This is a genomic window from Mesorhizobium sp. B2-8-9 (assembly GCF_006439475.1).
In the GTDB taxonomy this organism is placed as follows: Bacteria; Pseudomonadota; Alphaproteobacteria; order Rhizobiales; family Rhizobiaceae; genus Mesorhizobium.
In genome coordinates this window covers 112,527-170,197 of sequence record NZ_VFTQ01000002.1, presented here as the reverse complement: position 1 = coordinate 170,197, position 57,671 = coordinate 112,527, and the positions used below count along the sequence as shown (strand labels likewise).

Genomic DNA, 57,671 nt, shown 5'->3' with positions numbered 1-57,671 from the left:
AGCGACGGCCGACGCGTTCTTCATCCCCGCCCGCGTACCAGCGCGAGGGATCCTGGAAGAAGCCGGCCGGAAAGTCCGTCGCGCGGGCGATCACGACGGTGTCGGCCGACGTGCCCAGGGCCGGGTTCGTCGCATCCACCTCGTAACCCGCGGCGGCACCCAATACGATGCCTTCCGAACCGAAGGTTTTGTCCTCGATGCCTTCAAACAGCCATGCGCATTCCGGCGCGTGGCTTTCGGGCGTTCGCGTGAACGGGCGCGCGCCGTCGAAACCCATCAGCGAAATCGCGCCGCCAACCAGTGAAAACTCGCCGCGGCCCCGGGAGCGAAGGTGGCCGCCAGGCTCGTTGGTTATCGACAGATATTGTTCGCTGACCGGGCCGTCCCATGTGCGGCCAGGTTCCAGGGGCGAGCGGCGCAATTCCATCAGGTCGTCCTTGAAGGCGACCGTTCCGGCAAAGCCGTTTCCGCCGAGATAGGCGATGCTGCCGCCCTCGGCCGCGAATTGCCGCAGTGCCCCTTCCATCTCGGTCGACATGTATTCCGGATGGCTTCCGGTCACGACGGCCCGATGCCCGCGGAGAACCTCGATCCCCTGCCGATGCAGATCGTGATCGGTGACGATATCGAGCGCTATGCCGTTCTCGTTGCAGAATCTGAGGAAATGCAGATCGACCGGCAAGTTGTGAGGGCAGCCGCATAGCGGGTAGTTGTAGTCGTCCCGCAATGTCACTTTGGGTTTGCGATAGGAGCAGATCGACACGCCGCTGAGATCGGAGTGATAGTCGTAGAGCGACTTGAGGCTGTTTGCGATGGCAAAGCGGTGTCCGCGATCGTCGCACTTCCATTCATAAAGATGGTCTGGGAGATACTCGTCCGCGTAAGCGAGATAGGTCGCGGTCGGCAGCAGATAAAGCAGCGGTGAAGAGGCACGCGCGGAGGTGACGAAGAACACGATGCGCTCGTAGCCGCCGTCCCATTCCACCTGGAAAGCGTACACGCCCGGCTTTGCATTCTCGGGCACCGCGGCGCAGTGGGAAGCGGGCCAGTCGAGCGGTCCCATGTCATCGTCATGGCAATGGACGGCATCGTATTGCGAAGGCACGAGCCGGGGGTCGAAGCTCGATCCGTCCCAGCGCGCCGATGTCACGCAGAATGTAGGCTGATTGATCACATCGAGCGCCAGCGGAACCGGTCCGCCTGACGACAGGATCGGTCCCGTCGGCAGCAGAGTCGGGAAATCCCAGGCGATTGGCCCCTGAGAAGTCTCCAGCCGAATAGCCGCAAATCTCGCATTGAGAGTGAGCTCGCTTCGAGAGCCGCTCGCGCCGAAGAGGATGTCGCGCCCTTGCGGATGCCATTCGGCGTCGCGCAGGCGCCGCTTGAATTCGTAAGGGGCGAGGAGGTCGTGAGATTTCAGCTTGAAGAACGGCTCGTCCTCACGCAGGCCGAGCTCGACCGTCAGCCAAACCCCCTGCGGAACCTGCGCAGAGAACAGACGATCATTCCGCGTCTCCAAGGCGATCGCCCCATCGCGAAGGCCCAGCAGAAAGGACCCCGCTTCCAGGATCGTGCGCGACCCCGTATTGCGGGTGAGAAACAGCTCAAATCGGATGCCCTTGACGGCCGGCGCTTTTGCAAGCTCCTCGGCACGCAGGCGAAGGTATGATCCATGATCGAAGCTGCGATGCACGTCCGGCTCGGATGTCGCCTCGATTGGCCAATCCACAAAGTCCGCGGCTTGCGTGTCCAGCCGGCATATCCGCACGCCTTCCACCGGCCGGCTGCAGGAGAGGCCAAGGTCCACCCGCTGGCCGGGCCTTACGCTCCACGGCGTGGCATAGCCGGCCGCGCTCATCGCTCCATGGTCAACCAAGCGGCGCATCGATCGTGCCTCTCAAATCCATGAATGACGGAGCGACTTCGCAGTCTTGTTCCAGATCGACCGGTTGTCGCGCATGCCCTCAATCACTACCGCAGCCCAATTGATTTGTATATGCTTGTATAGGTAAGTTCGATCGGCTAGGCTCGAGGGAGATCGCCATGCCGGCCGTGCCAAGGAGGATCGCATGCGCAACGCTCCGCTCTTCGACCTTTCGGGCCGGAAAGCGCTCGTCACCGGCGCAAGCCGCGGCATCGGGCGTTCCATTGCCGAGGCGCTGAGCGCGGCCGGCGCCGATGTCGCCGTCACGGCACGCAGCCTTGCCTCGCTTGGGGAGACGACGGCCACCATCCGCGCCGCCGGCGGGGTGGCGCACGCCATCGCCCTGGACGTCACCGATGTCGGCCGCTGCAGGGCGGCGACGGCCGAGGCCGCCGGCCTGCTCGGCGGTCTCGATATTCTCGTCAACAATGCCGGGATGGAGGAAGTCCACCCCTCGCTCGATGTCGACGAAGCGCTTTGGGACAGGATCGTCGACACGAATCTCAAAGGCGCATTCTTCTGCGCCCAGGCCGCCGCGCAGCACATGAAGAACGCCGGTCGGCCCGGCGTCATCATCAATCTTTGCTCGCTCACCTCCGAAGTCGGGATTCCGACGGCTGTGCCCTATGGCTCGTCGAAGTCGGGCCTGCTCGGCATGACGCGCGCTCTGGCGGCCGAGTGGGCTGATCTGGGGATCAGGGTCAACGCCATCGCCCCCGGCTATTTCAGAACGGCAATGACGGAAGTGTTCTACGGCAATGAGGCATGGCGGCAATCGATGCTCGCCAAAATCCCGCAGCACCGCTTCGGCGACCTGTCGGACCTGCACGGGATTGCGGTATTCCTCGCCTCCGATGCCTCGGCCTACATCACCGGTCAGTCCATCCCCGTCGATGGCGGCTTTCTCGCGTCGATCTGAGAGATGGCCTCCCATCAGCTGAGCTCGAGTTGGCCGAGCGCAGAAAATGCTGGCAGCTGTTATACGTACATGTATATACTTTATGGGCTGGCAATTGTTCTATCTGCGGTCCTTGCCCCGTGTTGCCGGTCTCAAAGGTCTTCCAGGCGTGTGACCGGCCATCGCCAACCGCCACTGCGTTCCAGGAGAAGGAGCAGCCATGTCCGATATCAGCTTCCACGACCTGTCGACCCTCGACGCCGACCGGCGGGCCAGCCTGTTGAGGCGCGCCGAAGCCGATCTTTCGGTCTTCATCGAAAAAGCCCGTCCGATCATCGAGGCGGTCAGGACCGAAGGTGATGCGGCCCTGCTTCGGTTCGCGCGCGAGCTCGATAAGGCCGATGTGGCCGATGGCGGGCTCAAGGTCTCGGAAGCGGAGTTCGACGCGGCATTCGACAAGATCGAAAAGGATGTCGTGGAGAGCATCCGGTTCGGTATCGAGAACATCAGGCATTTCCACGAGGAGCAGCGTCCGGAAACGATGTGGCTGAAGGAAGTCCGGCCGGGCGCCTATGCGGGTGACCGATACACCCCGATCGCCTCCGTGGCGCTTTACGTTCCGCGCGGCAAGGGCGCCTTCCCGTCGGTGACGATGATGACCTCGGTCCCGGCTGTGATTGCCGGCGTGCCCCAGATAGCGATAGTGACGCCGCCGACTTCCGATGGATCCGTCGATGCCGCGACCCTGGTTGCCGCACGCCTCGCCGGCGTCGAGACTGTATACAAATGCGGTGGCGCCCAGGCGGTCGCTGCTGTCGCCTATGGCACCGAGACGGTGAAGCCCGCCGTCAAGATCGTCGGGCCGGGCAGTCCCTGGGTGGTGGCGGCAAAGAGCCTGCTGTCCTCGGTCATCAACACCGGCCTTCCGGCCGGCCCGTCTGAAGCCATCATCTTTGCCGATGACAGCGTCGATGGCGGCCTTGCCGCGCTGGACCTTTTGATCGAAGCCGAGCACGGGGCGGATTCCTCGGCCTATCTGGTAACGCACAGCCGCAAGGTCGCCGAGGCCGCGCTTGCCGCGCTGCCGCAGCATTGGTCCCGCATGAGCGAACAGCGCGTCGAATTCTCGCGCGCTGTGCTGACCGGAACGCGCGGCGGCATCGTGCTGACCGCGTCCCTAGAGGACAGCTATCGCTTCATCAACGACTACGCTCCGGAGCATCTCGAGATCCTGTCGAAGGAACCGTTCGCGCATCTCGGGCACATCACCGAAGCGGCCGAGATCCTCATGGGTCCGCATACGCCGGTGACGCTCGCCAACTTTGTCCTCGGGCCCAATGCCGTGTTGCCGACCAGCCGGTGGGCGCGCACGTATGGGCCGCTGTCGGTCACGGATTTCGTCAAGCGCTCGTCAGTCGGTTATGTGACGTCGGCGGCCTATCCGGAACTCGCCCGGCATGCGCGCAGGCTCGCCCGCTACGAAGGCTTCAGCTCGCATGAAAACGCGGTCTCGGAAATCCGCAGCCGCTATCTCTCGGTCTGAGCGGAAGCGAAGACGATGAAGGCCGCGCGACTTTACGGGCCCGGCGACTTGCGCGTTGAGGATATCGCCGCCCCGGGCGTCCCCGATGCGGGCTGGGTGAAGCTCAAGGTGGACGCCGCGGGCATCTGCGGTTCCGACCTGCACAATTTCCGCACCGGTCAATGGATAAGCCGCTCGCCTTCGACGGCCGGCCATGAATTGACGGGCACAGTGATCGCCGTCGGTGAGGGCGTCGACACCATCGCCATTGGCGACCGGGTGGTCGCCGATTCCCGCTTCTGGTGCGGAGAGTGCGCGCAATGCCGTGCCGGCGGCCGGCATCTTTGCACGTCGCTCGGCTTCGTCGGCGAAATATGCGACGGCGGATTTGCCGAACAGGCCGTGCTCCCCGCGCGCCTGTTGCATAGCGTCGATGCCGCGCTTGATGCACGGGTAGCGGCGATGGCCGAGCCGCTCGCCGTTGCGCTGCACGCGGTGCGGCGCCTGCCGAAAACAGCAGGCTCGGTACTTGTCCTCGGCTGCGGGACCATCGGCGGGCTTGCCGCCTTGCTGCTGTCGCGGACGTTCGCGGGCACCGTATTGATCGCCGACCGCAACCAAGGCCGCTGCGCTCGCGTCGCGCGCGTGACCGGCGCCACGATCGTCGACCTGGACGCGGACGCCATTGCCTCAGCGACCGGGGATGCCCCCTTGCTGGCGGCCGTCGAGGCGACAGGCAGCATCGCCGCGCTCAGTCAGTTGCTGGGTGTTCTCGGCCCGGGCGGCACCATTGCGATGGTCGGCATCTTCCACGGCCGGCTCGACATCGACCCCAACATGCTGGTCGAGCGGGAGATCGCGTTGCTGGGCTGCCACGCCTTCGCCGACGAGCTTCCCGATGCCATCCGGATGCTGGGTGAGCTGAGCGAGCCGCTGATCAGCCTGATCGACCGCGAGATCGGCCTGGATGACGTCCCCGCGGCCTATCGGCGGCTGCTGGAAGGCCAGGGCGACGGCTTGAAAACAATCATCCGGATGCGGCAACCCCTTGAGCATTCCTGATTTCCGATGCTTGCCGGAAAGGACATCTGAAATGAACACTCTGCCCGATACGGCCAGCCCCCTCTACGAGAAGGTCAAGGACTACATCCTGACGAACATCGGAACCGGCCGGTGGAGCAAGGACCGCAAGCTGCCGTCCGAAAATGAATTCGTGGCAGCGCTTGGCGTCTCCAGGATGACGATCCACCGTGCCTTGCGGGAACTGACCTCGGCGGGATTTCTGATCCGGCTGCAGGGCGTGGGAACATTCATTGCACCGCCGCGGCCGCAGTCGGCCCTGATCGAGATCAACAATATCGCGGCCGAGATCCTGGCACGCGGCAACAAGCATCGTTCCGAGGTTCTCGTCCTCGAAAAAATCATGCCGGAAAAGGAGCTTGCGCTGTCCTTCGAGTTCGCCAGGCGTTCGTCGGTCTACCATTCAGTCGTCGTCAATTTCGAGAACGATCTGCCTGTGCAACTGGAAGAGCGCTTCGTCAATCCGAGCCTGATACCCGACTACGACAAGCAGGATTTTTCCAAGACCGCGACCTACGACTATCTGATGCAGAAAACACCGGTGACCGAGGTCGAGCACATCATCTCGGCAATCCCAGCCGATGCCGAGACGGCGCGGCATCTGGGCATCGATGCCGGCAGCTGCTGCCTGCTTCTGCACCGCCGGACGTGGACAGGAGCGATCGTCGCCACGATCAGCAAGCTGACCTATGTCGGCAGCCGCTATTCGCTCGGCAGCCGGTACTCTCCTTCCAAAAGCGGCTGATCGCGGCAAGGCGAGCCCTGTTCCGGCGCAAATCGCGTGACGGACTTCCTGGATGCCATCGGCCGTAACGCCATGCGGCAAACGAATGCGGTCTGATGTTCCGAAAGTTGCGAACCTAACCTGTCCAACTTGTATATGCATGTATGTATTTTAGTCTTGACATTCACCGCCGCCGACGTCGAGTATCCTTGCGCTTCCGTTGAAGCGGCAGGTAAGACGCCGAGGCACAATGCCGCAAGAGCATAAGCCCGCATTCTCATCCAGGCCGGATATGCAGTTCAAAGAGCGGCGCGATCATAAAGGGGAACAGAGATGATGCGTAACCTAGCAGGACAATTTCGTGCACTCGTCGCGGCTGCCGTCATCGGGTTCGCCCCGGCGGCCTTTGCCGCCGACGCGGCCATTCCCGCGACGCCTGAAGCGGGCACCTTCAAGATCGGCATCGAGCCATGGCTCGGCTATGGCCAGTGGCACGTCGCCGAGGCCAAGGGCCTGTTCAAGGCAAGCGGGTTGTCGGACGTCCAAATCGTCAACTTCGCGGAAGACAAGGACATCAATGCCGCGCTCGCGAGCGGCCAGCTCGATGCGGCCAACATCGCGACCCATACCGCGATGGGCATGGTTGCGGCGGGCCTGCCGGTGAAAATCGTGCTGCTGCTCGACGTCAGCATGACGGCCGACGCCATGATCGCCGGCAAGGATATTTCCTCCGTCGCCGACCTCAAGGGCAAGCAGGTCGCCTTCGAGGAGGGCACGACCAGCGACATCCTGCTCAAATACGCCCTTGCCAAGAACGGCATGTCCATCGCCGATGTGCAGCCCGTGCCGATGCCGGCGGCCGACGCCGGCAGCGCGCTGATTGCCGGACAGGTCCCGGTCGCGGTCACCTACGAACCTTATCTCACCGCGGCCAGGGCGCAGAACAAGGACGTCAAGCTGCTCTTCACCGCCGGCGAGGATCCCGGGTTGATTAGCGACGTGCTTGTGGTGCGCGACGAGGTGATCAAGTCGCGACCCGGCCAGGTGCTTGCCATGATCAAGACCTGGGATGCGGCCCTGAAGGACTACAACGGCGATACCGCCGGTGGCCGCGCCATCATTTCCAAGGCCGTCGGTTCCACTGTCGAGGACCTCAACACCGCCTTCGACGGCGTGCGCTATTATTCTCTCGCCGAGAACAAGAGCGCTCTGACCGGCGAGTTCTCCACCAAGACATTCGCCGATGTCGAAGCCGCCGCCAAGAATGCCGGGCTGCTCCAGGCCGACGTGACACCGGAGCAGATGATCGACCCGTCATTCGTCAAGGCCGCGGAATGACCAAGGCTGCGTCGCGGTGGTAGCGCGGATGTCCGAGCAGCGCGCCGCCAAAACGAGCCAGCCCGGCCCCGCACAAAGATCGGCTGCGCGACCGGTATTGCGCCGCCGATCCTCCGGAATCGGCGCGCCCATCACGCGGTCGCGTTTCCTGATGATCGCCGTGGCCGTTTTTGCCGGCCTCGGCCTTGCCTGGTGGGCGGCAACGGGCCTGGAGCTGGTGAAGCCCATCTTCCTGCCCTCGCCGGAAAGCGTGGCGGGGCAGCTCGGCAAGCTCTGGAGCGACGGCACGCTGTGGCTGGACCTCAAGGCCTCGATATACCGCATCTCCATCGGCTTCCTGATCGCCTCGGCACTGGCGATTCCGATCGGCGTGCTGATCGGCAGCTTCAGGGTCTGGGAAGCCGCCGTCGAGCCGCTGGTGGATTTCATCCGCTATATGCCGGTGGTCGCCTTCGTGCCGCTTTCCATCCTCTGGTCGGGCACCGGCGACGCCCAGAAGTTCCTGATCATCTTCATCGGCACCTTCTTCCAGCAGGTCCTGATGATCATGGACAATGTGAAGCGGGTGCCGACGGATTTCGTCGGCCTCGGCAGGACGCTCGGCCTGCCGGACCGCAAGATCCTGACGCGCATCGTGGTGCCCAGCGCCTTGCCCGGCATCTGGGATACGCTGCGCATCAGCCTGGGCTGGGCGTGGACCTGGCTCGTGCTGGCTGAGCTCGTCGCGGCGACATCCGGTCTCGGCTACCGCATCACCGTGTCGCAGCGCTATTTCCAGACCAACACCATCATCGGCTACATCTTGCTCTTGGGCGTGCTCGGTCTCATCACCGACCAGGTGATGAAGGCGCTCGGAAAGGTGCTGTTCCGGCAGGAAGGGCACGCGCAATGAGGTTCGGCCGATGAGCTTGCCCAAACTGCGCATCGAAGGCCTCCACAAGAGCTTTGGCACCGGGGAGCGGCGCACCGAGGTGCTGCGCGACATCAATCTCGATCTTGCCGACAACGAGTTCGTCTCGCTGGTGGGCACGTCGGGTTGCGGCAAGAGCACGCTGCTGTCGATCGTGGCCGGGCTGCAGGATTTCGACGCGGGCGAGCTCGACATCGACGACTCGCCGATCCTTAAGCCCGGGCTCGACCGCGGCGTCGTCTTCCAGTCCTACACGCTGCTGCCTTGGCTGACGGCGCAGCAGAACATAGAATTTGCCCTCAAGGCCGCCGGCTATGATCGCTCGACCTGCCGCAGGATCGCGCGCGAGCATCTCGACCTCGTCAAGCTGCCGCACTGCGCCGACCTTTACCCGTCGGAACTGTCGGGCGGCATGAAGCAGCGCGTCGCCATTGCGCGGGCGCTGTCCTATCGGCCCAAGATGCTGCTCATGGACGAGCCCTTCGGCGCGCTCGACGCCTTGACTAGGCACCAGATGCAGGAGCTGCTGACGCAGATCTGGGAGGAGCACCGGCTGACCGTGCTCTTCGTCACTCATGACGTGGAGGAGGCCGTCTATCTGTCCGACCGCATCGTCGTCATGGGGATCGGCCCGGGACGTATCATGCGAACCTTCAACGTCGACATAGAGCGCCCGCGCCGGGAAGAGGTCATGGAAAGCGCGGAGTTCATGGACCTGCAGCGCAATGTCCACAAGGCGATCCGCGAAGCTTCAAGACGCCCCGAAATGGCATGAGGCGAGCCGGCCTTGCCGGCCGCCTGCGGTATCGCCCCTCTGCGACTAACATAATCGTTATCGGCCAATAGCTTACGAAGCGGTTCGCCAAAGTTGACAAGAGCCCGCGGGCGGCGGTGTCGCAGCTTCCGATTGGGCTGAATACGCCAAGCAATTCCAGGGCAAAGCAAGCCAAACAACGGGCGAGCCTTCGCGCTTTTTTAAGCGTTTGCCGGCGTGCGGATAAGATTCGATCTCGCGTCGGAACAAATTGGCGCCCACCACGTTGTGGAGCTTGCGGTGAATTGTATACCTCGCCGCGAGGGCGGGACTTCATCTGATCATCAGTTTCTTCAAAAGCAGATGGACTGGGGAGGGGCACTGTGAGCGTGCAGGCATCAAGGGCGCAATTAGATCGTCGTCAGATTCTCAATTCCTTAAAGGCCTTCAGGCGAGGCGACTTCTCCATCCGGATCGATAACATCTACGAAGGAATCGATTCCGATATTGCCGATGCCTTCAACCAGATCGTCGAACTCAACGATCAGGTGACGAAGGAGTTTGAGCGACTGAGCAGGGTCGTCGGCAAGGACGGGAGAATTGGCGAGCGGGGTCATGTCCGCAATGCCACCGGCAGCTGGGAATCAAGCGTCAGGTCGGTCAACGACCTGATCGAAGACATGGTTCAACCGACCGCCGAAGTGGCCCGCGTCATCGGGGCAGTGGCCAAGGGCGACCTTTCCCAGACAATGATGGTCGAAATCGACGGCCGCCCGCTGCGCGGGGAGTTCCTGCGCATAGGCAAGATCGTCAACACGATGGTGGGGCAACTGGCTTCCTTTGCCTCCGAAGTGACACGTGTCGCGCGTGAGGTTGGAACGGAGGGAAAGCTCGGCGGACAAGCGCGGGTGAAGGGCGTGGCCGGCACGTGGAAGGACCTGACCGACAACGTCAACGCCATGGCCACCAACCTTACCGGCCAGGTGCGCAATATCGCCGAGGTGACCACTGCGGTGGCGTCAGGCGATTTGTCTAAGAAGATCACTGTCGATGTGAAGGGCGAGATCCTCGAGCTCAAGAACACCATCAACACGATGGTCGATCAGTTGAACTCGTTCGCATCGGAAGTGACGCGCGTCGCGCGCGAGGTCGGCACGGAAGGCAAGCTCGGGGGCCAGGCGCGGGTCGAAGGCGTCGGCGGCACGTGGAAGGACCTCACCGACAATGTGAACTCGATGGCCGAGAATCTGACCGGCCAGGTTCGCAACATTGCCGAGGTGACGACGGCGGTCGCGCTGGGCGATCTCTCGAAGAAGATCACCGTCGACGTGAAGGGCGAGATCCTGGAACTCAAGAACACCATCAACACGATGGTCGATCAGTTGAACTCGTTCGCATCCGAGGTCACGCGCGTCGCGCGCGAGGTCGGCACCGAGGGCAAGCTCGGCGGCCAGGCCCAGGTTCGCGGCGTCGCCGGTACCTGGAAAGACCTGACCGACAACGTCAATTCCATGGCCGAGAACCTCACCGGCCAAGTGCGCAACATTGCCGAGGTCACGACGGCGGTTGCTTCGGGCGACCTGTCGAAAAAGATCACGGTGGCAGTGCAAGGGGAGATTCTCGAGCTCAAGGATACGATCAACACGATGGTCGATCAGCTGAACTCCTTCGCCTCCGAAGTCACGCGCGTTGCGCGCGAAGTGGGCACGGAAGGCAAGCTCGGCGGGCAGGCAGAGGTGAGGGGCGTCGGGGGCACCTGGAAAGACCTGACTGACAACGTGAACCTGATGGCGGCCAACCTGACTGGCCAGGTTCGCAACATCGCCGAGGTGACGACAGCCGTCGCCCGCGGCGACCTTTCCAAGAAGATCACCGTGGACGTCAAAGGCGAGATCCTCGAGCTCAAGGATACCGTCAATACGATGGTCGACCAGCTGAACTCCTTCGCCTCCGAAGTCACGCGCGTGGCGCGCGAGGTCGGATCGGAAGGCAAGCTCGGCGGCCAGGCCCATGTGGAAGGCGTCGGCGGCACGTGGAAAGACCTGACCGACAACGTCAACGCCATGGCCGGCAATCTAACCGTGCAGTTGCGCGACGTGTCCAAAGTCGCGACCGCGATCGCGACCGGCGATCTGACGCAGAAGATCACCGTCGATGCCTTGGGAGAGATCCTGCAGATCAAGGACGTGATCAACACGATGGTTGATCAGCTGAATTCCTTTGCCTCGGAGGTGACGCGCGTGGCGCGTGAGGTCGGCTCGGACGGCAAGCTCGGCGGCCAAGCGCAGGTCAGAGGCGTGGGCGGCACCTGGAAGGACCTGACCGACAATGTGAACGCGATGGCGGCCAACCTGACGGGCCAGGTGCGCAACATCGCGGAAGTGACCACGGCCGTGGCGCTCGGCGACCTTTCCAAGAAGATCACCGTGGACGTCAAGGGCGAGATCCTCGAGCTCAAGTCGACCATCAACACCATGGTCGATCAGCTGAACTCCTTCGCCGGCGAGGTGACACGCGTGGCGCGCGAAGTCGGCACCGAAGGAAAGCTCGGCGGCCAAGCCCAGGTGCGAGGCGTGGCCGGTACATGGAAGGACTTGACCGACAACGTGAATTCCATGGCCGAGAATCTGACCGGCCAGGTTCGCAACATCGCCGAAGTGACGACGGCGGTCGCGCGAGGCGATCTTTCGAAGAAGATCACCGTCGACGTGAAGGGCGAAATCCTCGAGCTCAAGTCGACCATCAACACCATGGTCGACCAGCTGAACTCCTTCGCCGGCGAGGTGACACGCGTCGCACGTGAAGTCGGCACGGAAGGAAAGCTTGGCGGTCAGGCCGAAGTGCGCGGCGTGGCCGGCACCTGGAAGGATCTGACCGACAACGTCAACCTGATGGCCACCAATCTGACCAACCAGGTGCGCGGCATCGCCGACGTGGTGACTGCGGTTGCGCAAGGCAATCTCAAACGCAAGCTGACTGTGGACGCGAAGGGCGAAATCGCCTCCCTGGCCGACACCATTAACGGGATGATCGAAACGCTCGCCACCTTTGCCGACCAGGTGACCAATGTCGCGCGCGAAGTCGGCATCGAAGGCAAGCTTGGAGGCCAGGCACGCGTGCCTGGCGCCGCCGGTCTGTGGCGCGATCTTACGGACAACGTCAATCAGTTGGCGGCCAATCTGACCACCCAGGTCCGCGCAATCGCCGAGGTCTCGACGGCGGTGACGAAGGGCGATCTGACGCGCTCGATCAGCGTCGAGGCTTCCGGAGAGGTCGCCGCGCTCAAGGACAACATCAACGAGATGATCCGCAATCTCAAGGATCAGACGTTGAAAAACGCCGAGCAAGATTGGCTGAAGACAAATCTCGCGCGTTTCTCCCGCATGCTGCAGGGAGAGCGCGATCTGGCCACCGTGTCGCGTCTCATCATGTCCGAGCTCGCTCCGCTTGTGAACGCGCAATACGGCGTCTTTTACGTGACCAATCGGGACGAGGAGGAGTCCTATCTGGAACTGGCGGCGTCCTATGGTGCCGAAAGCAAGGCGGCAATCAAGCAACGCCTCGATCTGCGTGAGGGTCTCGTCGGACAAAGTGCTGCCGACAAGCGAGCCATTATGCTCGACAATGTTCCGCCGGACTTTTTGCGCGTCACATCGGGGCTTGGCAGCGCCTCGCCGGCGAACGTCATCATTCTGCCTGCCTTGTTCGAAGATGAGGTCAAGGCCGTCATCGAGCTCGCATCCTTCAGCGAGTTCCGCGACACGCACCAATCGTTTCTCAATCAGCTGATGGAATCGGTCGGCATCGTCCTCAACACGATCGCGGCGACGATGCGCACCGAGGGCCTGCTCAAGCAATCGCAATTGCTGACATCCGAGCTGCAGGCGCGCCAGACCGAACTGACGAAAAAGCAGGAGGAACTGCACGCCACGAACGAGGAACTCCAGGAGAAGGCTCAACTTCTGGAGAATGAGAAAAAGCAGGTCGAAAACAAAAATCTCGAAATCGAGATGGCGCGCCGGGCGCTTGAGGAGAAAGCCGAGCAGCTGGCGCTTACCTCCAAGTACAAATCCGAGTTCCTCGCCAACATGAGCCATGAGCTCAGAACCCCGCTCAATTCGCTTCTCATTCTTTCAAATCTGCTTGCCACGAACCAGCAGGGCAACCTCAACGAAAAGCAGGTCGAGTTTGCTCGCACCATCAATTCGGCCGGCACGGACCTTCTCAGCCTGATCAACGACATTCTCGATTTGTCGAAGATCGAGTCCGGCACGGTCTCGATCGACATCAACGATATGCCAGTCGCCCATTTGCGACAGCATATGGAGCGCACGTTCCGCCAGCTTGCAGCCGACAAGGGTCTGGGCTTTACCATCAATGTCGATCCCGCTCTTCCGGAAACCGTGCGTACGGACGAGAAGCGGTTGCAGCAGATCGTGCTCAACCTGCTGTCGAACGCCTTCAAGTTCACCTCCGAAGGCAAGGTCAGCCTGAGTTTCAGAATGGAAAAGACGGGACGCCGCAACGGCGCCAAGTTGCCCAGGAAAGCGCTTGCCATAGCGGTGACCGACACCGGTATAGGCATCCCGGAAGACAAACAGAAACTGATTTTCGAGGCGTTCCAGCAGGCCGACGGCACGACCAGCCGCAAATATGGAGGAACCGGACTTGGGCTCTCGATCAGCCGTGAGATCGCCCGTTTGCTCGGCGGTGAGCTAAGAGTTGAAAGCATTCCCGGCAAAGGATCGACGTTCACGCTCGTCATTCCGATCGATGGTCCCAGGATTGCCGCCGCCAGCCAGCCGGAACTGCTTCCGGCCACCGAGGCAATCGCGACGACAGCGGCGCCCAGCGGTTTGCCGTCGGCGGAATTGATGGACGATCGCGACGCTATATCGGCGCAAGACAGGGTCGTTTTGATCGTCGAGGACGACCCGACCTTTGGCGGTCTGCTGCTGGGCCTGGCACGGTCTGCCGGGTTGAAAGGCGTCCTTTCGACCGCAGGCTCCGGAACCTTGGCGCTGGCCCGCAAACTGGTGCCGGACGCGATCACGCTGGACCTCGGCCTTGCGGACATCGATGGATGGGTGCTCTTCGACCTGCTGCGCCATGATCCGAAGACCGCCGGCATTCCCATTCATGTGATTTCCGGAGCGGAAGACATCGATAGCCTGGCTCGCAAAGGGGCATCGAGCATCTCGACCAAACCGGTGTCATCCGAGGAGCTGGTGAAGGTGTTCCAGGAAATTCATTCGAGGAACCTGCGCGTCCAGCGCCGGGTGCTCGTGGCTGACTCCGATCCCGAGCGCCGACTTTCCCTGGTCGAGACGATCCGGGACGGCGTCACCTCGGTCACCGCAATCAGTCGCGCGGCAACCGCGGAGGACATCGACCTCGCCTCATTCGATGCGGTTGTCCTTGGGCTTGGAAAGTCTGCCAGGGATAATGCGCGGGCCCTTGACGAACTCACCAACCAGTTTTCAGACGGCCTTCCGCCGCTGCTGTTTTTTGCCCCTCATTCAGAGGCAGTTGAACAGGTGCTGGCGTTGAATCCCGCTTTGTCCTCAGTCCCGCGAGCTGAGAATTTTGCTCAATTGGCTCTCCATATATCTGCGACGCTTCCGGGAGGATTGCGCGAGGAAAGCGGGGCAGGTGCCGAACGAGCTGACAACAGGTCGAATCTTGCGGGCGCGAAAGTCCTGATCGTCGATGACGATATTCGAAACATCTATTCGCTGACGAGCGTCCTTGAGACCTACGATATCGAAGTCCTTCACGCTGAGCGCGGTCGCGATGGGATAGCGTTGCTGGAGGAGAATGCCGACGTCGACGCAGCCTTGATCGACATCATGATGCCGGAGATGGACGGCTACGAGACGATGAGGAGTATCCGCAACACACCCTCCATCGCGCATATTCCGTTGATATCGGTGACAGCAAAGGCGATGAAAGGCGACCGGCAGAAATGCCTGGAAGCCGGGGCTTCCGACTATATTGCCAAGCCTGTCGATCTCGACCTGCTGTTGGCACTGCTGCGGGTCTGGATCGGTCGCTCTCGGGATCGGGTCGAGACATCCCAAAATCTGCTTAGGTCAGTCAGCTGACGGGATGCCCGATGCAAAGGCTGTCGCGGATACGTTCGAAGAAACTGGAGATTGTGCAGTTGGCGGACAATCAGTCAAAGGCACGCATCCTGGCGGTCGATGATGACGAACGAAACCTGTTGGCGATCGAAGAAGTTCTCACTCCACTCGCGGAAGTCGTCGCTGTGCAATCCGGCGAGGAGGCTCTGCGCTGCCTCCTAAAGGAGGATTTCGCCGTTATCTTGCTGGATGTTTTGATGCCGGGCCTCGACGGCTACGAAACAGCCGCGTTGATCCGCCAGCGCGAACAGTCCAGACGAACCCCTCTCATCTTCCTCACGGCCATCAACAAGGAAGATGCTCATATGCTGCGTGGCTACGACGCCGGCGCAGTGGACTATATGTTCAAGCCCTTCGACCCCGCCATGCTGCGATCGAAAGTGGCTGTATTCGTCGAGCTTCACGAAAAGACGCTCGAGATCCAGCGCAATGCGGTCGCCGAACAGGCACTGCTGGCGAAAGCCTTGCAGGCCGAAAAGCAAAAGCTCGAGGCCGAACGATCGCTGCGCGGCGCCGAAGAACGGCAGGAGGCCATTCTTGGATCCTTGCCCGTCTGTTTTCACGCCAGGTTCGCCGAGCCGCCCTTTGCAGCCCGGTTTGTTTCAAAAGGTGTCGAACGTCTGACGGGATTCCCGCCTGAGCGACTGACGTCCGAGCCGCGGTTTGGGCTGAGCCGGGTGCATCCGGAAGATCTACCCAGGGTGCGGGAAGCTTTATTGGCGGCAAAGGTGACAGGCTCCTATACATGCGAGTTCCGCTGGCAGTGTGCCGATGGCAAATATCGTATCTTTCTCGACCAAGGAATCCTGTCGAAAGGTGTCGACGGACGCCGACCTGAAATCCTCGGCACTTTGCTTGACGTGACCGAGCGGCGTGAGCTCGAAAATCAACTTCTTCAGTCACAGCGCCTCGAAGCGGTCGGGAAACTCACCGGAGGGCTGGCACACGATTTCAACAATCTGCTTGCCGCGGTTCTGAGCGGACTAGGATTGCTCGAGAGGCAGCTCACGCTTGACGAGCAAGCAAAGAAGATCGTTGAACTCACTCGCCGCTCCGCGAAGCAAGGCGCCGAACTTGTCAACCGCATGCTTGCCTTTTCGCGGCGTCAGAATCTGAAGCCGACGGCAGTGCGGCTGGCCGCGCTGGAAGATACGATGAACGGCTTGGTGGCTCCCGTGCTCGGCGGCCTGATCCGCTTTGAGTGGAAGGTCGACAACTCCGTTTGGCCCGCGCATGTCGACGTCGGCCAATTGGAGTTGGCGTTGATGAATCTGGTGTTCAACGCGCGCGACGCGATGCCCTCCGGCGGGACAATTGCCGTGCAGGCGCAAAATCGGGTCATCAAAATACCTTCCGAAGACCTGGCGGTCGGAGAGTATGTAGTCCTCACCGTCAAGGACACCGGTGCCGGCATCCCGAAGGAGATTCTGACCAAGGTCGTCGAACCGTTTTTCACGACGAAGCCCGTCGGGAAAGGCACCGGGCTGGGTCTCAGCACGGTATACGGTTTCATGAAGCAATCGGGCGGCGCGCTCCGCATAGACAGCCTCGTCGGGCGCGGAACATCCATGGAGCTGTGGCTGCCGCGTTCAGCGGAGCAGCCTTCCGACAATGTGGCAGATCTGGATGGAGAGAGAGTCCTGGTCGAGACTGCAGGGAAGGCTTTCCCTTCGCTTCTATTGATTGACGACAGCAGCGGATTGCGGCAGCTAACCGCGGAATCGCTTCGGCAACACGGGTTTACAGTGACATGCGCAGCAGGGGGTGCCGAGGCGCTGGCAATTATTGAACGGACACCGCATGAGTTCGACGTCATTGTCACCGATTTCGCAATGCCGCTCGTGTCCGGAATCGAGGTAATTCGCTTCGCGCGCAACCTGCGCTCCGATTGGCCAGCGGTTATGATAACCGGCTATGCCGACGCTGACGCAATTTCAAACCGCCCATCGGACGTGCCATTGGTCAACAAGCCGTTCCGGGAAAAAGATCTCATCGAGAGCATCTTGCGGGTCAGCGCCTTGAAACCAGTCGGCGGCCGGCCGACAGCCGGTTCCGGTTAGATCCAGACTTGGCAGTGGCCAACCGGTCTTTCGCGCCGGACGACCGCACCCGCTGATACGACTGAGCATTCGAGGGACGGCTGCTCATCCGTTGGCGGGCGGCACCTTGGCCGGCATGTGCCGGGCGAGATGAGCGATGGGTCAGCGCCAGAAATCCAGAACCTCCTCCGCAGCGGCGACTTCGACATGATGCGAATATCGCGTCGTGAACAGCTTGAGTATATTTTCGTAGGCTTCGTCCGATGTGCTGCAGATCGCATCCTCGACCAGGATCGTTCTGTAACCGAAGTCGATCGCTCCGAGCAGCGTCGCCAACACGCACATGTCGGCCTCGCCTCCGCTGACGATAAGCTCGGTCACACCTTCCGCCTGAAGGCTCCGGTGGAGCTCGCCGGTCAGCCAGGGAGAGTAAACGGACTTATCGAAAACGCGAGCCGGCGGCACGAAATCACGCAGTTCGGGCAGCAGCTCGAGGCTCCCCGGGCCGGCACATTCGATAGTCATCTGCGACCAGCGCTCATAGTATTGACGCCAATGGCCCTGGCCTTCGCCAGGTCTTCTCGCCGTTATGAACCTGGTGAAAATCGTTCGCTCCGGCCTGCCGTCGACAAGCGAAAGCACCTTCGGCAGGATGGCGGGCAGCCACTCAACCGCCCATGGCCCAGGCGGTAAGAACATCATCTGCATGTCAACGCAAATGTGGACGGCTCGTGTTGAGATTGGCGTCATCGCGATCCAAACTTCCCTGCCGTGAAAGCTAAGCCTTTGTGTCACCGAATGCTTGCGCCGTCGGAGCGGTGTCGACGCCCGTTTCGCGGCCGGCCTCGGCGAGGAGCGCGTCGGCGAGGTACTCTTTCAAATCGCCGACCTCATCGCTGATTTCTTCCGCGAGGATGCCTTCCCGCTCCGCGTCCGCGATGCAAGCTCTCGCCAGTCTTTCTGCCGCGGCCTCCGGGGATGCTTCGGCGGCCGGTCTAACCGCATGCCCCTCGATCCACTCCTCGACGAAGTGTCCCGGTTTGTTGACGAGGATATCGACCTGGTCTGGGTTGACTTTAGGCGCAGGGAGAGTGTCGACCTTCATGACTTGAACTCCGGATTTGTGAATTACAAACGCGGACGCTTAAGCAAGGATGCATAGTCTCTGCCCCTCTCGAAGGACTGTGATCGTAATGTGAAGGAGAGCTGATGGCGCATTCGTCTGAAACGGCAAGAGCGTGGCCCGCGCCTTTTGTTGGATTGCGGTTGGTTTCATTTACGCTTGCGGTCGAGACGCTTGAGTGATTCGCGCAGTTTGTCAGGAAGCCAGCGGTTTACGTGAAACAAAGGCAAGCTCCGTAGATACCGGCGCATGGTTTCATTCGAGAATTGCGGCCTAAGAAGAGCGGCTGTGGATTTGTTGTCGCGTTTCTCGGCCATGGTTGCAGGTCAAACATGAGGCGGCTTGCTTGATCAAAAACTTGTCCCACACTCCGTTGTTCCCCCCAGTTACAAACAGTGAAGGGTCCACTGCCGATTTGCGCCCCCGATTTTTGACGGCCATGGTTAGTGATCCCACGTAACCTGATCAATGGCCGGCCTTCTGATGTGGCGCCGCGACCGCCTTGCTCTGCGGCGACGCCTTCTCCCGCAGCCCGCGGAGCGTTGCAGGCCATAGAAGGCGGGAAAATCCCATCGCTGCTCTTACCGATGTGGCGATGCCGAAATGTCGTGACGCGAACTGGCCGACAAAAGTGAAGCTGGTCCACAGTCCTCAAAGGTGCTCTGCACCACCGGCCATCAACAACGGCACGCTAGCTTTCGCTATGCTTCGTCAAAACGACTGCCTTCCTTGGAAGGATCCCGCGACAGCACACGTTCTTCCTCGTCGTCGGGCAAGGCTTCGTCGCTCTCCTGATAGGGGTTGTCGTCATCCTCTTCGGGGAGGACGCCTTGTGCTTCGGCATCGTCCTCCGGATCGCCGTTTACGGCGACGCTGCCAGGCGGCACCCGACCGTTATCAAGAGCGTCCCAGTCCTGTTGTTCGATGCCGGGAGCTTCGGTTTCTTCCCGCCCTGCGGCTCGCTGCTTGTCGCGCGGATCCATTTTCCTGTCTCCAAGATAGGTGCGTCCGTGACGCGGGCTGTTCTAACCACAAACCGTTTGATGGGGTCGATTGTTCCGGAGGGGCGCTGCTACGAGATCTGCTCGAACGTGCATTGGCGCGGCGCTTTTTCGGGCCGCCAGCGAATGAATCGAGTGCCATGCCGGAAGCGCTCGCCGGTGACGTGGTCGAAGCGGACTTCCACGACCAGTTCCGGCCGCAACGGCTCCCATTCGCCGCTGCGCTCGGTGCTCCAGCGGCTCGGCCCGCCCGGCGCCTTGCCGGTGAAGCCGGGCCCGCCACGCAGCGCCTCCAACTTCTTCGTGAGCGTGGCTCGTTCCTCGTTGGCGATTGTCGAGGTGAAGCCGACATGGTCAAGCAAGCCTCGTTCATTATAGAGGCCAAGCAATAGCGATCCGACCTGCGACTTGCCGTTCAGATAACGGAAGCCGCCGACCACGCAGTCGGCAGTGCGCAGCCGCTTGACCTTGATCATCGCGCGCTCGCCCGGCTGATAGGGATCGTTCAGCCGCTTGGCGACGACGCCGTCGGTAGAGCCATGCCCGGCGTCCTCCAGCCATCGCCTGGCGGTCGCGAAACTGGTGGTGCAGGGCGAGAGCTGAAGAGCGTCCGTGTTTGCTTGCGCGACGAAGTCTTCAATTGCCGTGCGTCTTTGGGTCAGCGCGACTTCGAGCAGCGATTTGCCGCCCGGCGCGACCAGCATATCGAACAGGATCAGCCGCGCCGGCGTTTCCGCGCTCAGCTTGCGGATCCGGCTCTCGGCCGGATGAAGCCGCATCTGCAGCGCGTCGAAGGATGCGGCGCCGTCGATCTCGATGACGATTTCGCCGTCGACCACGAAATCCTTGGCTTCGAGGTTTTGCATCATTGCTGTGAGTTCGGGAAAGTAACGCCCAAGCGGCTTGCCCGACTTCGCCCTGAGATCGACCGTTTTGCGATTCTTGAAAGCGAGGCAGCGAAACCCATCCCATTTCGGTTCGAACTGCCAGACGCCTTTGTCCTGCGGCAGTTTTTCGTCGATCCGAGCCTCCATCGGGGATGTATCGAGGGGGAGAGGAAACGCGTCGGTCGCCGCCGCTGCCATCGTCGGCCCTCAGGCGTCGAGATCGATCAAGGCGATGCCAAGGCCGGAACGTTTGGTGCGCCGCAGGTGAACGGGCGATTCCGTCACCGTGACTTCGAGCGTAGGCTTGACGATGCCTTCAACAAGGTGGCCGCCGCGCGTCGATCCGTCGCTTAGACCCAGGACGGCATGGATGTGCAGGCTCGGTCTGCCGCCGTCGTCGACCGCGATGTCGCCAACAGCGCTCAGAACCTCGCATTGCTCGCCGACCGGGATCTTGCGGTAAGATTTCGAGCCGAAGTCGAACCAGCCAACGGTCGCCTTCTCGAATGCGCCGATCGCGGTCAGCGAGGCGCCGGCAATTCCTTGCTCGTCGGCGAAGTCGGACAGGGCAGCAAATGCTTCCTCGCCTGGGTCCAGCACAACCACGAATGTCCTTTGCCCAGAAGTCTGTGCGACCAGTTTCGATTTCATATCGGCCCGCCATCAGCGTTGGTGTTGGCCGTAGAACTCGAACCCGGCATGCATGTTCCCGCACGATGAGCATCTTCGAAGGGCAGGATCACACTTCTGTGAGGCCTAGGATCCCGCGCGGGCCAGGCCGGAACAATGGCCTGCATGAATGGTTAGCCCCCGATGAGCAGCCAGCCAGGAGCGAGCCATGTCCCAGCCTTCCCTCCCATCCACGCTTGGCCTCAGCCGGCGCAATTTCATGACAGGCACAGTCTCGGCTGCCGCGGCACCATTACTCGTTTCGTCGGCGAAAGCCGAAGCGCCTGCCGCCGCTGGCGCGGAACTTCGTGAGCCAGTGGTGACGTCGATGCGGATCAACAAGCAGGCCTATGAGCTGTCGCTCGACACTAGAACCAGCCTGCTTGACGCCTTGCGGGATCATATCGGGCTAACCGGCACCAAGAAGGGTTGCGACCATGGACAGTGCGGGGCGTGCACGGTTCTTGTCGATGGCAAACGCGTGCTCTCCTGTCTCAGTTTCGCGGTGATGAATGCCGGCAAGGATGTGACGACCGTCGAGGGGCTGGCATCCAGCGACGGTAAGCTGCATCCGATGCAGCAGGCCTTCATCGACCACGATGCCTTCCAGTGCGGCTACTGCACGCCGGGCCAAATCCTGTCGGCCATTGGTTGCATCAATGAAGGGCACGCAAAATCCGAAGACGACATCCGCGACTATATGAGCGGTAATATCTGCCGTTGCGCCGCCTATCCAAACATTGTCGCTGCCATCCTGCAGGCACGCGATCAGATGAAGGGAGCCTGATATGCGTCCCTTCGTCTACGAACAGCCGACCGACATTTCCGCGGCCGTCGCGATCGCATCCCGCTTCACGACCGAGGACGACCAGCCGACGCGAGCGAATGTGCAGTTCATCGCCGGGGGCACCAACCTTGCCGATTATATGAAGCTCGGCGTTGCCGAGCCGAACCGGCTGGTTGACCTCAACCGGCTCAAGGATCCAGGCCTCAGGCAAATCCGGGTGACCGACGATGGTATCCGCTTCGGGGCTCTGGTGCGGATGGGTGAGGCGGCAGATCACGCTGAGCTTAAGCGCGGCTATCCCGTTATTGCCGACAGCTTGCGGCTGGCCGCAAGCGGCCAGATCCGCAACATGGCAAGTCTCGCCGGCAATGTCCTGCAGCGCACGCGCTGCGAATATTTTCGCGAGACATCCTGGCACTGCAACAAACGCGTGCCAGGGTCCGGCTGCGCTGCGATGGAGGGTTTCAACCGGCAGCATGCGGTGCTGGGCGGCAGCGATGCCTGCATCGCAACGTATCACGGCGACTTTGCCCAGGCGCTGATCGCGCTCGATGCCGTCGTGCGTGCCGAAGGCTCGCGTGGAGCGCGAAAGATACCGCTCGCCAAGCTGCATCGTCAGCCACGCGATACGCCTGAGATCGAGACCGATCTCGCTGCTGACGAGATCATCACCGCCATAGAAGTGCCGGCTGTGCCATGGGCGCGGCGCTCGCTTTATCTGAAGATCCGAGACCGCGAATCCTACGCGTTCGCGCTGGCTTCGGCGGCCGTTGCGCTCGACCTGGACGGCGACAACGTACGCGAGGCGCGCATTGCCTTGGGCGGCGTGGCGACCGTGCCGTGGCGTGCCAAAGCCGCGGAGGAAGCCCTGCAAGGAAAGACGCTCGACGAGGTTTCAGCGGGGGCGGCGGCGGATGCCGCCTTCGCCGGGGCCGAGCCGCGCCAGCACAACGCATTCAAGATCGAGCTCGGCAAGCGAACGCTGGTGCGCGCGCTGCTCGAAACCCGCGACATGAAGGTATGACCATGGACACTGCCGCTCCGAGACCGAAAGAGAACCAGGGCCAACCGCTGCCGCGCGTCGATGCACGGCTTAAGGTCACCGGGCAGGCGCATTACCCAGCCGACCTGCCGACCGCCAACATCGCCTACGGCGCGCTGGCCATCAGCAGTATTGCCAAGGGCAAGGTAGCCAAGCTTCATCTCGACGACGCCCGTGCCGTGCCCGGGTTGCTCGACATCGTCACTTACGGCGATATGGACATTGTCGAGAAGCCGAAATTCGGCAATTCCGGCGCCACCTCGATCGGGCCGCTGCATGACCGGACGATCTTCCATGACGGCCAGATCATCGCGCTCGCGGTTGCCGAGACATTCGAAGCCGCCGAAGAGGCGGCGCAGTTGATCCGCGCCGAGTATGATGCGGAGACGCCCACGGCGAGCTTCGACAGTCCGGGCACGGCAACCATTCCTGCCGCCGGCAAGAGTCCTCTGTTCAAGGAAGACGTGAAGGCCGGCGACTTCGATGCCGCCTATAGAGAGGCCGCGGTGAAGATCGACGGGCGCTATTCGACGCCCACGCAGCACCACAATCCGATCGAGCTGTTCTCGACCACCGCCTTCTGGCAGGGCGACCAGCTGATCGTCCACGAGCCGTCGCAAAACGTGACCGGCTGGAAGGTCGAGCTTGCCAGGCAGTTGAAGATCGATCCCGCAAAGGTGCGCATCGTCAGCCCCTTCATCGGCGGCGCTTTCGGTTCCAAGGGACCGATGACGCCGCGCACCGCCATCGTCGCGGTTGCCGCCAGGCGGCTCGGCCGACCGGTGCGTTGCGTGACCAGCCGGATGCAGGCCTTCGGCACTCAGACCTATAGGGCGGAGACAAGGCACCGCATCCGGATCGGCGCCGGCAAGGACGGCCGCATCACTGCCTTCGCGCATGAAGGCTGGGAGGTCACCTCGCGGCCGGACTCCTATGTCGTGGGCGGCACGTCGGCAACCGGCCGCATGTATGCTTACGGTTCTGTGCTGACACATGTCTCGCTGGTGCAGGCGGACCGCAACACCCCCGGCTACATGCGCTCGCCGCCCGAGACGCCTTACGTCTATGCGCTGGAAAACGCCATGGACGAAATGGCGGTAGCGCTCGGCATGGACCCGGTGGAATTCCGCCGGATCAATGAACCGAAGACAGAGCCGATCGGCAAGAAGCCGTTCTCCAGCCGCTCGCTGATCCAGTGCTATGACCAGGCGGCCGAGGCTTTTGGCTGGGCGAAGCGGGACCCGAAAGTGGGAGCGATGCGCGACGGCGACTGGCTGGTCGGCATGGGCTGCGCGACGGCGATCTATCCAACCGCAGTCGCGCCATGCGCGGCGCGGGTGCGCCTGACCGTCGATGGCGATGTGCGGCTGCAATGCGGTTCGCACGAGATCGGAACCGGCGTGCGCACCGTCGCCGGTCAGATGGCGTCGGAACGTCTCGGCGTCAGCATCGATCGGATCAGCGTCGAAATGGGCGACAGCAGCCTGCCTCCCGCTCCTGTCTCGGGCGGCTCGATCTCCACCGCGAGCGTTTGCTCGGCAGTGCTGAAGGCCTGCGACGCCATCCGCACCAAGCTCTATGCCGGCGCGATTGCCGAGGGCGGTCCGCTGGCGGGCTCTCACAACGAGGAACTCGACCTCGCCGACGGAAAGATCGTGGCCAAGGGCGGCGCTTCGGCAAAGATCGAAGATGTCCTGAAGACCATGCAGGTCGGCGCGATCGAGGAATACGCCGAGTTCGCGCCCAAGGGTGCGACGCCCGAAGCGCTGAAGAAGCTCTATGCCGGCATGCCGGAATTCCACGGTGGCGAGCAGGATGAGGATTCGGTGAAATACGCCTTCGGCGCCGAGTTCGTCGAAGTCCGCATCAACCGCTACACGAGGGAGATCCGCGTGCCGCGCATCGTCGGCGCGTTCGCGGCCGGCCGCATCATGAACACGCGCACCGCGCGCAGCCAACTGATGGGCGGCATGATCTGGGGCATCGGCCAGGCGCTGCATGAAGCGACGGAAGTCGACAGCCGCTATGCCCGCTACGTCAACCGCGACCTGCAGGACTATCTTGTGCCGGTGAATGCCGACATCAAGGACCTGCAGGTGATCCTGGTTCCGGAAGTCGACCACGCGGTCAACCCGGCCGGCGTGAAGGGCTTGGGCGAACTGGGCAATGTCGGCACGGCCGCGGCTGTTGCCAGCGCAGTCTACCATGCCACCGGCAAACGCATCCGCGATTTGCCGATCAGGATCGAGCAGTTGCTCGCTTGAGCATGCCTGCGATGCATGCGCATTTTCTCTAATAGGGCGAAACCCATGTTTCACCTTGGGGTGTGGATGCTGCCCATCGCGGGTATCCCTCTGATCCTCATTCTGATCTGGATGTATTTCCTCGCCAGGCGCCGAAGCCGGCGGCCGGCGGAGCGGAAGGGCGGTCCGTCACAGCCGACGGGGCGGCGTCGCAACGACCTGAAGCGCTGAAGTCTTTAGCCCGGGTGGCCGATCTCTGTCACCCGGTCGGCAAAGCGTGGGCGATGACTTCGTGCCGACCTTGGTTTCCGTGAAGTGGCGGCCGCCGAACGCCGAACGCATGGGAGCGGCGGTGGTTGCGGATTAAATCCGCGACCTGTTCCCGGTTGCAGTCACCATTCTGTGATTCCGACGCGGGCGCGGAACTTGGCGGCGAAAGCACCGTTAGGGGGCGTCAACTCTGGGTTTGCCTTCAGCAGAATCGGCGAGGGGATGCCGCAAATCTTCTCGAAAAACGCCAATGGCGTTGCGCGCTTTGTCATCTGGGGAAGTTTTGCCGTTTTGCTGATCGCCGCGGCGGTCGGGACAATCCTTCCCCGTTCGGACCTGGTAACGGGAGTAGGTGAGCCATTGGCCCAGCCGGTGCCGTTCAGTCACAAGCACCATGTCGGCCAGCTCGGCATCGACTGCCGTTATTGTCACAATGGCGTCGAGACCTCGTCGTCGGCGGGTTTGCCGGCGACCGAGGTCTGCATGACCTGCCATTCGCAGCTTTTCACCAATGCCGGCATGCTGGCGCCGGTGCGTGCAAGCCTGGCCGGCGGCAAGCCGATCGAATGGCAGCGCGTCAACGGCGTCCCGGATTTTGTCTTCTTCAATCATGCGATCCACATCAACAAAGGCGTCGCCTGCGAGACCTGCCATGGCGAGGTCGACCAGATGCCGCTGACAATGCGGGCGCGCACACTGAGCATGGAGTGGTGCCTCGGCTGTCATCGCAACCCGGAGCCGAATTTACGTCCCCTGCAGGACGTGTTCCTGATGCATTGGCAGCCGCCCGCGGACATCGCTGAGATCAGGCGGCAGCTGATCGGCGTGCTCGACATCCATCCCGAGACGATGACGGATTGCTATGTCTGCCATCGCTGACAGGCCTGGTTCCGCCATCGACATCGAGGCTCTGCGCAAGCGGCTGGCGCATGGCGGTGAAATGTGGCGCAGCCTCGACGAGATCGCCGGCGCTGCCGATTTCCGCCGCTTCGTCGAGGCCGAGTTCCCGGCAATCGCGGAACGCCTGCCGGCAAAGCCGAACCGGCGCACGCTGCTGAAGCTGATGGGCGCCTCGCTGTCGCTTGCCGGGCTGGCCGCCTGCAGCAGGGCGGAAAGCATCGTGCCCTATGTGCGCCAGCCGGAAATCCTGGTCCCCGGCAAGCCTGTCTACTATGCGACGACGCTGTCGAGTGACGGCTTCGGTATCGGCGCCATCGTCGAAAGCCATGAAGGGCGGCCGACCAAGATCGAAGGCAATCCCGACCATCCGGCCTCGCGCGGCGCCAGCGACGCGGTGATGCAGGCAGCCGTGCTGACGCTGTTCGACCCGAACCGTTCACGCACGCCGCTCAAGGATGGCCAGCCGGCATCGTACGGCGATTTCCTGAAGACAATGGCGGGGCTCGTTTCGCGATGGACCGCATCGCAAGGGCAGGGCGGGGCGTTGCTGGTTGAAGCGACCACCTCGCCGACGCTCGCGGCGCAGCTGGATGCGCTGCGGACACGCTATCCGAGGTTGAAACTCTATCGCCATGATCCGTTGGCGATGCCGGCCGCGATGGAGGCGTCGCGTACCCTGTTCGGGTCGGCGCTGACGCCGGTCTATCGCTTCGATCGTGCCGAAACGATCGTCAGCCTCGACGCCGATTTCCTCGGCGAAGGACCGGGGCGGCTCGCTTATGCGCGCGACTTTGCCGCGCGGCGACGTGTACGCGATCCGTCCGACCGGATGAGCCGGCTTTATGCGGTGGAGTCGACGCCGACAATCACCGGAGCCGCCGCCGATCACCGGCTTGCGATCAAGCCAAGCGATGTCGAAGCCGTGGCTGCCGGACTGAACGCGGCGTTGACCGGCCAAACCGGAGCTTCCGGCTCGCCGGCCGACCTGGCGTGGATGGCCGCGCTGGTCGACGACCTGATAGCGGCAGGCCGCAACGGCCTTGTCATCGCAGGGACGCAGCAGAGAGCCTTCGTTCAAGCGGTCGCGCTTGCCGCCAATGCGAAGCTTGGCGCGTTTGGCAACACGGTCGAGCTGATCGAGCCACCGGATTCGCTGTCGGTCGACGGCGATCTCGGAGCGCTGCGCGAGGCAATCGGCGATGGGGCTGTGGACACCGTGGTGGCGCTGGGTGCAAACCCGCTGCACACCGGCCCGGCAAACCTCGATATGCGCAAGGCTTTTTCGGGACTGAATCTGCTGGTCCATCACGGCCTCTACCGCGACGAGACGGCGTTCCTGGCGCACTGGCATGTGCCGGCGGCGCATGAGCTCGAGAGTTGGAGCGACATCCGCGCCTATGACGGCAGCACCTCCCTGGTCCAGCCGCTGATCAAGCCGCTTTACGACGGCAAGAGCGCGCATCAGCTTCTTGCCGTGCTTGGCGGCGGGTTCGAGGCCGATCCGCTTTCGCTTATCCGGCAGCATTGGACGCAACTCGATGACGATGCCTGGAGAAAGGCTCTGCGCAACGGCGTCATGGCGGACAGTGCTGCCAAGCCGGTATCCGTCACAGTGCCGCCGGACCTGGCGGGACTGAAGCCGGCAGCAAAGGCAGGCAACGGCATCGATATCCGCTTCGTCGCGGACCCCTGGTTGCGCGACGGCCGTTTTGCCAACGCCTCATGGCTGCAGGAACTGCCGCGACCCTTGACGAAGATTGTGTGGGGCAACGCTGCGCTCGTCTCGCCCGCCACCGCCGAGCGGCTGAAGATCGGAAATGGCGAGGTCGTCAATATCGCCTCCAATGGGGCGGATGTCGATGCACCTGCCTGGATCGTGCCCGGCCACCCGGACGAGACGATAACGCTGTCCTTCGGCTTCGGGCGAAAGGTCGGTTCCGTTGCTGCGCTATCGCAAGGCTACGACGCCTTCCACTTGCGCCGTGGTTCGGAATGGTTCGCGGCCGGCGCGGCCATCGCGCCGCGCGGGAACAGCGTGCGGGTCATCACCACGCAGCATCACCAGGCGATGGAAGGCCGCGCCATCGTGCGCCACGCGTCTCTCGATGCATTCCGGCGGAATCCGGATTTCGTGCGCAAGAATGCGCCGCCGGTGCCAACGGAATCGCTCTATCCCGACTGGCCTTACGACGAGGAAGCCTGGGCGATGGCTATCGACCTCTCGGCCTGCATCGGCTGCATGGCCTGCGTCTCGGCCTGCCAGGCGGAGAACAACATCGCGCCGGTCGGCCCGGAGGAATGCGAGCGCGGCCGCGAAATGCACTGGCTGCGCGTCGATCGCTACTATGCCGGACCGCTCGATGCGCCCGACACTTTTTTCCAGCCGGTCCCTTGCATGCATTGCGAGAAGGCGCCTTGCGAAGTGGTGTGCCCGGTCAACGCCACCGTGCACACGCATGATGGGCTGAATGCGCAGGTCTATAACCGCTGCATCGGCACGCGCTACTGCTCGCAGAATTGCCCCTACAAGGTGCGGCGCTTCAACTTCCTCGATCATCAATCCTTCGACAAGGACGACGCAGGTCCGGAGCAGGGCGCCCATAACCCCAATGTCAGCATACGCTCGCGCGGTGTGATGGAGAAATGCACCTATTGCGTCCAGCGCATCAGCGCCAAGCGCATCCAGGCGCAGATCGAGAACCGCGACATCGCCGATGGCGAAGTGGTCACCGCCTGTCAGCAGGCCTGCCCGACCCAGGCCATCACCTTCGGCGACCGCAACAAGAAAGATGCAAAGGTCGTTCGCGAGAAAAGCGCGCCGCAGAATTACGCGCTGCTGGAGGAACTGAACACACGGCCGCGCACCACCTATCTCGGCAAGATCTCCAATCCGAACGGCAAGCTTGCCAAGCCGGGCGAGGCGACCGATGGCTGAAGCGAGCGCGAACAGCCCGGCTGTCCTGCGCGGCCGTCACGATTTTCCCGAGATCAGCGGACGCATCGGTTCGATTGTGCTCGGCGGCCGCCTGCCGCGGCATTTCTGGACAGCGTTCCTGCTCTGCTTCCTGCTTGTCCTGCTGCTGCTCTATTCGATCACTTATCTCATCGCGGTCGGCGTTGGCGGCCTCGGCATCAACATGCCGGTGGTCTGGGGCACGATGATCTCCAATTTCGTCTGGTGGATCGGCATCGGTCATGCCGGCACGCTGATCTCGGCGGTGCTGTTGCTGCTGCGCCAACCCTGGCGCGCCTCGATCAACCGCTTCGCCGAGGCCATGACGCTGTTTGCCGTCGCCATGGCCGGCCTGTTTCCCATCCTGCATCTTGGGCGGCCGTGGTTCTTCTACTGGCTGCTGCCGCTGCCCAATGTGCATATGCACTGGCCGCAGTGGCGCAGTCCGCTGGTCTGGGACTTCGCGGCGATTGCCACCTACGCGACCGTCTCGCTGCTGTTCTGGTATATGGGGCTGCTGCCCGACCTGGCGGTGCTGCGCGACCGCGCCAGGTCGAGACCGGCGCAGCTCTTCTACGGCATATTGGCGCTCGGCTGGCGCGGCTCGGCCTATCATTGGGCGCGCTACCAGGTTGTCTATTTCCTGCTCGCGGCGCTCGCCACGCCGCTGGTCGTTTCGGTTCATTCGATCGTTTCGCTCGACTTCACCTTCGCGATCACGCCGGGCTATCACTCGACGATCTTCCCGCCCTATTTCGTCGCCGGCGCGCTGCTCTCCGGCTTCGCCATGGTGCTCACCATTGCCATCCCCTTGCGGTGGGCCTTCTCGGTCAAGGACCTGATCACGCTCAGGCACATGGACAATGCCGCCAAGCTGATGATCGCCGCGGGCATGGTCGTCGCCTATGGCTATCTCTCGGAAGCATTCTTCGCCTGGTATTCGGGCGAGCCTTACGAACGCACCATGATGGCGCAGCGCGCGCTGGGTCCCTATGCGCCGCTGTTCTGGATAATGCTGAGCCTGAACTGCGGCGTGCTGCAATTGCTGTGGTTCAGACGCATCCGCCGCAACATGCCGCTGCTGTTCGCGATCGCCGTCGCCATCAATGTCGGCATGTGGATCGAGCGCTACATCATCGTCGTGACGGGGCCGAGCCGCGACTACCTGCCGTCTGCCTGGGGCGAGCAGTCGCTGGCCTGGCTCGATTTCGGCATCCTGTTCGGCTCGATCGGCACCTTCTTCGCGCTCGTCTTCCTGTTCATCCGTATCCTGCCGGCGATCACCATCTTCGAGGTCGAGGAACTGGCCGAAGAGGAGGGCAAGATCCGATGAGCCTCTACGGCCTCATGGCGGTGTTTGCCGGTCCCGAAGCGCTCATCGCGGCGGCGCGCGGCATGCGCGAGCGCGGCTATCGGCGCATGGATGCGTTCTCGCCGTTTCCGATGAAGGAACTGGAACGGATATTGGAGATACCGAAGACGCGCCTGCCCTGGGCCGTGCTCGCCGGCGGCATTGCCGGCGCGGCTCTCGTTTATGCGCTGATCTGGTACTCTGTCGAAGTCGACTATCCCATCAATGTCGGCGGCCGGCCGCTGCATTCCTGGCCGCCTTTCGTCATCATCGCGTTCGAGGCCGGCATTCTCGGCGCCGCCTTCGCGGGCTTCCTGGGCGTGCTCGCGGCCAATGGGCTGCCCCGCTATCATCATCCGGTCTTCAACGCCGAGAGCTTCAGCTACGCGCGCGGCGGCAAGTTCTATCTGCTGATCGAAACGGCCGATCCCAAATACCGCAAGGGCGTGACCAGGGGCCAGCTGACACGGCTCGGCGCCGAGATGGTCGAGGAGGTCGAGGCGTGAGGCGCCTCGGCCTCACGCTAATGTTGGGTGCGCTGGGCGTCGCCGGCTGCCGGCAGGATATGGAGGACCAGCCGCGCTACGATCCGCTGGAGGCCAGCAACCAGTTCGCCGACGGCATGTCGGCGCGGACGCCCGTTACAGGAACGGTGGCGCGCGACGCCGATCTGACGCCGGTCCCGGACAAAATCCCTTATCCGATCACGATCGAGCTGCTGCAGCGCGGGCAGCAGCGTTTCGACATCTTCTGCTCACCCTGTCACGGCCGCACCGGCGATGGTCACGGCATGATCGTCCAGCGCGGCCTTCCGGCGCCGCCGAGCTACCACCAGCAAGCGCTGCGCAAGGCCTCGGACCGGCACTTCTATGATGTCGTCACGAATGGCTACGGCGCCATGTATTCTTATGCAGCCAGGGTGCCGCCGCAGGACCGCTGGGCGATCGTCGCCTATATCCGCGCGCTGCAATATTCGCGCGACGCTCCAGTCGCCGAGCTGCCGCAAAGCCTGCGTGCGCGGCTCGACGCGGAGGCCTCGCCATGAGCCGCCTCGAGCAAGGCTTTCTGTCGGCGGGCGCCGTAGGACTTGTCGTCTGCGGTCTGGGCGTATCGCTCGACGCCAAGGCGATGCTGAGCGCCTGGCTCCCCGCAATTCTCTTCGCGCTCAGCCTGCCGCTCGGCGCGCTGACCATATTGATGGTGCACGGGCTGACCGGCGGGCGCTGGGGAGAAGCGGTCCGCCAGCCGCTCCGCACCATGACGGCCCTGCTGCCGCTGGCGTTGGTTTCCCTCGTGCCCGTCCTGATAAGCCTCGACCTCGTCTTTCCGTGGGCCGGCGCCGACCCGGCCAAACTGCCGGAGACCGTCCGTGAAAAGCTTGTCTATCTCAACCTGCCGTTCTTCCTGCTGCGCTTTGCGGTTTGCGCGGCGATCTGGCTCGTCCTTACCTGGATAGTGCTCGGCACGACCGAGGCCCCGGTCAATTCAAATGAACACAACGGCAAGAAATTCGCCCTTGGCCTCGTTCTCCACGCGCTTGCCGTCAGCGTCTTTGCCATCGACTGGATGCTGTCGCTCGAGCCTGAATTCACCTCGACCATCTATGCGCTTTGCGAAGCTTCGGCCGAGGTGGTCGGGGCATTCGCAGTTGCCGTCCTGGTGCTGGCGGCAAGGCGGGCAGTGGAAGTCATGCCCGGCGGCGAGGAAGACGTCGCGCTCAGCGAAGATCTTGCCAACATGCTGCTCGGCTTCGTGCTGACCTGGATCTATCTCATGTTCATGCAGTGGGTCGTCGTCTGGGGCGGCGACCTGCCCGACGAGATCCGCTGGTACAGCGTGCGCTCCGCGGGCGGCTGGCTATATCTTCTTTGGCTGCTGATTGCCTTGCACGTCTCGGCTTTCGCAGGCCTGCTCAGCCGAAGACTGAAGCGCAGCCATCGCGGCCTTGTCTGGCTCGCCGCTGTCGCTCTGGCCGGCCATTTCATCGACGTCTTCTGGCGAATCCGGCCACCGCTCTTTGCCGGCGGTGTCCTGGCATTGTGGCATGATGCGGCCGCCTGGATGGGATTGGGCGGGCTGTGGCTCGCGCTGTTCCTCTTCCTGCTCCGCCGGCCGTACAGGATCGTCTGGTGGAAGCGCGAGGTCGCCCATGGCTAAGGCGCACCGTCACCCCGAGGCGCGCGACGTCCAGCCGCGTGTGCTGCTCGCTTTCGGCGGCGGGCTGTTACTGTTCATCGCTTTGGCCGCGATCGCCGTGAAGCTCATCTTCAACACCGCGCCGACCTGGTTGCCGCTGCCAGCCAATACCAATCCCGAGAACCCGGATCTCCAGACCACGCCGCAGCAGGATCTGACCGCGCTCCGCGCCGAGGAGGATCGCCAGCTCAAGACGCTTGGCTGGGTGGATCGCAACGCCGGCATCGCCCGCATCCCGATCGACGACGCCATGTGGGCGGTGGTCAGCCACGGCCTGCCGGATTGGTCGCGACCGACGGCAGCGGCCACGGAGCCTGATTGCGCCCTGCTCACGGCGGCGGTTCCCCGTGGGCTGCGGGCCCGGAATTGCCGACAGCAAGGCGAGACAGGGCGATGAGAAGCTTGTTGGCCGCGCTTTGTCTGTTCGTTGCCGGCACGGCCCTTGCCGCCGAGCGGCCGACATTCGATCCGAAGCTCGGCGCGCAGCTCAGCCTTGAGCGAGAATTGGTCGACGCAAGTGACCGGAAGCTGACGCTTGGCGAGACGCTTGGCGGACGTCCGGCGCTTGTCATCTTCGGCTACGATAAATGCCGGAACCTTTGCGGCGTCACCCAGCAGGCCGTCGCATCCGATCTGAAGAAGACATCGCTTCGCCCTGCGGATTATCGCGCGCTGTTCATCTCGATCGACCCCGAAGAGACCTCCGCCGATGCCGCCGCGGCGCGGGATGACATCGCTTCCGCCGCAGGCCCGGCGGGATTGTCCGCCTGGCGTTTTCTGACCAGCAACGAGAGCGCCGGCGCGGCGCTCGCCAACGAGGCCGGGATCACCTTCGACCGACGTCAGGGTATCGATCAGTTCGTGCATCCGATCGCAGTCATTGCGCTGACGCCTTCCGGCCGAATTTCGCAGGTATTGCCGGCCTTGACCTTCACGCCGCGCGATCTCCAGTTCGCGCTGGTCGAGGCGTCGGCCAACAAGCTCGGGTCGATTGCCGATCATATCTTCCTGTTCTGCGCGGGGTTCGACAGTTCGAAAGGCCAGTACACTCCCGTAGTCTGGGCGGCGCTGAAAGTGACAAGTCTGGCCACGGTACTCGGCCTCGCCGCGACCTTGCTCTGGCAAACGCGCGGGAGGGCAAGGTGAGCTTCGGCGTTCCCTTCTTGCCACAGGAAGCCTCGTCGGAAGCCGGCCATGTCGATGCGCTGTTTTACACGCTGCTCGTTTTCTCAGCCGTGCTCGGGCTGGCGCTCACCGGGTTGGTCATCGGCTACGCGGTGAAATACCGCGTCGGGTCGCCGGCGGATCGCACCGGACAGCGTTCCCGTACCCTGTGGCTGGAAACAAGTTGGACCGTCGCCAGCCTGGTCATCGCCTTCATCTTCTTCGGCTGGGGCGCAGTGCTTTTCGTTCGCCGCGATCATCCGCCGGCGGACGCGCTGGAGATCACAGGGCTGGGCAAGCAGTGGATGTGGGAGTTCAGGCAACCCGGCGGCCAGCGCGAGATCAACGAGCTGCACGTTCCGGTCGGCAAACCGGTGGTCGTGTCGCTCGCCTCGCAGGACGTCATCCACTCCTTCTATGTGCCGGCGTTCCGCATCAAGCAGGACGCGGTGCCTGGACGCACGACCCATATCTGGTTCATTGCCACCGAGCCCGGCCGCTACCACCTGTTCTGCGCTCAATATTGCGCCACTCAGCATTCCGAAATGGGCGGCTGGGTGACTGTGATGGCGCCCGAGCAATATGCCGCGTGGCTGAACAGCCAGGGCGAAGGCGAGACGCTTGCCGCAAGCGGCGAGAAACTGTTTCGCGCGCTGGGCTGCTCCGGCTGCCATGGCGCGAGCAGCAAGGTGAGGGCGCCCTCGCTTGACGGCATCTTCGGCCGGCCGGTGGCGCTCGACAATCAGCAGACGGTGATCGCCGACGAGCGCTATTTGCGCGACTCCATCCTCAACCCGAAGAAGGAGATCGCGGCGGGCTACGAGCCGGTCATGCCGAGCTTCGATGGCCTGATCGACGAAGGCGAGCTGCAGATGCTGCTTGCCTATCTGAAGTCGTTTTCGCCTCAACCAACGGCTGGAGCCAGGCCATGAGCAACGCGGCGATGCAGGGTACATATCTCGGCCAAGGCAGCGGCCTGCGGCCATGGCTTCTCACCACCGACCATAAGCGCGTTGCGTGGCTCTATCTCATCTCGCTAACGGCCTTCTTCTTCCTCGGCGGCGCGATGGCGGTGCTGATGCGGATCGAGCTGGCGACGCCGGCAGGCGACCTCGTCTCCGACGACGTCTACAACAGGCTGTTCTCGCTGCACGGCATCATCATGGTTTGGTTCTTCCTGGTGCCGTCGATCCCGGCGACCATGGGCAATTTCCTTTTGCCGCTGATGATCGGCGCGCGCGACCTCGCTTTCCCGCGGCTCAATCTCGCCAGCTGGTACGTCTTCATTTTCGGCAGCCTGTTTGCGCTGTTTGCAGTGGTGGCCGGCGGCGTCGATACCGGCTGGACCTTCTACACGCCGCTGTCGACGCTTTATGCCAACGGCTTCGTCTCGACCGCGGCCTTCGGCGTCTTCATCGTCGGCTTCTCGACGATCATGACCGGCATCAATTTCATCGTCACGGTGCACACGCTACGCGCGCCGGGGCTCACCTGGTTCCGACTGCCGATTTTCGTCTGGACGCTCTACGCCACCAGCCTGGTGATGGTGCTGGCAACGCCGGTGCTCGCCGCATCGCTGATCCTGATCGTGCTGGAGCGCGTGTTCGGCATCGGCATCTTCAATCCCGATCTCGGCGGCGACCCACTGCTCTTCCAGCATCTCTTCTGGTTCTACTCGCACCCGGCCGTCTACATCATGATCCTGCCCGGCATGGGTGTGGTGTCGGAGGTGCTGCCCTGCTTCAGCCGCCGGCCGCTGTTCGGCTACAAGGCGGTGGCGATGTCGTCGATGGCGATCGCCGTCTTCGGCTTCCTGGTCTGGGGCCACCACATGTTCGTCAGCGGACAGTCGGCCTATGCCGGCGTGGTGTTCTCGCTCCTGTCCTTCTGCGTCGCGATCCCGTCGGCGATCAAGGTTTTCAACTGGAGCCTGACGCTGCGCAAGGGCGAGATCAGCTTCGAGACACCGATGCTTTACGCGCTGTTCTTCCTGGCGCTGTTCACCTTCGGCGGGCTGGCGGGGCTGTTCCTTGCGGCGTTGGCGGTCGACGTGCATGTCCACGACACCTACTTCGTCATCGCGCATTTCCACTACATCATGGTCGGCGGCATGGTGACGGCCTACATGGCGGGCCTGCATTTCTGGTGGCCGAAATTGACCGGCCGCACGTATTCGGAAACCGCGGGGCGTATAGCGGCGACCGTCACTTTCGTCGGCTTCAATCTGACCTTCTTCCCGCAATATGTGCTGGGCTTCGACGGCATGCCCCGGCGCTATCATACCTATCCGCCGGAGTTCCAGTTCTGGAACGTGTTGTCCTCGGGCGGCGCGGTGGTGCTGGCGATCGGCTATCTGATGCCCTTGTTCTACCTCGGTTGGTCGCTGTTTCGCGGCGCCCGCGCGCCCGACAATCCGTGGAACGCCACGGGGCTCGAATGGCAGACGAGCTCGCCGCCGCCGCCGCATAATTTCGAGACCATGCCGGTCGTGACGCGACCGGCCTATGCCTACGACATGAAGGGGCTCGAGCACGAGCGCTTCAGCCCGCACCGGGAGGAAGCGGCGCGATGAGCGGCACCGAAAGCGTCGCTTTCGACACGCCCCAGCGCGAACGGCGCGCCGACAATTTTGCGATGTGGGTGTTCATCGGCTCCGAGGCGATGCTGTTCGGCGCGATTTTCCTGGTCTTCCTCATCGCGCATATCGATTTCGGTCCCGCCTTTGCGGCGGCTTCCAAGCATCTTTCGCTGCCACTCGGCACCTTCAACACGGCCGTGCTGATCACCAGCAGCTTCACCATGGCGCTGGCGCATATGCTTGCGCTTCATAGACGTTGGCGCCCGACAATTTGGGCGATGGTCGCGACTGCGGCGCTGGGCGTATCCTTCCTGATCGTGAAGGGGATCGAATACGGCAAGGAGATCAGCGAAGGACTGGCCCCGCTTCTCGGCCTGCCGTTCCGCTATGCAGGACCGGATCCCGTGCACGCCGAATTCTTCTTCGGCCTCTATTTCGCGATGACCTCGCTGCATGCGCTGCACCTGATCGGCGGCATCGTCGTCATCGCTGGCATGATTGCGCTCTGGCGGCCCGCCAGCCCTGCCAGCCGCCTGCGCCGGGTGGTTGCCGTCGGCCTCTATTGGCATTTCGTCGACATCATCTGGGTGTTCATGTTCCCCGTCCTTTACCTGATCAACCGATGAGCGAATTGCGCAAACTCACCTTCGGCTATCTCGGGCTGCTCGCGCTGCTGGCGCTGACGGTGGCTTCCTCCTTCCTCGATCTCGGCGGCTTCAATGTCGCCCTCAACCTGGCGATCGCGGCCGCCAAGGCGGTCCTGATCGCCCTGCTGTTCATGCATCTGACAGGCACCTTGCCGCGGCTCGCCGTCGCGGCAGCCGGGCTTTGGCTCGCCATTCTTTTCGGGCTGACGCTGATCGGGCGATAGGAGAGCGGCATCAATCGCCAGCGGGCACGCCGATTGGGACTGAGGTCCTGTCATCAAGCCGCAACAGGCCCAGCATCAACATGTGATCTTGCTCATAGTCTTCGGGCAGCATGATTGCGAATGAGGAACACGTCATTGGAGGTGAGCGATGCCCCTGTCCGCGGCGCTGAATGATGCCGACTTGGAATTCAAGTGCTTGGAATGTAACCATGCCTTCAAAAGGAAAGGGTCGTGGTTCAAGGTGATCTCGACCTTCAAATGCGAGGGCTGCGGAGCTGCGAACCGCATCGGGTATGCCGACAAATTGGCGTTGTTCGAAAAGCACTCAGCGGCGTTTGGCTGATCGCAAGCCGGACCGCGAAGGGCGGCTCGACAACTCGCCCGCTGGAGTGGCGTTAGTTGAACCGCCGCGCCTGGTCGGCCTCTGAGAAATCGGCCCGGTGTTGCGTATTCGCTGCTCAATAAGCGAGCGGCCCGGCACGAGAACGGGGGAGCCCACGGGCCGGGCCTGACCGGCGGGGGCACGGACTAGATACAGGGCGCCGGCTGATGTTGTTATAACAAATCTCGATGGAGCCTCCGCCGTGCGAATGAAGGACCGCTCTCAATAACACCGCCCCTGAATCACGGCGAAGCAAAGTGCCATACGGATTGTCGCGACTTCCGTAGAGCGGCCCAGCCACGCTCAGCATTACCCCTGACCCAGTTATTGCACATTGCATCGCGACGGCATCATAACGGTGCGAAAAATTGCAACTTGTCCCTCGCTTGAATGAAACATTTGCCGCCGATACCCCGTATGCAAAGGAAGCAGGGGGTAAAATATGCTGCATGAAGCCAACGGAGACTGCGCGCTAAAGCTGAGCGAAGACGAAGCGCGCCTCGCTGAGCGCTACCGCTTTCTTTGCGGCCAGCACGATGGGCTTTCCAGATGCGGCATAGCAGCCTGGGTCGGCGCGCTCGCGGGCGGTGTGTTTATCGTCTCGGCGATATTCTTTGGTGGCGGCGAACAGGGCGATCCTCTCTTTATATTCGGCATTGGCGTATGTTGTCTTCTTGCTGGCGGTGTCCTTTGGTTCCACGGGCGCCAAGCTGAGAAGCGTCGCTGGCAAGAGAAGAGGTCAATCGTCAATAAGTTTCGCAGCCGAGGACTCGGCATACAGCTGAACGGCCAAGTTCATCGTCTGTTCGGCTAGTGCGTTTCACCGTTTTCACGGAAACGGCGAAACGCCCTATCTCTTTGTTTTTTAAGCAATTCCGGACGGAAAACCGCTCACACTTTTCCTGGAATTGCTCTAGCTGTTGAATGGCTGATGCGCAGCAATGAGGATCTGCGTTCTGCACAGCTGGGGTATCTTCGGTAAAATGATCGCGGCAGTTGCTACGGCGCCGTGTTGTGCGCTTTGAACGCCAAGCGAAGTTCGAGCGCCTCAGGGCTGGCGCTGCCTAGCTTGATGTCTCCGTTTTGTGAACCCCAGGCATAGGCAAAGTCGAATACAGGAGCCGGAGAGTAGGTGGCCCAGCGCGCGAAGATCTGCTTCGCCTGGTCCGGTGTCGGCAGTACATAGACGTCCGCAGCCGCTCCGGTACGGGTCTTCCAATTGCCGCCGCCGAAGGCCTGGTATACAGGCACAATCCTGTCGAGAGGGATGCCCGCGGCAACGGCTGCCTCGACCGTTCGATCGATGAAATCCAAATCGAAAGCTTTGCCGCGGACCGGATATGGATCCAGGCCAAAAAGATCAATCCCGGTGTTGGCGGGATTAAAGGTATTCATGAAGGCGGGGGCTTCGAAAGACCCCATGTCCATCAAAGTAACAAATGTAACTGCCCCGGGGACATTGGCTCTGATCCACTCGGCCTCGGCCTTCAGGGCCGCCGGACTAACTGCTGGGGAATGGTATTTGCCGGTGATGTCCGGCTCATCGCAGAGGCGAAAACCGAACAGCCGCGGATTGCCGATAAATGGCTTCACCTTGGCAATGAAGCGTGGCGTCACGCCGCTGGATTCATTTAGCCATATCAGCCCCTTCATCCCTGGCGGCAAGGCATTGAGTTGCTCTACGGATTGTACATCGGCGAGGTCGAAGCCCGCGCTCGCGATTGCAGCGCCCGGCCCACCGGAGGTGTAGTGAAGCGTCTTGCCGTTTCCACTCGCAGACAGCGCCGATTGGCTGCAGATCAGCATCATGAGCAACGCCGATATGCACAGATTGCCGATGCGTGTGAACTTTGGCGACCAAGCTGTTGGCGCGACGGGTTCCGACCTGATGGATTGCGCGGCTCGAACCGCTGCGCCATACCCGCACGTTAAACTCGTCGGCATGCTCCAACTATCCACCAAATCGCCCCGCACCGGTCTCCTTTTTAGGCTGTACGGAAAAATTCGGCTTCATCTGTTCGATCGATGGACCAGCTTCGAGGCGGAGCTGCTGCCAAGCCAGTATAGTGGTGGCATCCATGCAATCATCTATGCGCTGCAGATCCAGATGCTGGCTATTTCAGCGCCGTCTTCATGGGCGCCGACGTCGACCAGTCGCGCAATCTGACGAAGTCGGTGACGGTGGAGTAGGCATTACCGGCGAACATTGTCGCCGGTAATGCCTGCTTTGCGGAGCTTGCAGGCTCCTATCGACGGCGATCTTATGGCAGGTACGCGCTAGACCGCCAGAGCATGCCCGTCCTAGACCACAGCGAACGAGCTCGCCGTAACCGCAAGATGCGGGGAAAGGGCGGCGAACTGAATCTGAGCTGCGCCGCCTGCGCCGTCACTGTCAAAGTAGAGCGCTCCGGTCGTGCTGTTGTAGACGATATGATCGGTGCTGTCGTGAGCGGCGGTACCGGTATAGAAAGCACTGCTTGCGAGCGCCCCAACGCTGAGCCCTTTGAAGACAGCGTCATCCAAGTGGATCTTGTCCACAGACGGGCTGAAGTCGGTAACCGTGGCAACATTGCTCTTGCTGAGGGTGCTGTTGAAAACGAAGGTGTCGTGGCCGCCATTGCCGGTCAGCCAATCGCCGCCGCCGCCGCTCTTTATGACGTTGTCGCCGGCATTTCCGATGATGTGCTGACGCAATTCGTTGCCGGTCAAGTTGATCGCCGTCGTGCCGGCGTCCTTCTGGGTGCCGAGGACTTCAATCGACGAGCCGGCGGCAAGCGCATAACTCACCGACGTCCACACCCTGTCCTGGCCCTGGCCAGCGGCCTCGACCACCTTGCTGGCAGCATTGTTGACATAGTAGTCGTCATTGCCCCCATAGCCCGCCATCGTGTGTGCGGCGTTGTCGGCCGGGCGTAAAACGTCGTTGCCGCTGGTGCCTTTTATGTCGGCGATCGGGGCCGTGACGGGAGGTGGGGTTGTCGTGCCGCTACTGGTGCCAGTGCTACTACCAGTACTGGTGTTGGTGCTGGTGCTGGTGCTGGTGCTGGTATGGGTGTTGTGATCCAGGAAAAACGCCTGCATCGACGACGTGTTGCCAAGCGAGGTCTCGCCATTTTGCGAGGACCACTTATAGGCCATGTCAAAGGCTGGCGAGGGGACGAGCTTTGCCCAATGGTCCATGATGGTCTGTTCCTGGGCGGTGGTAGGCATCACATAAGACCCGCCCGTATTGGTCGACCACCCGCCGCCGCCAAACGTCTGGAACACAGGAATGATCGCACTCTGCGGAATGCCCGCCTTCTCCGCTGCAGCGACGGCTCTGTCGATGTAGTTGAAGTCGACCGCGGTCGAGCGCACGGGGTAGGGATCGAGCCCGTAATAGTCGATCCCCGTGTTGGCGGGATTGTACGTGTTGGTGTAATCGGAGGCCGTGAACGACCCCATGTCCATCAGCGTAATGAAGGTTTTCGCACCCGGGAAATGAGAGTGAATCCAGTCGGATTCAGCCTTCAGATTCGCAGCGCTGACCTGTGTGTGGTATTTGCCCGTGGGGTCAGGCTCGTCAGTGAGATAAAAGCCAAAAACCTTGGAATTGCCGAGGAGGGGCGTCACCTTGTCTATGAAAGACTGGGTCACCCCGCTGCTTTCGTTGAGATATATCAAAGCCTTGGTGCCGTCAGGCAGCGCGTTGACCGATGACGCGTACTGAAGGTCGATCAAGTTGAAGCCATTAGCTATGGCGCCGGAGGCGGGGGCGCCATAGGCGTAATGCATGGTAGCCATGCGAACATCCTTCTTCTGATTGATAAGCGCCCCACCCCCTGCCTAACCGAGAGGGTACATTAGCGCCAAATCAAATACGGAAATATGTTGATAGAATGATTGATCGAGTACTTTACCAGCACCAAAAACGCCTAATCTTACAGTGATTTGCATCGAATTTCGGTGTTCGATGATGCATCAAATTAGCCGGGGATAACACGATTCCGTTACTCAACCTTCAGGCCACAAGACCGACGATGCGGCGAGCGAAACGCTGCTGGAACCAAAACAACCCGATACCGGTAGAATCATTGATGCTGGGCACAGAACACAGCAATAAGGAAACGGTTGTCAGGATCAATTCCCGGTTTTTTGGGAAAACTTGAAATTTTCTCGGGTGTGCCCAGTGCGAGGCACTCCCTTTTTTCGAGCGAAGGACACTTCGCTTGAGTGCTCTCTTCCTCTAGGCATTTTGCTAGGAACGTATCTTCGTCGATAGCTCGTCAGATCCGGGGTTCTGCGATCAACCGCGTTCGCCGAACTTGGACTTGAGGAACAGTTGAACCGACGCAACTCAAGCTGAGGCCTTGTCACCGGCTCAGAGGCAGCCGAGCCTCGAATTCCCCTCGCCGAAATGGACATTCAATTCGCGCTCCGACGCAGCCGCGCGCACCCCGAGATCGGTCCGCTCATTCAAACGGACGAGGACATTGGGCAAGCCTGCCCGTACCGTGAACCTTGGCGCAAAACATGTATCTGAGTAGCGAACCAGGATCATGGAAGCACGAAGAAATGCTGACCAGTGCACGCGACCCAAGTCAGACGGGCGGTCGGGGGAGACAGCATGAATCCGCATCTTGTGTGTGTTGGAGGCGAGGACCACGCCTTCAGGATTCCGTTTTTGCTGTCGCTGCGTCAGAAGGGCTTCCAAGTCACTGCGGTGTCGAGCGGTCCGGATACAGCATTCTCGCAGCACGACATTCCGCATCGTCGCTACGGCTTCGACCGATTTTCCAGTGGGAGTGGAGGCGCCGTAAGGACGATCAGAAAACTGATCTCGGACCTGCGCCCGGACATTGTACAGAGCTTTGATACCAAGCCTAATCTCTTGACGCCGTTGGCGATAAGGGGGGGCGTTCCTGTCATCCGCACCATCAATGGTCTTGGCTGGACGTTTTCTTCCCGTGAGCCGAGGGCCATGGCGCTGCGCCCGATCTTCTCGGGGCTGCAGTGGCTTTCGTCGCGCTGGACGGCTGCCACGGTTTTCCAAAATCGTGATGACAAGGCGTTCTTCGAGCGCTACCGGCTCATCGGGCGCGGGACTGGTCGCCTGATCTGCAGTTCCGGCATCGACATCGATGGCTTTACCAGGGCAAGACAGAGCGCTCCGTCATCGCAGGCGATGCGCGAGCAGCTTGGGCTGTCATCGGCTGAAGTGATCATTTTTGTCGGCCGGCTGACGCGCGAGAAGGGCATCCCAACGCTGCTCAAGGCAGTACCCCGCGTTCTTGAAAAAAGGCCGAATGCGCGTTTCGTGCTTGTTGGTCCATGGGAATCCGAGGGGCCGTTCGCCGTCGACAAATCGGAAATCGAACGCCATTCCCCTCATGTCATTGCCCTGGGTCCACGGCGCGATGTTCCTGCCCTTCTCGGCATGGCGGATTTGTTTGCCTTTCCGACACAATATCGGGAGGGAGTGCCACGCGTCCTGCTCGAGGCGGGATTGGCTGGGCTGCCTATCGTGGCGTCAGATATGCCGGGCTGCAACGAAGTGGTCCAGCCCGGTTGGAACGGATACCTAGTTCCGCCTGGCGATGCCGAGGCATTTGCTTCCAGGATAAATCAAGTCTTGGCCGACCGCCCCACCGGGGCGGCCATGGGCGCTCGTTCCATCGAATTCGTCAAGCAGCATTTCGCGCTGCCGCTGGTGGTCGCCCAGTATTGCGATCTTTACCGGCATATTCTCGATGCCAAAGCCGTTGGCGCCTCAGTTCAGGCCTCGCAGACCGAAAAGAATGCCGCATTTGGTCCGTTGGGCGAGGTGCGCCAATGATCCGAGACGTGCTGTTGGCCGGCGGCGTTGCAATGGCTTATGCATCGCAACTCGAAATTCCAGGCGCGCCGTTCGGAATCAGCGAATTGTTGCTGGCGGTTTGGATACTGATTTCGATTGGCCGCGTACTTGCCGGTGGTCGACTTGAAGCCACGCCGGTCCTGTCGATTTTTGCCGCCTTCTGGGGGATCATGGCATTCGCTCTCGGGCTAGGCATGATTGTCGGCATGCTTACGAGCGTTCAGTACATGGACGCGCCGGTTCACGACATGATTGCCTATCTGTTGCTGGCATTCGTTACATGTCTGCTTGCGGCTGATCCTCAGGCGGATCGCCATCTGCGTCGCACCGCGTGGTGGGTGATCGTCATTGCGAACGCGTGTTTTGTTTTCCAGCTGGCGCTTGGATTCGGCTTACTCCACCAGTCCGGAGTGAACCCTTGGTTTTGGGACAGGTTCACAGGATGGTCGGACAACCCAAATCAACTGGCACTTTATTGCGCGCTGTTCGGTCCCCTTGCACTATACCTTTCAATGACAACAAGTAATATGATAGCCAGAACATTTGGCATAGCAAGCATTGTTCTCATAGTATACGTCGGACGATTGACTAAGAGCGACACCTATCTATTGACAATAGTGATAACCGGTTTGGTTTTCCTGATGTTGCGCGTCCGGAGATGGGTCGCGGTTGGCGGAAGGGTCACTCTTGGTCGTCAAATCAGCCTTTTGCTGTTGCTTGCTTTGGTCCCTCTTGCAATCTCCGCAACACCCTATGTGCTTGCGGAAACGAGCACTGTTGAAAATTTCGCCAAGAGCCTGACCAAAGGCGAGGGTGGTGAGGCGACAGCCGAGACAGCCAATCTGCGCATCAATATCTGGACCAATGCTCTGGGCAAGGGGTTGGGGTCTGCTTCGCTGGGCCTCGGCCCGGGACCACATGTCGACAGATCTGTCGTGACCAAGGAGTTTATCGACCTGCCTTTCGAGGCTCACAGCACGCTACTGGACTTGTATACTCAAGGAGGCATTCTAGCGGTTCTCGCCCTGTTGTGGATCCTTGGCCTCGCGGCCATCTCTGCCTGGCGTGCAAGGCTCGACGCTCTGGTGGCACTTGCGTTGTCGATCGGCATCTTCGGCTTCCCGCATTTGGTCATTCGCCACCCGATCGTTTGGTTCTCGATCACACTTTGCCTCGTAGCCGGGCAGCCCAAGTTTATCGCGGCAACTGCAGGAGCGAGGAGCCGTTGATATGTGCGGAATCGCCGGGATCCTTCTTGCGCCAGACTCGCCCAGCACAAGGCCGCTCGCAGCTATAGCGCAGATGACAACAGCCCTCCGTCACAGAGGGCCCGACGGCGAAAGCTTCTGGAAAGATGTGGAGGCTGGTATCGCTTTCGGCCACAGCCGCCTGGCAGTCGTGGATTTGTCGGAAACCGGCGCCCAGCCCATGCGCTCGGACAGCGGCCGGTACGTGATCACCTTCAATGGGGAGATATACAATTTTCGGGACTTGCGCCGAGAGCTTGAGGATGCCGGCCACAGCTTTCGCGGAACATGCGATACAGAAGTTGTGCTTGGGGCCGTGGAGCAGTGGGGGCTCGAAGCTGCGCTTACGCGATTTGTCGGCATGTTCGCGTTCGGATTGTGGGACGCAAAAACGAGAACTCTTCATCTGGCCCGCGACCGGATGGGGGAAAAGCCGATCTACGTCGCCCCGACCCGCCATGCCCTGGTTTTTGGCTCCGAACTCAAGGCCATTCGGTGTTTCCCGGATTTCCGTCCAGAACTCAATCCCAGCGCCGTAAGGGCTATGCTGTCGCAAGGTTGGGTGCCGGACGACAGTTGTATCTGGCGCGGCGTTTTCAAATTGCCGCCGGGATCGGCCCTATCCTTAACTGCAGCGGATTTCGCAAAAGCGCGCCGTACGGGAACCGTTCGAAACAAAGTTCGATTCTGGTGGTCGTTGGCAGACGTCGCAACGAAGGGCCGGCAAGACCCGATCGTCGGCAGCGACGAAGATTTGACGAATGAACTCGATCGGCTGCTTCGGCTTTCTGTTCGAGAGCGCATGTGCGCGGATGTGCCGCTCGGCGCCTTCCTGTCGGGCGGCGTAGATAGCTCGACCGTAGCCGCGCTAATGCAGGTCCAATCCCGAAAATCTATTCGCACTTTCACGATCGCCTTCGGGGAGCACGGATTTGATGAAGCTCCTCATGCTGCAGCGGTCGCTCAGTACATAGGCAGCGATCATACAGAGCTGCACCTTTCCCCTGCTTCCGCGCGCGATGTCATTCCGGAATTGCCGAGTGCCTGGGACGAGCCGTTCGCCGACGAATCGCAAATCCCTACTCTGCTGGTGGCGCGACTTGCTCGCCAGCACGTTACTGTGGCGCTGACGGGCGACGGAGGCGATGAATGTTTCGCCGGTTACGCTCGCCATCTGATGGCGGCGCAAGCAAATCGGCGTCGTCGTTTGCCTTCGTCGCTGCGTGGTTCAGTTGCCGCAAGCATCGGGCTTGTGGCGCGCGCCACGCGTTACGATTTTTTTGGCAGGCTGCCACTTTCGGCGCTCTTCGGCCATGCGTTGCGCGGTGATCGGCTGGAGCGATTGGCTCAATTGCTCGCCGCTTCGGACCAGGAAGAACTGTACCAGCGTCTGACAGGGTCATCGACGACAAGCCTGACCCGATTTGGCCACCGGGCGTCAACTCGGCGAACTCCGCGACTCGACGATTTGCTGTCCCGGCTCCTCTACAACGACATGGCAGGATATCTGCCCGGCGACATCCTGGTGAAGCTGGACCGAGCCAGCATGGCGAACGGGCTGGAAGGCCGCTGCCCGCTGCTCGACCATCGCGTCGTTGAATTCGCCTGGCGGCTGCCACCGGATGCAATGGTCCGCCATGGACGAGGCAAGTGGCTGCTTCGACGGTTGTTGCATCGCTACGTTCCCCGGCGGCTGATAGATAGGCCTAAGCAGGGTTTCGATGTTCCGATTGCGGTCTGGTTGACAGGACCGTTGCGTGCATGGGCGAGTGACCTGTTCGCCGACATGCGCCACTCAGGGGATGGGCTTCTGGACATCGATAAGGTCCAGACGTGCTGGCGCGATCATGTCAACGGAAAGCGGGATCATTCCCGGGATCTTTGGGCAACATTGATGTTCCTGGCATGGCGCGCCGACGCCAACCGGCTTCCAGTGCCCGCGAGACAGTCGCGCATGCTTGAAATGACGGGAGTTTAAAATGGAAGGTTCGATAGCTAGGCGAACAAAGCTACCGCGCGCCACAGAGATGCGCGTCGAAGTGCGAGAGCCCAATCCGCGCATGCGGCGTTCGCTGCGTGACCCCCGAGAAGAGCTGACCCCTTTCGGCCAATTGTTGGTTACCTTGGCGGCGCGCAAATGGTTTTTGGTCGCAATGGTCGTTTTGGGCGGTGCGGTTGCGGGTCTAGCCGGCTTCGCCCGGCCGGCGCTGTATGAGGCCACCACGCAAATCATCGTCGACAATCCGACCAGAAGCGCTCCTCAGCCGACGGGCGGTCAGGATATGCTCGATACCAGCATTGACAACCATCTGACGATGCTGGCCTCGCAATCTCATCTGCGTCGGGTAATTGACGCAATTTACAAGGCAACGCCCGATCGGCAGGCCAACCTCAACGGCGCCGCGGCGCAAAACGCCGCTTCCCCAGCCGAATCGCAATCGTTTGCAGGTGCATTCTTGGCCGGGGTTTGGCCGGATCACGCTGACATGACCCCAGAGGGCAGGGAGGCTGCGAGGCTGAAGGCGTTGAGGCGCTACGTCAGGGTCGGGCAGGAACTGCGATCGCGAGTCATTACCATCGGCTTTACCGATCCGGATCCCGTCCGGGCGGCATTCGTGGCCAACACATTCGCGCAAGTGTATGTCCAGGACCTCGCGCGGACTGCTCAGGCCGCTGATAGGTTGGAGCTCGAATCCGTCGTCGCTGCGCTGCCTGGTGTGCAGTCCGATCTCGCGCAAGCGACCGACCGTCTTGAAAAATACAGGCTAAGTCACGGGACTGTCGACCAGGGTGCCGTTGACAATGCCGTCCGCGACACGGCCGACCTTAATCAGCAACTGTCATTGTCTCGCGCAAACCTCTCCACAGCCGAGGCCCGTGTTCAGCATATACAAGAATTGCAACGCTCCGGCGCCACGAGCGCCACGCTTGCGAGCGCAATCGGATCGCCGACGCTGAGCGATCTGATAGCCCGGCAGGGCGGCGCCGCGGCCGATGCGGATCTGAATGTTGCCGTCAAGCGCGAAATCGAACAGAGCATCGAACGCATCAAGTCGGAAGCCGACATCTATCGCGCGCAGGTTTCCGCTCTGGAGGCGCGCAAGAATGTGCTTGACGCGGTCGTAGCCGACACGGCAGGCAGGCTTTCCGGGCTTCACGCATTGGAGCCGGCAGTCACCATATTGACGCAGCGGTACAATGATCTTCTGAACAGGCAACAGGATTTGAGGAACCGCATCGCGGTTCCGTCTGCGGGAGTTTCGATAATTTCGGCGGCATGGCCACCGAGCAACCCGAAGAGCCTTTCACCGATCTTCCTCATCCCGCCGGGTATGGTCGTATTCGGCCTCATCGGGGGCGTCTTGGTTCTCTTGAAAAATCGCATGAGCCGCACAATGCGCGGTGAGGCTGAGACAGAAGCAGCGCTCGGCTTCCCTTCCGTTGGGCTATTGCCCAGGGCATCAAGAGCGAGTGCGAAGCGCTTGCAGACCCTCATTCTAAGCCAGAAAAATTCCGCCTATGGCCGCGCTGCCTTGTCGCTATTGATCAATGTGGCACCCGAACCGGCCCCCGGACGATCGTCGCAGATGGTGCTCGTCACTTCCAGCGATAAAGGTGATGGGAAAACAGAGCTGGCATGGAGCTTGGCGCTCTCGGCCACACGCCTGGGCAGCAATGTCCTGTTCATCGATCTTGACCCGCAGGATAAGCAACTGACCAACGACTTTGTGCGCGAATTCAGCATTTCCAAGCCGCATAAGTCGTTTGCGGATTATGTGAGGGGCCGCTGCGAGTTAGACGAGGCTGTTGTGAGCATGCCCGGTATCGGCATCGATTTCATGGCCTCACCCATAGTTTCGGACGATCTTTTGAAGCTGTTGGTCGACGTCGATGTGCCGCGACACTTCGCGGACAAGCTGGGCGCCGTGTACAATCTCGTCATTCTCAACGGGCCGCCAGGGTTGCACGGTCCGGAATCCCGACTGCTCAGCAGTTGGGCAGATGCCGTTATCTTTGCTGTCCGGTGGGCCAAGACACCGCGCAGTGTCGCGCGCGGTATTCTGGAATCGCTGCAGCCTGATGGTTCGAGATCCGCTCCGGTAGGGATTGCTCTCACTGGAGTAAATCTCAAGCAGCACGCCAAATATCATTTTGGGGACAGTGGCGATCTTCTGCTGTTCGGAAAACGATAAAGCCCTCAAGCCCACTGGGTCGCGAGAAATGATTATCGAACTCTTTGGACCGCCTGGTGCTGGTAAAGCAGTCTTTGCCCATGCGCTTGCCAAATCGTTGCGTGGGCAGGGCTACGCTACGAAGGTTGTCTTCAGTCATAAAGCAAGTAGAAGGTCAAGGAGTGTAGATCTCGGGATATTTATGTTTATCTATAGAGTATTTACTGCAATATTTTCAACTGCAAAACTGTTCTTCTATACGTCGGATTTGATAAAATATCTGTCGATCGCGTCGTCGATGCTAAAGGCGATTGAGCCAAGGAAATTTATTTGGCGAGCTCGGGTCTGGCAAAAAATCATAAACCTTTCCAATCGTTGGGACCAAGCGCGACAGTGCAGAGAGATTACAATATTCGACCAGGGATACGTGCAGGCTGTTGCTTCACTGTCGATTTTTCACGGGTGCGTCGACAACGTTGCGATTGCAAGAGCGCTGAAGATCACTCCTACCGCGGATTTTACCTTGCGAGTGGTATTGCCTCGTGCAGCAGCCGAGGCGCGGTTGCGGGAGCGAATGATGCAAGCGGCTCCGGCCGAACGCATTCTCGATGCGGATTTCGAAGCGAGCATGCGAGCTTTCGGAGTGTTTCAAAATATCAACGACATCCTTGTGGCAACCGACAGGAAAACAATCTCCGTTGAAACCCTCGACGACCGATCGTTGTCGAAAAGCGTTGAACTCGTCAGCCGCAAGATCGCCTTCAAGATGGCCCGCGATCAGGTCACTCCCATGTACCGACATCAAGTTGTCCACTCATCGCAGCCGCTGACGGTAGACAATGCCTACCTTGATGACGGCGTGGATACCATAACAATACAGAACCCCGTAAATTCCGCAGCTGGAAGCGATGCGGTAACGCTCGGGAAGCAAGAAATAAACCGTAGCCTGGGCTATGCCACCGTTTTTGCGCTCATGATCTATGTGACCGGGGCAGGTCTAACCAGCCTGGCGCAATTGCTGATTGCTCGTATCGTAGGCTCTACCAGCTATGGTATCTACTCCTACGTCCTTTCAACCACATCGGTGCTCGCATATCTCGCAACCCTTGGCTTCAACGTATCGTTGTTGCGCTTTGTATCTGCCTATAGAGCCCAGGGGCGCCTGGACCTGGCCCACGGCATAATCAGATTTGCCTTTCAACGCTCGTTGGCAGTGGCGTCTCTATTCGGCTTGGCAGGGGCGACCTACATCTTTCTGTCTTCGTCCTCACACAACAGGGAACTTGAGATCAGCCAGCTCTTGGGTATGGCCGCCGTTCCGCTCGTCACGACTTCAGCCTTGGGCGCGGCTCTCATCCGTGCCTTCGGCGGCGGTGTTTCTGCCCTTCTGCCAGAACGCATTGTGCGTGATGGACTGCTGCTCACATTGCTAAGTGTCGCCGCCTTGTCCGGTTCGTGGACTCTGAATGCACCGTTGGTCATGCAAGCGGTGCTGACGAGTTCGGCCGTAACAGTCGCATTCGTCTTTGTCCTGTTGGCAAGATTTCAGCCGCCGGGTTTACGACATGCTGAACCTGCCGATGCGTCCAAGGATTGGTGGTCGGCGGTCCCCCCTATCATGCTGATGGCGGGTCTTGACGTCTTCATCAACAGAGCGGGGGTAATGGTGCTCGGCTGGACCGGCCACATACGCGACGCAGGCATTTTCGCCCTGGGGCTCAATGTCGCGTTGCTTGTCGGTCTCTCGTTGGTGGCCGTCTCTACAATGTTTTCGCCGACGGCAGCTACGCTTTACGCAAAAAACGACCGAAGAGGTTTGCAAGAGCTGTTTTCACGAGCTGCCCTGCTTTCCTCCGGTGCCGCAATAGCAATGGCAATCCCGTTGCTCTTGATTGTTCGGCCGCTTTTAAGCTGGTTCGGTGAGGATTTCGGAACTGGAGCACCGATCGCGCGGGTGCTAATGCTCGGCTACGTATTCGTGGCCCTGTGCGGACCGCAGCTCAATCTCTTGACCATGACCGGAAACGAATGGGCGGCCGCTGTGACGATGATCCTTGGGGCAGCTTTTGGTGTCGTCGGCTGTGCCATAGGAGTAGAGATCTACGGTCCGCTGGGCGCAGCAATAGGGCTGGCGCTTGCCTTGGTCGTATGGAACGTCGCCATGGCGATTTATATTCGCAAGCGACTGAAGATCACGCCCGGACTGATCTACGCGATTACGTCTTTTAACCGCCGCACGGTCGAAAGCACCCAGCGGACTTGGTTCTTGCGCTGACTCGATGCTCTGGGATTGGTGACCGGCGACAGACCCCGGCTGGCGCGATGTGATCCATTCTAACGCAGGCATCAAGGTACGTACGGATTGGCGGGCTTGCGTATCGGCGTCTCGATGAAACGCCAAACGAAAGAGGCGCAGAGAATGCCTCGTTCTTGCCGATTAGCGAGGCGAGCGCGTTGAGAGGGAGCCGCACCTTCAGGCGACGCCAGTGAGCCGATCGCGCGGGTCTGAGTGAGCAGCGCGAACTGCCGGCAATCTACGCTGACACGAGCGTTTGTTGCTCCGTCTCAGGGTCCGTCGCGCTTCCATGAAAGTGTCGATACCATTCGACGAAACGGGCAACGCCATCCTGGAGCGTGGTCGCCGGCGCGAAGTCTACGGCCCGGCGAAGATCGCCTACATCGGCGCGCGTCTCGAGAACATCACCTGGAGGCAAAGGCACATCCCTCCTGAGAGCTTTGCGACCTACGGCTGTCTCTATGATCGCGATTAGCCTATTGATCTCCTCTGGCCGGTCATTGCCAATGTTGTACAGGCGATATGGGGCTGAGCTGGTGGCTGGATCAGCCGCGTGACCGTCCCAATTCTGGTCGGCACACGGTGGCGTTGCGAGTATTCGAACCACCCCTTCGACGATATCGTCGATGTAGGTAAAATCTCGCCAGACACGGCCGGCATTGGACACCTCGATCACGCGTCCTTCGGCGATGGCGTGGGTAAACGCGTAGACAGCCATGTCGGGCCTGCCCCATGGTCCGTAGACGGTGAAGAACCGCAATCCTGTCACCGGCAAGCGAAATAGATGACTATAGGAATGCGCCATGGCTTCATTCGAGCGCTTGGTGGCGGCATAGAAGCTTATTGGATGGTTAGCGCCGCCATGTTCGGAAAAAGGTATGGTTTGGTTGGCGCCGTAAACCGAACTGGACGAAGCGTAGACCAGATGCTTGATATCGAAGTGCCGGCAACCCTCTAGAACATTGAGAAACGCCACGATGTTGGACTGAACATAGGCATGCGGGTCGACAAGAGAGTAACGCACGCCCGCCTGGGCAGCCAAGTGGACGACATATTGCGGTTGAAAGTCGGAGAACAAAGCTTGCACCAACAATCGGTCCGCCAGATCCATACGCATCGGAGTGAAACCTGGCTCCGCGCAGAGGTGCGCAAAACGCGCTTCCTTGAGCTTTAGATCGTAGTAGGGCGTGAAATTATCCACGCCTATGACCCGCGCACCGTGACGCAAAAGCCGCGATGCCACATGAAACCCAATAAAGCCTGCGGCGCCGGTGACTACAACAGGACCTTTTCGTGCCAGCTGCATAACCGCCATATCCGGACTGGATCGACCGTATTTCGTTCCTGTTGAACTGGATTTGTCAGGTTGTGCGTCAAGCATGCCCGCGGTCTTGGGATTATGTCCGGCCATGACGAATTGCCCCGCTTCGAATTTTCTGCATCGAGATCCTCGGCTATATCTGGATCAGGCAGGGATGCGCTCGCACAGACGCAATGCCAAACCAACATACCGGACACGCGCCGCCTCGCGGTCGAGGCGGCATTATCACGGCAATACGGAAATTCGTCCGAGCAGAGCTACCAGTTCACCCTGGCGCTTGGTTTCTGTTTTGGCAAAAAGCGAGGCAAGCTGGGACCGGATCGTGGTGCGGCTGAGATGCCAGCTGCGGGCGATTTCCAATGGTGCGTCCCCTTGAGCTAACCTCATGGCAAGCTGAGTTTCAGCGCTCGTGAGGCCGAACATCTTTTGCAATGTCTGCGGATTAGCCGAGGACCGGGTCTCCCGGTCTAACAACGCTACGATACTTGTACCGTCGGGCGCAATCACCCCGCCCTCATTGAGTATCACCGGCCGATCGTCAGTGGTGCGGATCACCACCCATGACAACGAACCTGGCAGGAAGTTGGTTGGAACGTTCGCGACCAGCCGCCTCAGCGCAGCCGTAAGCTCCGGAGCCGTGCCGGCCGTCTCACCCTGCCGTTCAAAGGTGCTTTGAGCGGCAATGTTCCACTCCACCACCTTTTTCTCGCGATTGAGGACCAGGAAGCCACAGCCAATGCGGTCCAGCATCCCGGTGACGGATTCCAGGCTCCGACGCTTTGACGCACATGCTGTGCCCTGCCTGTCCGACGTGTAGCGTGCCAGGCGAGCGACACTGCCGTAAGCAGTGCTCAATTCAATATGGCGCTTATTCGCAACGGTATCGTTGTGCCTATCAATGAAAGACATTGCCTTCCCACCCCTGTTGGCCGAAAACCGCTAAGATCTCCAATCGTTACGCTTGACTCCAAGACAGATTTCTCTGCCAAAAATCTTTGATCTCAGAGGCTTGCATCGGTTTCTTCATGCTCTCTTACAAAGAGTCCAGGCGGACCGGACGCTCTTCGTGAATGATAGTAAGCTTGGATTTGAGGGCCGCAATCCGGCAGTGGTATTAGATCAGGCGGTGGAGTTCTAGGCTCGACGGACTAATCCGAAAGTTGTAGTCTGTGAGGTATGGGGCTGCATCTGCGTAGAACGGTTTCGGCCTTGAAGGGCATCTCGCTAGCTCACATGGCTTCCATGCTGGTGCTAGTTTTCACGCTAATATTCGTAATAACAAACTTAATTCAGACGGAAACTGAAGCAACCTTCATATCATCTATTCCAGCTATAGTTGTCGCTGCATATCTTGTTGGCCGTCGCGGTGCAATCATTGCAACTCTCGTGACAGTCGCCGCCAGCCTCGGGGCCGAACGACTTCTGCGCGGTTCGATTCCCGCAGAGGACTGGCCGCGAGCAATCTTTCTCCTGGTTTCCGGCTTCATGATCGCCTTCATGTTCCACCGCTTGCGGCAGGACCTTAGCGAGGCCCTGAAGGTCGCCGAAACTCGACTGGCCGCCGTCGAGGCCACCGAGAGCCGCTTCCGTTCGGTGTTCGAGCGTGCGGCCCTCGGCTTTGCGAACACGAATGAAAAAGGCGAGCTTCTGCAATCCAACAAACGTCTTTGTGAGCTGACGGGATATACCGAAGCCGAGCTTGCTCAATTTCCGCTTGCGCAGCTTGTTCATCCCGATGATCGCGATAGCGTTGTTGAAGCGCTTGCCGATCAAGGCAAGTCCGCGATGCCATTCGATATGGAAGCCCGATTGAAGAAGAAGGACGGGTCCACATTCTGGGCTCGCCTGAACCTATCGTCGTACCGTTCCGACGGCCTCCTTTCAGAGAGCGCGATCATCGTTGTCGATGACATCTCGGAACGACGGACGGCGCGCGAAGCGATCCGGGTTCAGAAGGAACGGCTTGATCTGGCGCTTTCGGCGGGGCGGTTGGGAACCTGGCAAGTCGACCTCAAAAGCGGCGTCGTCACGGGTTCCGACAAATTTTGGGAAATCTTAGGCCTGCCGCGCGCCACCAGTTGGCCGATAGACGAGCTAGCTGCAGTCGTCTATCCCGCGGACTGGCCAAAGCTTGCACTCCCCAAAGAATCCGGCGCGACCACGAATTACGACGTTGAGATAAGGGTGCGACGTCCGGATGGACCTATTCGTTGGGTCGCTCTGCGCGGACGGGAGGAGCGGTATCATGATCAGCAGCTGCTGATCGGGATAGCTGCTGACCTGACTGAACGTCGGCAGACCACGCTTTTGCGTGCCACGGTCAGGAGACGGGACCGTATTTTGATCGAACAGCGCCATCGATTCAGCAATCTTTTCGCGGTCGTGATAGCGCTGGTCAAAATGGTTGGTGCTCCGGCGAACAATGTCATGAAGTTCAAGGAGGACCTAATCGATCGGATACGAGCGCTTGAAGTCACGCATATGATGATCTCCGGTCGCACCGACAGTTCGGTATTGCTCCGGGATCTCGTGGTCCAGGAACTGTTGCCCTACATGGAAACGCGAAAGATAAAGACCCATGGCCCTGACGTCATGATGTCAAGCGGCGCTGCCGAAACCTTCGCAATGGTTGTTCACGAGCTTACGACGAACTCTGTCAAACACGGCGCGCTTGGCGGTTCCCGAGGGCGCCTTGAGGTTAGATGGGCCGATAGTGGAGAAAGCGATGACGTCGTCTTCGATTGGATAGAATCGGGAAGACGCAGGAAGGCCAAGAACATCGGCCATGGCATTGGTTCGATGATATTGGGCGTCAACACCGCGCCGCTTATCGGCCATGCCTCGAAGCTGGAAATATTTGAAGGCGGTCTACGATACTCGCTGCGGCTGTCTCGACGTGAAATCGCGCCCTAGTCGATATATTTCGAACGCCAGTTTTGTAGCGCGACGGCTGCCTCGGTGCGGTTGCGTACTCCCAGCTCACGCATTACCGCAGCGGCGTGAATTTTTGTCGTTGCTTCGGAAATGTCCAAATCGCGAGCTATCTCCTTGTTTGAAAAGCCTTCCGCCATCAGCTTGAGCACGTCACGTTGCCTTGAAGTCAGCTTGCTTAGGCTGGCCGCTCCCATCCGCCGTTGGGTCCATGCCCTCGCCGATTGGGGTGCGTGTGAGCCGGGTCCCCCGGAAGGTCGAGACAACAGCGCCGGCACATAGATGCGGCCTGCCAGAATCTCGCGCACTGCCGACACCACTTCTTGGTCCGTCTGAGATTTCACGATGTAGCCGTGCAGCCCGATCGACAGGGCTTTCAATATTTCCGCTCGTGAATCATTGCCGGAAACGATTGCAAAACGGGTGTCCGGATACGCTGACAAAACGTCGCCGAGCACTTGCTGGTTGAACAGTCCCGGCATGTTCAGATCCAGAATGGCAAGATGGATGTCCCGCTGAGCCAGGACACTGGCAGCGGCATCAAAACATCCAGCTTCGAATATTTCCAGTTCCGGGAGCTCGGCCTTGAGCGCCAAACTCAGCCCACGACGATACAGACCGTGATCGTCCGCAATGACGACTCGATACATTTGCATTCCACCCCAACGCAGGCCCTACAAAGCGGGCCCTGAAACGCCTAATGCGGCTAAACGATCAATCGGGGAATGGCCTTGGCGGTGGCCAACCACTCGTCGAACGCCCAGAAATCCGCACCACTTGCGCGCCGTATTGCTAATATATTCCTCTATGGCGGAAAAATCTCTTTTTTTTTCCGAGGACCGTTCAACCGGCTTGAATCGCACCGTCTCTGCCTTTGTCAGAAAGCCAACATCGCGATCAGGCGCGTCTATGGCCAACTACCAAATTCCATGTGACATCAGCTGTTTGAGCGGTAGCGAGACGTAAATTCCAGCAGGTGGATTCTGAGGTCCGCACTGGGGCATTTGAAGGTCTCGTGGCCAAGCTATTTTGCAGATGTAGGTCGGCATATTCGGCGCCATCGTGCCTCGCGGCGGACAGGGCGGACCGGCCTAGTCGCTGAACCTGCGGAGGCAATGGATTGGTGCCATTCGATTGCACGACGACATCCTTCGAACGCTCACTTACCGTTCTTCATAAGATGCTCGGGACGGACACGTGGCGACTTTTCTATCCGACCCATAGTCGGAAGAGGTCTGAACACGTCTACCCAGGCACCAACCATTGAAGCGGCGTTGAACTATGGAGGATCGGATGAAAGCGGTTATTCAATGCGGTGGGATGGGAACACGACTTCGTCCCTTTACGTCGGTGTTGCCGAAGCCGCTGATGCCAATTGGTGCCCGGCCGGTGCTCGAGCTGCTTCTCAAGTGGCTGCGACGCAATGGCATTGAAGAGGTCTACATCACGACCGGGTATCTCGGCCATCTCATCCGCAGCGTGTGCGGTGATGGTTCGCAATGGAACCTGAAAATACGGTACACTCAGGAGATGGAGCCGCTGGGCACCATCGGGCCACTGTCGCTTATCCGAGATGAACTAACCGAACCCTTTATCGTGCTGAACGGCGACGTTCTCACCGATCTTAGCCTCAGCCGATTCACAGCTGCTCACCGCAAGCACAAGGATCCGGTGACCATCGCTACCGCCAACCGTCTTATCAAGATGGATTTCGGCGTCATCGACGAAGTCGACAATGCAGTGCAGATGTTCCGCGAGAAGCCGACGCTTTCTCATCTCGTTAGCATGGGCATCTACTGCATGAATCCGGATGTTCTGAGTTTTATTCCCTCCGGCATTCCATTCGGATTCGACGACCTGATGCTGCAGATGATGCAGCAAGGCACGGTCGTCCATGTCTACAAGCATGAGGGACTCTGGCTCGATATCGGCCGCGTCGACGATTTCCAGAATGCTCAAGCCATTTCTTGGGAAGAGCAGTCGGCTTCGATCGAAGTCGCGGCAGCGGCTGCCTGACAAACGGCGAGAAACTCAAACACGAATGATGATTTGGGAGTGAGGTCACCATGCTCTTGGTCAGTGCCCCGATTTTGGGTGTTCCGGAGAAGGCGGCTCTATC

General features: G+C 60.8%; 45 protein-coding genes (2 of these 45 cut by a window edge). 34 read left to right on the top strand and 11 right to left on the bottom strand.

Annotated features, from left to right (window positions below; all coding sequences use genetic code 11):
• Positions 1-1,885 carry the 5' portion of a N,N-dimethylformamidase beta subunit family domain-containing protein gene (locus FJ423_RS03065; protein WP_140839097.1) on the bottom strand. Its footprint begins 191 nt before the window's first position, so only the first 1,885 of its 2,076 coding nucleotides appear in the window; its start codon is at positions 1,883-1,885; the stop codon falls past the left edge of the window.
• A 184-nt stretch (positions 1,886-2,069) separates the two neighbouring features.
• On the opposite strand from FJ423_RS03065, the gene FJ423_RS03060 reads away from it, so the two are divergent.
• The 9 genes from FJ423_RS03060 to FJ423_RS03020 all read left to right on the top strand — a co-directional run bounded on the left by FJ423_RS03060 (position 2,070) and on the right by FJ423_RS03020 (position 17,353).
• Positions 2,070-2,843 (top strand): glucose 1-dehydrogenase, encoded by a 774-nt coding sequence (locus FJ423_RS03060; RefSeq protein WP_140839095.1) that lies wholly within the window; start codon positions 2,070-2,072, stop codon positions 2,841-2,843.
• Positions 2,844-3,042: 199 nt separating this feature from the next.
• A complete protein-coding gene (hisD, locus tag FJ423_RS03055; protein ID WP_140839093.1) occupies positions 3,043-4,365 on the top strand; it encodes a histidinol dehydrogenase in 1,323 nt (440 codons plus the stop codon).
• Between the two features lie 15 nt (positions 4,366-4,380).
• Entirely contained in the window at positions 4,381-5,406 is a 1,026-nt protein-coding gene (locus tag FJ423_RS03050) for an alcohol dehydrogenase catalytic domain-containing protein (protein WP_140839092.1), read from the top strand.
• A 31-nt stretch (positions 5,407-5,437) separates the two neighbouring features.
• On the top strand, positions 5,438-6,169 hold the full coding sequence (gene hutC, locus FJ423_RS03045) for a histidine utilization repressor (RefSeq protein ID WP_095768633.1): 732 nt from the start codon (positions 5,438-5,440) through the stop codon (positions 6,167-6,169).
• 315 nt (positions 6,170-6,484) lie between these two features.
• Entirely contained in the window at positions 6,485-7,486 is a 1,002-nt protein-coding gene (locus tag FJ423_RS03040; RefSeq protein ID WP_140839090.1) for an ABC transporter substrate-binding protein, read from the top strand.
• A 151-nt stretch (positions 7,487-7,637) separates the two neighbouring features.
• Positions 7,638-8,378 carry an ABC transporter permease gene (locus FJ423_RS03035; protein ID WP_176477106.1) on the top strand — a complete coding sequence of 247 codons (741 nt, stop codon included), beginning with the start codon at positions 7,638-7,640 and terminating at the stop codon, positions 8,376-8,378.
• Between the two features lie 10 nt (positions 8,379-8,388).
• Entirely contained in the window at positions 8,389-9,171 is a 783-nt protein-coding gene (locus FJ423_RS03030; RefSeq protein ID WP_140839086.1) for an ABC transporter ATP-binding protein, read from the top strand.
• 368 nt (positions 9,172-9,539) lie between these two features.
• Positions 9,540-15,254 carry a HAMP domain-containing protein gene (locus tag FJ423_RS03025; RefSeq protein ID WP_140839513.1) on the top strand — a complete coding sequence of 1,905 codons (5,715 nt, stop codon included), beginning with the start codon at positions 9,540-9,542 and terminating at the stop codon, positions 15,252-15,254.
• A gap of 11 nt (positions 15,255-15,265) precedes the next feature.
• Complete coding sequence (locus FJ423_RS03020; protein ID WP_140839084.1) at positions 15,266-17,353, top strand: response regulator; 2,088 nt, start codon at positions 15,266-15,268, stop codon at positions 17,351-17,353.
• A gap of 141 nt (positions 17,354-17,494) precedes the next feature.
• Here FJ423_RS03020 and FJ423_RS03015 read toward each other — a convergent pair whose 3' ends face one another.
• From FJ423_RS03015 to FJ423_RS02995, 5 genes are all read right to left on the bottom strand, one after another.
• Complete coding sequence (locus FJ423_RS03015; protein ID WP_140839082.1) at positions 17,495-18,082, bottom strand: isochorismatase family cysteine hydrolase; 588 nt, start codon at positions 18,080-18,082, stop codon at positions 17,495-17,497.
• A 28-nt stretch (positions 18,083-18,110) separates the two neighbouring features.
• On the bottom strand, positions 18,111-18,437 hold the full coding sequence (locus FJ423_RS03010) for a DUF768 domain-containing protein (protein WP_140839081.1): 327 nt from the start codon (positions 18,435-18,437) through the stop codon (positions 18,111-18,113).
• 719 nt (positions 18,438-19,156) lie between these two features.
• Positions 19,157-19,438: a hypothetical protein gene (locus FJ423_RS03005; RefSeq protein WP_140839079.1), complete on the bottom strand. Its 282-nt coding sequence runs from the start codon at positions 19,436-19,438 to the stop codon at positions 19,157-19,159.
• A gap of 89 nt (positions 19,439-19,527) precedes the next feature.
• A complete protein-coding gene (locus tag FJ423_RS03000; protein ID WP_140839077.1) occupies positions 19,528-20,541 on the bottom strand; it encodes an ATP-dependent DNA ligase in 1,014 nt (337 codons plus the stop codon).
• A 9-nt stretch (positions 20,542-20,550) separates the two neighbouring features.
• Positions 20,551-20,994, bottom strand: a complete 444-nt coding sequence (locus FJ423_RS02995) for a PPC domain-containing DNA-binding protein (protein ID WP_140839075.1) — start codon at positions 20,992-20,994, stop codon at positions 20,551-20,553.
• 187 nt (positions 20,995-21,181) lie between these two features.
• Here FJ423_RS02995 and FJ423_RS02990 point away from each other — a divergent pair, with 187 nt between their 5' ends.
• The 16 genes from FJ423_RS02990 to FJ423_RS02910 all read left to right on the top strand — a co-directional run bounded on the left by FJ423_RS02990 (position 21,182) and on the right by FJ423_RS02910 (position 38,563).
• Positions 21,182-21,799 carry a (2Fe-2S)-binding protein gene (locus FJ423_RS02990; protein WP_140839073.1) on the top strand — a complete coding sequence of 206 codons (618 nt, stop codon included), beginning with the start codon at positions 21,182-21,184 and terminating at the stop codon, positions 21,797-21,799.
• 1 nt (position 21,800) lies between these two features.
• Positions 21,801-22,823 (top strand): xanthine dehydrogenase family protein subunit M, encoded by a 1,023-nt coding sequence (locus tag FJ423_RS02985; RefSeq protein WP_095768641.1) that lies wholly within the window; start codon positions 21,801-21,803, stop codon positions 22,821-22,823.
• Between the two features lie 2 nt (positions 22,824-22,825).
• Positions 22,826-25,105, top strand: a complete 2,280-nt coding sequence (locus FJ423_RS02980) for a xanthine dehydrogenase family protein molybdopterin-binding subunit (RefSeq protein WP_140839071.1) — start codon at positions 22,826-22,828, stop codon at positions 25,103-25,105.
• A gap of 294 nt (positions 25,106-25,399) precedes the next feature.
• Positions 25,400-26,233: a cytochrome c3 family protein gene (locus FJ423_RS02975; RefSeq protein ID WP_246680069.1), complete on the top strand. Its 834-nt coding sequence runs from the start codon at positions 25,400-25,402 to the stop codon at positions 26,231-26,233.
• Positions 26,217-29,189, top strand: a complete 2,973-nt coding sequence (locus tag FJ423_RS02970; protein WP_140839069.1) for a TAT-variant-translocated molybdopterin oxidoreductase — start codon at positions 26,217-26,219, stop codon at positions 29,187-29,189. The genes FJ423_RS02975 and FJ423_RS02970 overlap by 17 nt, the downstream gene beginning before the upstream one ends.
• On the top strand, positions 29,182-30,540 hold the full coding sequence (gene nrfD, locus FJ423_RS02965) for an NrfD/PsrC family molybdoenzyme membrane anchor subunit (protein ID WP_095768646.1): 1,359 nt from the start codon (positions 29,182-29,184) through the stop codon (positions 30,538-30,540). Before FJ423_RS02970 ends, nrfD begins: the two co-directional genes overlap by 8 nt.
• Entirely contained in the window at positions 30,537-31,064 is a 528-nt protein-coding gene (locus FJ423_RS02960) for a DUF3341 domain-containing protein (RefSeq protein WP_140839067.1), read from the top strand. The genes nrfD and FJ423_RS02960 overlap by 4 nt, the downstream gene beginning before the upstream one ends.
• Positions 31,061-31,603 (top strand): cytochrome c, encoded by a 543-nt coding sequence (locus FJ423_RS02955; protein ID WP_140839065.1) that lies wholly within the window; start codon positions 31,061-31,063, stop codon positions 31,601-31,603. Before FJ423_RS02960 ends, FJ423_RS02955 begins: the two co-directional genes overlap by 4 nt.
• On the top strand, positions 31,600-32,715 hold the full coding sequence (locus tag FJ423_RS02950) for a hypothetical protein (RefSeq protein ID WP_140839063.1): 1,116 nt from the start codon (positions 31,600-31,602) through the stop codon (positions 32,713-32,715). Before FJ423_RS02955 ends, FJ423_RS02950 begins: the two co-directional genes overlap by 4 nt.
• Positions 32,708-33,151 carry a hypothetical protein gene (locus FJ423_RS02945; protein WP_140839061.1) on the top strand — a complete coding sequence of 148 codons (444 nt, stop codon included), beginning with the start codon at positions 32,708-32,710 and terminating at the stop codon, positions 33,149-33,151. The genes FJ423_RS02950 and FJ423_RS02945 overlap by 8 nt, the downstream gene beginning before the upstream one ends.
• Positions 33,148-33,900: an SCO family protein gene (locus FJ423_RS02940; protein WP_140839059.1), complete on the top strand. Its 753-nt coding sequence runs from the start codon at positions 33,148-33,150 to the stop codon at positions 33,898-33,900. The genes FJ423_RS02945 and FJ423_RS02940 overlap by 4 nt, the downstream gene beginning before the upstream one ends.
• Complete coding sequence (coxB, locus tag FJ423_RS02935) at positions 33,897-34,850, top strand: cytochrome c oxidase subunit II (protein ID WP_140839057.1); 954 nt, start codon at positions 33,897-33,899, stop codon at positions 34,848-34,850. Before FJ423_RS02940 ends, coxB begins: the two co-directional genes overlap by 4 nt.
• Positions 34,847-36,490, top strand: coding sequence for a cytochrome c oxidase subunit I (ctaD, locus tag FJ423_RS02930; protein ID WP_140839055.1), 1,644 nt, complete (start codon positions 34,847-34,849; stop codon positions 36,488-36,490). The genes coxB and ctaD overlap by 4 nt, the downstream gene beginning before the upstream one ends.
• Positions 36,487-37,122, top strand: a complete 636-nt coding sequence (locus FJ423_RS02925; protein ID WP_140839053.1) for a cytochrome c oxidase subunit 3 — start codon at positions 36,487-36,489, stop codon at positions 37,120-37,122. Before ctaD ends, FJ423_RS02925 begins: the two co-directional genes overlap by 4 nt.
• Positions 37,119-37,367 (top strand): cytochrome C oxidase subunit IV family protein, encoded by a 249-nt coding sequence (locus FJ423_RS02920; RefSeq protein ID WP_140839051.1) that lies wholly within the window; start codon positions 37,119-37,121, stop codon positions 37,365-37,367. Before FJ423_RS02925 ends, FJ423_RS02920 begins: the two co-directional genes overlap by 4 nt.
• Positions 37,368-38,191: 824 nt before the next feature.
• Positions 38,192-38,563 carry a hypothetical protein gene (locus FJ423_RS02910; RefSeq protein ID WP_140839047.1) on the top strand — a complete coding sequence of 124 codons (372 nt, stop codon included), beginning with the start codon at positions 38,192-38,194 and terminating at the stop codon, positions 38,561-38,563.
• A 185-nt stretch (positions 38,564-38,748) separates the two neighbouring features.
• On the opposite strand, the gene FJ423_RS02905 is transcribed toward FJ423_RS02910, so the two are convergent.
• Complete coding sequence (locus tag FJ423_RS02905; RefSeq protein WP_246680068.1) at positions 38,749-39,558, bottom strand: hypothetical protein; 810 nt, start codon at positions 39,556-39,558, stop codon at positions 38,749-38,751.
• Between FJ423_RS02905 and FJ423_RS33450 the strand changes: the two genes are divergently transcribed.
• A complete protein-coding gene (locus FJ423_RS33450; protein WP_181174722.1) occupies positions 39,557-39,916 on the top strand; it encodes a hypothetical protein in 360 nt (119 codons plus the stop codon). The genes FJ423_RS02905 and FJ423_RS33450 overlap by 2 nt on opposite strands.
• Positions 39,917-40,050: 134 nt before the next feature.
• Here FJ423_RS33450 and FJ423_RS33445 read toward each other — a convergent pair whose 3' ends face one another.
• Complete coding sequence (locus FJ423_RS33445; RefSeq protein WP_181174702.1) at positions 40,051-41,532, bottom strand: calcium-binding protein; 1,482 nt, start codon at positions 41,530-41,532, stop codon at positions 40,051-40,053.
• Positions 41,533-42,355: 823 nt separating this feature from the next.
• Between FJ423_RS33445 and FJ423_RS02895 the strand changes: the two genes are divergently transcribed.
• From FJ423_RS02895 to FJ423_RS02875, 5 genes are read left to right on the top strand one after another with little or no spacing between them, the layout of a single operon-like run.
• A complete protein-coding gene (locus FJ423_RS02895) occupies positions 42,356-43,564 on the top strand; it encodes a glycosyltransferase family 4 protein (RefSeq protein ID WP_140839045.1) in 1,209 nt (402 codons plus the stop codon).
• Entirely contained in the window at positions 43,561-44,814 is a 1,254-nt protein-coding gene (locus FJ423_RS02890) for an O-antigen ligase family protein (protein WP_140839043.1), read from the top strand. The genes FJ423_RS02895 and FJ423_RS02890 overlap by 4 nt, the downstream gene beginning before the upstream one ends.
• 1 nt (position 44,815) lies before the next feature.
• The gene (asnB, locus tag FJ423_RS02885; RefSeq protein ID WP_140839041.1) at positions 44,816-46,810 is read left to right on the top strand and encodes an asparagine synthase (glutamine-hydrolyzing); all 1,995 of its coding nucleotides are present in this window, start codon (positions 44,816-44,818) and stop codon (positions 46,808-46,810) included.
• A 1-nt stretch (position 46,811) separates the two neighbouring features.
• Positions 46,812-49,025, top strand: a complete 2,214-nt coding sequence (locus tag FJ423_RS02880) for an exopolysaccharide transport family protein (RefSeq protein ID WP_140839039.1) — start codon at positions 46,812-46,814, stop codon at positions 49,023-49,025.
• 28 nt (positions 49,026-49,053) lie between these two features.
• The gene (locus tag FJ423_RS02875; protein ID WP_140839037.1) at positions 49,054-51,279 is read left to right on the top strand and encodes a lipopolysaccharide biosynthesis protein; all 2,226 of its coding nucleotides are present in this window, start codon (positions 49,054-49,056) and stop codon (positions 51,277-51,279) included.
• A gap of 259 nt (positions 51,280-51,538) precedes the next feature.
• Here FJ423_RS02875 and FJ423_RS02870 read toward each other — a convergent pair whose 3' ends face one another.
• The gene (locus tag FJ423_RS02870) at positions 51,539-52,606 is read right to left on the bottom strand and encodes an NAD-dependent epimerase/dehydratase family protein (protein WP_140839506.1); all 1,068 of its coding nucleotides are present in this window, start codon (positions 52,604-52,606) and stop codon (positions 51,539-51,541) included.
• Between the two features lie 240 nt (positions 52,607-52,846).
• On the bottom strand, positions 52,847-53,530 hold the full coding sequence (locus FJ423_RS02865; RefSeq protein ID WP_095768664.1) for a helix-turn-helix transcriptional regulator: 684 nt from the start codon (positions 53,528-53,530) through the stop codon (positions 52,847-52,849).
• A gap of 324 nt (positions 53,531-53,854) precedes the next feature.
• Here FJ423_RS02865 and FJ423_RS02860 point away from each other — a divergent pair, with 324 nt between their 5' ends.
• A complete protein-coding gene (locus tag FJ423_RS02860; protein ID WP_246680067.1) occupies positions 53,855-55,534 on the top strand; it encodes a PAS domain S-box protein in 1,680 nt (559 codons plus the stop codon).
• On the opposite strand, the gene FJ423_RS02855 is transcribed toward FJ423_RS02860, so the two are convergent.
• Positions 55,531-56,202, bottom strand: coding sequence for a response regulator transcription factor (locus FJ423_RS02855; protein WP_095768696.1), 672 nt, complete (start codon positions 56,200-56,202; stop codon positions 55,531-55,533). The genes FJ423_RS02860 and FJ423_RS02855 overlap by 4 nt on opposite strands.
• 643 nt (positions 56,203-56,845) lie before the next feature.
• Between FJ423_RS02855 and FJ423_RS02850 the strand changes: the two genes are divergently transcribed.
• Together FJ423_RS02850 and FJ423_RS02845 are read left to right on the top strand one after the other, a co-directional pair.
• A complete protein-coding gene (locus FJ423_RS02850; protein ID WP_095768666.1) occupies positions 56,846-57,568 on the top strand; it encodes an NDP-sugar synthase in 723 nt (240 codons plus the stop codon).
• Positions 57,569-57,618: 50 nt separating this feature from the next.
• Positions 57,619-57,671, top strand: partial view of a DegT/DnrJ/EryC1/StrS aminotransferase family protein gene (locus FJ423_RS02845; RefSeq protein WP_095768667.1) — the start only. 1,084 nt of this gene lie beyond the right edge of the window; the window shows 53 of its 1,137 coding nt (coding positions 1-53); the start codon lies at positions 57,619-57,621; its stop codon lies beyond the right edge, outside the window.

Excerpts from the sequence above, each read along its gene's own strand:
- FJ423_RS03060 (WP_140839095.1), top strand. The coding sequence starts at position 2,070 with ATGCGCAACGCTCCGCTCTTCGACCTTTCGGGCCGGAAAGCGCTCGTC.
- hisD (WP_140839093.1), top strand. The coding sequence starts at position 3,043 with ATGTCCGATATCAGCTTCCACGACCTGTCGACCCTCGACGCCGACCGG.
- FJ423_RS03050 (WP_140839092.1), top strand. The coding sequence starts at position 4,381 with ATGAAGGCCGCGCGACTTTACGGGCCCGGCGACTTGCGCGTTGAGGAT.
- hutC (WP_095768633.1), top strand. The coding sequence starts at position 5,438 with ATGAACACTCTGCCCGATACGGCCAGCCCCCTCTACGAGAAGGTCAAG.
- FJ423_RS03040 (WP_140839090.1), top strand. The coding sequence starts at position 6,485 with ATGCGTAACCTAGCAGGACAATTTCGTGCACTCGTCGCGGCTGCCGTC.
- FJ423_RS03035 (WP_176477106.1), top strand. The coding sequence starts at position 7,638 with ATGATCGCCGTGGCCGTTTTTGCCGGCCTCGGCCTTGCCTGGTGGGCG.
- FJ423_RS03030 (WP_140839086.1), top strand. The coding sequence starts at position 8,389 with ATGAGCTTGCCCAAACTGCGCATCGAAGGCCTCCACAAGAGCTTTGGC.
- FJ423_RS03020 (WP_140839084.1), top strand. The coding sequence starts at position 15,266 with ATGCAAAGGCTGTCGCGGATACGTTCGAAGAAACTGGAGATTGTGCAG.
- FJ423_RS03015 (WP_140839082.1), bottom strand. The coding sequence starts at position 18,082 with ATGACGCCAATCTCAACACGAGCCGTCCACATTTGCGTTGACATGCAG.
- FJ423_RS03010 (WP_140839081.1), bottom strand. The coding sequence starts at position 18,437 with ATGAAGGTCGACACTCTCCCTGCGCCTAAAGTCAACCCAGACCAGGTC.
- FJ423_RS03005 (WP_140839079.1), bottom strand. The coding sequence starts at position 19,438 with ATGGATCCGCGCGACAAGCAGCGAGCCGCAGGGCGGGAAGAAACCGAA.
- FJ423_RS03000 (WP_140839077.1), bottom strand. The coding sequence starts at position 20,541 with ATGGCAGCGGCGGCGACCGACGCGTTTCCTCTCCCCCTCGATACATCC.
- FJ423_RS02995 (WP_140839075.1), bottom strand. The coding sequence starts at position 20,994 with ATGAAATCGAAACTGGTCGCACAGACTTCTGGGCAAAGGACATTCGTG.
- FJ423_RS02990 (WP_140839073.1), top strand. The coding sequence starts at position 21,182 with ATGTCCCAGCCTTCCCTCCCATCCACGCTTGGCCTCAGCCGGCGCAAT.
- FJ423_RS02985 (WP_095768641.1), top strand. The coding sequence starts at position 21,801 with ATGCGTCCCTTCGTCTACGAACAGCCGACCGACATTTCCGCGGCCGTC.
- FJ423_RS02980 (WP_140839071.1), top strand. The coding sequence starts at position 22,826 with ATGGACACTGCCGCTCCGAGACCGAAAGAGAACCAGGGCCAACCGCTG.
- FJ423_RS02970 (WP_140839069.1), top strand. The coding sequence starts at position 26,217 with ATGTCTGCCATCGCTGACAGGCCTGGTTCCGCCATCGACATCGAGGCT.
- nrfD (WP_095768646.1), top strand. The coding sequence starts at position 29,182 with ATGGCTGAAGCGAGCGCGAACAGCCCGGCTGTCCTGCGCGGCCGTCAC.
- FJ423_RS02960 (WP_140839067.1), top strand. The coding sequence starts at position 30,537 with ATGAGCCTCTACGGCCTCATGGCGGTGTTTGCCGGTCCCGAAGCGCTC.
- FJ423_RS02950 (WP_140839063.1), top strand. The coding sequence starts at position 31,600 with ATGAGCCGCCTCGAGCAAGGCTTTCTGTCGGCGGGCGCCGTAGGACTT.
- FJ423_RS02945 (WP_140839061.1), top strand. The coding sequence starts at position 32,708 with ATGGCTAAGGCGCACCGTCACCCCGAGGCGCGCGACGTCCAGCCGCGT.
- FJ423_RS02940 (WP_140839059.1), top strand. The coding sequence starts at position 33,148 with ATGAGAAGCTTGTTGGCCGCGCTTTGTCTGTTCGTTGCCGGCACGGCC.
- ctaD (WP_140839055.1), top strand. The coding sequence starts at position 34,847 with ATGAGCAACGCGGCGATGCAGGGTACATATCTCGGCCAAGGCAGCGGC.
- FJ423_RS02925 (WP_140839053.1), top strand. The coding sequence starts at position 36,487 with ATGAGCGGCACCGAAAGCGTCGCTTTCGACACGCCCCAGCGCGAACGG.
- FJ423_RS02920 (WP_140839051.1), top strand. The coding sequence starts at position 37,119 with ATGAGCGAATTGCGCAAACTCACCTTCGGCTATCTCGGGCTGCTCGCG.
- FJ423_RS02910 (WP_140839047.1), top strand. The coding sequence starts at position 38,192 with ATGCTGCATGAAGCCAACGGAGACTGCGCGCTAAAGCTGAGCGAAGAC.
- FJ423_RS33450 (WP_181174722.1), top strand. The coding sequence starts at position 39,557 with ATGAGCAACGCCGATATGCACAGATTGCCGATGCGTGTGAACTTTGGC.
- FJ423_RS02905 (WP_246680068.1), bottom strand. The coding sequence starts at position 39,558 with ATGATGCTGATCTGCAGCCAATCGGCGCTGTCTGCGAGTGGAAACGGC.
- FJ423_RS33445 (WP_181174702.1), bottom strand. The coding sequence starts at position 41,532 with ATGGCTACCATGCATTACGCCTATGGCGCCCCCGCCTCCGGCGCCATA.
- FJ423_RS02895 (WP_140839045.1), top strand. The coding sequence starts at position 42,356 with ATGAATCCGCATCTTGTGTGTGTTGGAGGCGAGGACCACGCCTTCAGG.
- FJ423_RS02890 (WP_140839043.1), top strand. The coding sequence starts at position 43,561 with ATGATCCGAGACGTGCTGTTGGCCGGCGGCGTTGCAATGGCTTATGCA.
- asnB (WP_140839041.1), top strand. The coding sequence starts at position 44,816 with ATGTGCGGAATCGCCGGGATCCTTCTTGCGCCAGACTCGCCCAGCACA.
- FJ423_RS02880 (WP_140839039.1), top strand. The coding sequence starts at position 46,812 with ATGGAAGGTTCGATAGCTAGGCGAACAAAGCTACCGCGCGCCACAGAG.
- FJ423_RS02875 (WP_140839037.1), top strand. The coding sequence starts at position 49,054 with ATGATTATCGAACTCTTTGGACCGCCTGGTGCTGGTAAAGCAGTCTTT.
- FJ423_RS02870 (WP_140839506.1), bottom strand. The coding sequence starts at position 52,606 with ATGCAGCTGGCACGAAAAGGTCCTGTTGTAGTCACCGGCGCCGCAGGC.
- FJ423_RS02865 (WP_095768664.1), bottom strand. The coding sequence starts at position 53,530 with ATGTCTTTCATTGATAGGCACAACGATACCGTTGCGAATAAGCGCCAT.
- FJ423_RS02860 (WP_246680067.1), top strand. The coding sequence starts at position 53,855 with ATGGCTTCCATGCTGGTGCTAGTTTTCACGCTAATATTCGTAATAACA.
- FJ423_RS02855 (WP_095768696.1), bottom strand. The coding sequence starts at position 56,202 with ATGTATCGAGTCGTCATTGCGGACGATCACGGTCTGTATCGTCGTGGG.
- FJ423_RS02850 (WP_095768666.1), top strand. The coding sequence starts at position 56,846 with ATGAAAGCGGTTATTCAATGCGGTGGGATGGGAACACGACTTCGTCCC.